The sequence below is a fragment of the Vicinamibacterales bacterium genome (assembly GCA_036504215.1).
GTDB lineage: Bacteria > Acidobacteriota > Vicinamibacteria > Vicinamibacterales > Fen-181 > FEN-299.
Genome location: DASXVO010000039.1, coordinates 115343 through 172811, shown reverse-complemented (window position 1 = coordinate 172811; position 57469 = coordinate 115343). Strand labels below are relative to the sequence as shown.

The 57469-nt window shown below is 67.6% G+C and carries 52 protein-coding genes (2 of these 52 cut by a window edge); 18 read left to right on the top strand and 34 right to left on the bottom strand.

Annotation, left to right across the window (positions count from 1 at the left end):
* Positions 1-92 carry the 5' end (the start) of a M3 family metallopeptidase gene (locus VGK32_12015; GenBank protein HEY3382489.1) on the bottom strand. Its footprint begins 2029 nt before the window's first position, so only the first 92 of its 2121 coding nucleotides appear in the window; it begins with the start codon at positions 90-92; the stop codon falls past the left edge of the window.
* 139 nt (positions 93-231) lie between these two features.
* On the opposite strand from VGK32_12015, the gene VGK32_12010 reads away from it, so the two are divergent.
* Complete coding sequence (locus tag VGK32_12010; protein HEY3382488.1) at positions 232-645, top strand: DUF5666 domain-containing protein; 414 nt, start codon at positions 232-234, stop codon at positions 643-645.
* An 18-nt stretch (positions 646-663) separates the two neighbouring features.
* On the opposite strand, the gene VGK32_12005 is transcribed toward VGK32_12010, so the two are convergent.
* From VGK32_12005 to VGK32_11990, 4 genes are all read right to left on the bottom strand, one after another.
* Positions 664-1272, bottom strand: coding sequence for a LysE family transporter (locus VGK32_12005; protein ID HEY3382487.1), 609 nt, complete (start codon positions 1270-1272; stop codon positions 664-666).
* A gap of 25 nt (positions 1273-1297) precedes the next feature.
* The gene (locus tag VGK32_12000; protein ID HEY3382486.1) at positions 1298-2164 is read right to left on the bottom strand and encodes a hypothetical protein; all 867 of its coding nucleotides are present in this window, start codon (positions 2162-2164) and stop codon (positions 1298-1300) included.
* 97 nt (positions 2165-2261) lie between these two features.
* Complete coding sequence (locus tag VGK32_11995) at positions 2262-2909, bottom strand: SagB/ThcOx family dehydrogenase (protein HEY3382485.1); 648 nt, start codon at positions 2907-2909, stop codon at positions 2262-2264.
* 216 nt (positions 2910-3125) lie between these two features.
* On the bottom strand, positions 3126-5213 hold the full coding sequence (locus VGK32_11990) for a S8 family serine peptidase (GenBank protein ID HEY3382484.1): 2088 nt from the start codon (positions 5211-5213) through the stop codon (positions 3126-3128).
* Positions 5214-5523: 310 nt separating this feature from the next.
* Here VGK32_11990 and VGK32_11985 point away from each other — a divergent pair, with 310 nt between their 5' ends.
* Both VGK32_11985 and VGK32_11980 read left to right on the top strand, forming a co-directional pair.
* Positions 5524-5772 (top strand): hypothetical protein, encoded by a 249-nt coding sequence (locus VGK32_11985; GenBank protein ID HEY3382483.1) that lies wholly within the window; start codon positions 5524-5526, stop codon positions 5770-5772.
* Between the two features lie 197 nt (positions 5773-5969).
* On the top strand, positions 5970-7400 hold the full coding sequence (locus VGK32_11980) for a hypothetical protein (GenBank protein ID HEY3382482.1): 1431 nt from the start codon (positions 5970-5972) through the stop codon (positions 7398-7400).
* On the opposite strand, the gene VGK32_11975 is transcribed toward VGK32_11980, so the two are convergent.
* A complete protein-coding gene (locus VGK32_11975) occupies positions 7379-8512 on the bottom strand; it encodes a hypothetical protein (protein HEY3382481.1) in 1134 nt (377 codons plus the stop codon). The two genes, VGK32_11980 and VGK32_11975, sit on opposite strands and share 22 nt — an antisense overlap.
* 18 nt (positions 8513-8530) lie before the next feature.
* Here VGK32_11975 and VGK32_11970 point away from each other — a divergent pair, with 18 nt between their 5' ends.
* The gene (locus VGK32_11970) at positions 8531-9934 is read left to right on the top strand and encodes an MFS transporter (protein ID HEY3382480.1); all 1404 of its coding nucleotides are present in this window, start codon (positions 8531-8533) and stop codon (positions 9932-9934) included.
* 15 nt (positions 9935-9949) lie between these two features.
* Here the strand turns inward: VGK32_11970 and VGK32_11965 are convergent, their stop codons facing one another.
* The 3 genes from VGK32_11965 to VGK32_11955 all read right to left on the bottom strand — a co-directional run bounded on the left by VGK32_11965 (position 9950) and on the right by VGK32_11955 (position 12541).
* Positions 9950-10699, bottom strand: coding sequence for a hypothetical protein (locus VGK32_11965; protein ID HEY3382479.1), 750 nt, complete (start codon positions 10697-10699; stop codon positions 9950-9952).
* Positions 10696-11433: a hypothetical protein gene (locus tag VGK32_11960; GenBank protein ID HEY3382478.1), complete on the bottom strand. Its 738-nt coding sequence runs from the start codon at positions 11431-11433 to the stop codon at positions 10696-10698. The genes VGK32_11965 and VGK32_11960 overlap by 4 nt, the downstream gene beginning before the upstream one ends.
* 124 nt (positions 11434-11557) lie before the next feature.
* A complete protein-coding gene (locus tag VGK32_11955) occupies positions 11558-12541 on the bottom strand; it encodes a ribose-phosphate pyrophosphokinase (GenBank protein ID HEY3382477.1) in 984 nt (327 codons plus the stop codon).
* Between the two features lie 58 nt (positions 12542-12599).
* Between VGK32_11955 and VGK32_11950 the strand changes: the two genes are divergently transcribed.
* Entirely contained in the window at positions 12600-13190 is a 591-nt protein-coding gene (locus tag VGK32_11950; GenBank protein ID HEY3382476.1) for a PAS domain-containing protein, read from the top strand.
* A 50-nt stretch (positions 13191-13240) separates the two neighbouring features.
* On the opposite strand, the gene VGK32_11945 is transcribed toward VGK32_11950, so the two are convergent.
* The 6 genes from VGK32_11945 to VGK32_11920 all read right to left on the bottom strand — a co-directional run bounded on the left by VGK32_11945 (position 13241) and on the right by VGK32_11920 (position 22692).
* The gene (locus VGK32_11945) at positions 13241-15685 is read right to left on the bottom strand and encodes a TonB-dependent receptor (GenBank protein HEY3382475.1); all 2445 of its coding nucleotides are present in this window, start codon (positions 15683-15685) and stop codon (positions 13241-13243) included.
* Positions 15686-15777: 92 nt separating this feature from the next.
* Complete coding sequence (locus tag VGK32_11940; GenBank protein ID HEY3382474.1) at positions 15778-16947, bottom strand: DEAD/DEAH box helicase; 1170 nt, start codon at positions 16945-16947, stop codon at positions 15778-15780.
* Positions 16948-17266: 319 nt separating this feature from the next.
* Positions 17267-17905, bottom strand: a complete 639-nt coding sequence (locus tag VGK32_11935; protein ID HEY3382473.1) for a cytidylate kinase-like family protein — start codon at positions 17903-17905, stop codon at positions 17267-17269.
* Positions 17906-18005: 100 nt separating this feature from the next.
* The gene (locus tag VGK32_11930; GenBank protein HEY3382472.1) at positions 18006-20390 is read right to left on the bottom strand and encodes an HD domain-containing phosphohydrolase; all 2385 of its coding nucleotides are present in this window, start codon (positions 20388-20390) and stop codon (positions 18006-18008) included.
* A 13-nt stretch (positions 20391-20403) separates the two neighbouring features.
* Positions 20404-21753: a sigma-54 dependent transcriptional regulator gene (locus VGK32_11925; protein HEY3382471.1), complete on the bottom strand. Its 1350-nt coding sequence runs from the start codon at positions 21751-21753 to the stop codon at positions 20404-20406.
* 258 nt (positions 21754-22011) lie between these two features.
* The gene (locus VGK32_11920) at positions 22012-22692 is read right to left on the bottom strand and encodes a carbohydrate-binding family 9-like protein (protein HEY3382470.1); all 681 of its coding nucleotides are present in this window, start codon (positions 22690-22692) and stop codon (positions 22012-22014) included.
* A 65-nt stretch (positions 22693-22757) separates the two neighbouring features.
* Here VGK32_11920 and VGK32_11915 point away from each other — a divergent pair, with 65 nt between their 5' ends.
* Positions 22758-23861, top strand: coding sequence for a metallophosphoesterase (locus VGK32_11915; GenBank protein ID HEY3382469.1), 1104 nt, complete (start codon positions 22758-22760; stop codon positions 23859-23861).
* Here the strand turns inward: VGK32_11915 and mraY are convergent.
* Positions 23854-24960, bottom strand: a complete 1107-nt coding sequence (gene mraY / locus VGK32_11910) for a phospho-N-acetylmuramoyl-pentapeptide-transferase (GenBank protein ID HEY3382468.1) — start codon at positions 24958-24960, stop codon at positions 23854-23856. The genes VGK32_11915 and mraY overlap by 8 nt on opposite strands.
* On the bottom strand, positions 24957-26978 hold the full coding sequence (locus VGK32_11905; GenBank protein ID HEY3382467.1) for a UDP-N-acetylglucosamine--N-acetylmuramyl-(pentapeptide) pyrophosphoryl-undecaprenol N-acetylglucosamine transferase: 2022 nt from the start codon (positions 26976-26978) through the stop codon (positions 24957-24959). Before VGK32_11905 ends, mraY begins: the two co-directional genes overlap by 4 nt.
* 27 nt (positions 26979-27005) lie before the next feature.
* On the opposite strand from VGK32_11905, the gene VGK32_11900 reads away from it, so the two are divergent.
* From VGK32_11900 to VGK32_11885, 4 genes are all read left to right on the top strand, one after another.
* Positions 27006-30083 carry an aminotransferase class III-fold pyridoxal phosphate-dependent enzyme gene (locus VGK32_11900; protein ID HEY3382466.1) on the top strand — a complete coding sequence of 1026 codons (3078 nt, stop codon included), beginning with the start codon at positions 27006-27008 and terminating at the stop codon, positions 30081-30083.
* The gene (locus VGK32_11895) at positions 30080-31240 is read left to right on the top strand and encodes a HAMP domain-containing sensor histidine kinase (GenBank protein ID HEY3382465.1); all 1161 of its coding nucleotides are present in this window, start codon (positions 30080-30082) and stop codon (positions 31238-31240) included. The genes VGK32_11900 and VGK32_11895 overlap by 4 nt, the downstream gene beginning before the upstream one ends.
* Positions 31237-31611 carry a YigZ family protein gene (locus VGK32_11890; GenBank protein HEY3382464.1) on the top strand — a complete coding sequence of 125 codons (375 nt, stop codon included), beginning with the start codon at positions 31237-31239 and terminating at the stop codon, positions 31609-31611. The genes VGK32_11895 and VGK32_11890 overlap by 4 nt, the downstream gene beginning before the upstream one ends.
* Before the next feature lie 127 nt (positions 31612-31738).
* Positions 31739-32905 (top strand): SpoIIE family protein phosphatase, encoded by a 1167-nt coding sequence (locus tag VGK32_11885; GenBank protein HEY3382463.1) that lies wholly within the window; start codon positions 31739-31741, stop codon positions 32903-32905.
* 46 nt (positions 32906-32951) lie between these two features.
* On the opposite strand, the gene VGK32_11880 is transcribed toward VGK32_11885, so the two are convergent.
* From VGK32_11880 to ybaK, 3 genes are all read right to left on the bottom strand, one after another.
* Positions 32952-33254 carry a hypothetical protein gene (locus VGK32_11880; protein HEY3382462.1) on the bottom strand — a complete coding sequence of 101 codons (303 nt, stop codon included), beginning with the start codon at positions 33252-33254 and terminating at the stop codon, positions 32952-32954.
* 100 nt (positions 33255-33354) lie between these two features.
* On the bottom strand, positions 33355-33762 hold the full coding sequence (locus VGK32_11875; protein HEY3382461.1) for a hypothetical protein: 408 nt from the start codon (positions 33760-33762) through the stop codon (positions 33355-33357).
* Between the two features lie 145 nt (positions 33763-33907).
* A complete protein-coding gene (gene ybaK / locus VGK32_11870) occupies positions 33908-34396 on the bottom strand; it encodes a Cys-tRNA(Pro) deacylase (GenBank protein ID HEY3382460.1) in 489 nt (162 codons plus the stop codon).
* A 53-nt stretch (positions 34397-34449) separates the two neighbouring features.
* Here ybaK and VGK32_11865 point away from each other — a divergent pair, with 53 nt between their 5' ends.
* On the top strand, positions 34450-36438 hold the full coding sequence (locus VGK32_11865) for an NAD(+) synthase (protein HEY3382459.1): 1989 nt from the start codon (positions 34450-34452) through the stop codon (positions 36436-36438).
* 31 nt (positions 36439-36469) lie between these two features.
* On the opposite strand, the gene pheA is transcribed toward VGK32_11865, so the two are convergent.
* Positions 36470-37540 carry a prephenate dehydratase gene (gene pheA, locus VGK32_11860; GenBank protein ID HEY3382458.1) on the bottom strand — a complete coding sequence of 357 codons (1071 nt, stop codon included), beginning with the start codon at positions 37538-37540 and terminating at the stop codon, positions 36470-36472.
* Between the two features lie 385 nt (positions 37541-37925).
* Here pheA and VGK32_11855 point away from each other — a divergent pair, with 385 nt between their 5' ends.
* Complete coding sequence (locus VGK32_11855) at positions 37926-38627, top strand: Plug domain-containing protein (protein HEY3382457.1); 702 nt, start codon at positions 37926-37928, stop codon at positions 38625-38627.
* Here the strand turns inward: VGK32_11855 and VGK32_11850 are convergent.
* The 5 genes from VGK32_11850 to VGK32_11830 all read right to left on the bottom strand — a co-directional run bounded on the left by VGK32_11850 (position 38621) and on the right by VGK32_11830 (position 43530).
* Positions 38621-40231, bottom strand: coding sequence for an MFS transporter (locus tag VGK32_11850; protein ID HEY3382456.1), 1611 nt, complete (start codon positions 40229-40231; stop codon positions 38621-38623). The two genes, VGK32_11855 and VGK32_11850, sit on opposite strands and share 7 nt — an antisense overlap.
* Positions 40232-40249: 18 nt before the next feature.
* Positions 40250-40765, bottom strand: coding sequence for a prolyl-tRNA synthetase associated domain-containing protein (locus VGK32_11845; protein ID HEY3382455.1), 516 nt, complete (start codon positions 40763-40765; stop codon positions 40250-40252).
* Between the two features lie 56 nt (positions 40766-40821).
* Positions 40822-41715 carry a 2-hydroxy-3-oxopropionate reductase gene (locus VGK32_11840; protein HEY3382454.1) on the bottom strand — a complete coding sequence of 298 codons (894 nt, stop codon included), beginning with the start codon at positions 41713-41715 and terminating at the stop codon, positions 40822-40824.
* A gap of 70 nt (positions 41716-41785) precedes the next feature.
* Positions 41786-43009, bottom strand: a complete 1224-nt coding sequence (locus tag VGK32_11835; protein HEY3382453.1) for an aminoacetone oxidase family FAD-binding enzyme — start codon at positions 43007-43009, stop codon at positions 41786-41788.
* 206 nt (positions 43010-43215) lie between these two features.
* On the bottom strand, positions 43216-43530 hold the full coding sequence (locus VGK32_11830) for a hypothetical protein (protein HEY3382452.1): 315 nt from the start codon (positions 43528-43530) through the stop codon (positions 43216-43218).
* A 290-nt stretch (positions 43531-43820) separates the two neighbouring features.
* Between VGK32_11830 and VGK32_11825 the strand changes: the two genes are divergently transcribed.
* Positions 43821-45215 carry an APC family permease gene (locus tag VGK32_11825; protein HEY3382451.1) on the top strand — a complete coding sequence of 465 codons (1395 nt, stop codon included), beginning with the start codon at positions 43821-43823 and terminating at the stop codon, positions 45213-45215.
* A gap of 6 nt (positions 45216-45221) precedes the next feature.
* Here VGK32_11825 and VGK32_11820 read toward each other — a convergent pair whose 3' ends face one another.
* The 3 genes from VGK32_11820 to VGK32_11810 all read right to left on the bottom strand — a co-directional run bounded on the left by VGK32_11820 (position 45222) and on the right by VGK32_11810 (position 48141).
* Positions 45222-45872, bottom strand: coding sequence for a corrinoid protein (locus tag VGK32_11820; protein ID HEY3382450.1), 651 nt, complete (start codon positions 45870-45872; stop codon positions 45222-45224).
* An 84-nt stretch (positions 45873-45956) separates the two neighbouring features.
* Complete coding sequence (locus VGK32_11815) at positions 45957-47417, bottom strand: trimethylamine methyltransferase family protein (protein ID HEY3382449.1); 1461 nt, start codon at positions 47415-47417, stop codon at positions 45957-45959.
* A 1-nt stretch (position 47418) separates the two neighbouring features.
* On the bottom strand, positions 47419-48141 hold the full coding sequence (locus VGK32_11810) for a hypothetical protein (GenBank protein ID HEY3382448.1): 723 nt from the start codon (positions 48139-48141) through the stop codon (positions 47419-47421).
* A 106-nt stretch (positions 48142-48247) separates the two neighbouring features.
* Between VGK32_11810 and VGK32_11805 the strand changes: the two genes are divergently transcribed.
* Complete coding sequence (locus tag VGK32_11805; protein ID HEY3382447.1) at positions 48248-50269, top strand: molybdopterin-dependent oxidoreductase; 2022 nt, start codon at positions 48248-48250, stop codon at positions 50267-50269.
* Between the two features lie 74 nt (positions 50270-50343).
* Here VGK32_11805 and VGK32_11800 read toward each other — a convergent pair whose 3' ends face one another.
* Together VGK32_11800 and VGK32_11795 are read right to left on the bottom strand one after the other, a co-directional pair.
* Positions 50344-50598, bottom strand: a complete 255-nt coding sequence (locus VGK32_11800; protein ID HEY3382446.1) for a KGG domain-containing protein — start codon at positions 50596-50598, stop codon at positions 50344-50346.
* A 285-nt stretch (positions 50599-50883) separates the two neighbouring features.
* On the bottom strand, positions 50884-51147 hold the full coding sequence (locus VGK32_11795) for a hypothetical protein (protein ID HEY3382445.1): 264 nt from the start codon (positions 51145-51147) through the stop codon (positions 50884-50886).
* A 23-nt stretch (positions 51148-51170) separates the two neighbouring features.
* Between VGK32_11795 and VGK32_11790 the strand changes: the two genes are divergently transcribed.
* Positions 51171-51467 carry an oxidative damage protection protein gene (locus tag VGK32_11790; GenBank protein ID HEY3382444.1) on the top strand — a complete coding sequence of 99 codons (297 nt, stop codon included), beginning with the start codon at positions 51171-51173 and terminating at the stop codon, positions 51465-51467.
* A gap of 128 nt (positions 51468-51595) precedes the next feature.
* On the opposite strand, the gene VGK32_11785 is transcribed toward VGK32_11790, so the two are convergent.
* Together VGK32_11785 and VGK32_11780 are read right to left on the bottom strand one after the other, a co-directional pair.
* A complete protein-coding gene (locus tag VGK32_11785; GenBank protein ID HEY3382443.1) occupies positions 51596-53119 on the bottom strand; it encodes a sodium:solute symporter family protein in 1524 nt (507 codons plus the stop codon).
* A gap of 87 nt (positions 53120-53206) precedes the next feature.
* Complete coding sequence (locus VGK32_11780; protein HEY3382442.1) at positions 53207-54388, bottom strand: Xaa-Pro peptidase family protein; 1182 nt, start codon at positions 54386-54388, stop codon at positions 53207-53209.
* Between the two features lie 159 nt (positions 54389-54547).
* Here VGK32_11780 and VGK32_11775 point away from each other — a divergent pair, with 159 nt between their 5' ends.
* The 3 genes from VGK32_11775 to VGK32_11765 are packed head-to-tail and all read left to right on the top strand — an operon-like array spanning position 54548 to position 57047.
* A complete protein-coding gene (locus tag VGK32_11775; protein ID HEY3382441.1) occupies positions 54548-55312 on the top strand; it encodes a 5-oxoprolinase subunit PxpA in 765 nt (254 codons plus the stop codon).
* Positions 55309-56037, top strand: coding sequence for a 5-oxoprolinase subunit PxpB (gene pxpB, locus VGK32_11770; protein ID HEY3382440.1), 729 nt, complete (start codon positions 55309-55311; stop codon positions 56035-56037). Before VGK32_11775 ends, pxpB begins: the two co-directional genes overlap by 4 nt.
* On the top strand, positions 56037-57047 hold the full coding sequence (locus VGK32_11765; protein HEY3382439.1) for a biotin-dependent carboxyltransferase family protein: 1011 nt from the start codon (positions 56037-56039) through the stop codon (positions 57045-57047). The genes pxpB and VGK32_11765 overlap by 1 nt, the downstream gene beginning before the upstream one ends.
* Before the next feature lie 19 nt (positions 57048-57066).
* Here the strand turns inward: VGK32_11765 and VGK32_11760 are convergent, their stop codons facing one another.
* A protein-coding gene (locus VGK32_11760) for an MFS transporter (protein ID HEY3382438.1) crosses the window boundary here: on the bottom strand, positions 57067-57469 show its 3' end. It continues 899 nt past the right edge of the window; the window shows 403 of its 1302 coding nt (coding positions 900-1302); its start codon lies off the right edge, out of view; it ends in the stop codon at positions 57067-57069.

Sequence of the window (57469 nt, the reverse complement as noted above, 5' to 3'; positions counted from 1 at the left end):
TGGGACACGGGAGCCTCCGGCTTCTGCGCACATCCGGCCACGGTCATGACCAGGGTGAGAACGACACACGAACTGAGAATCGGTTTGAACATGACGGCCTCTCGAGGAGGGTGCGCGGCCGGACCCAAGAGGGGCCCGGTCACAAACCTCGGAAGCATAACACCGTGAGGGTGGCTGCCTTGCACAGGGAGAGGCCACGGGGCGAGGTCACTCGGTTCGTGGCGGCCCAAAGTGGGCGCTCATTTCCAGCTCAACAACGTACCGCCCGGCGATGTCCGCCTTCATTTCACCGCGACGGGCGTGAACGCCAGCGCGATGCTGGCCGGCGTCGCCGATCAGCAGCACGTGCAGGTCACCCTCTCGGTGAGCGGCAGCACCGCCACCATCCTCGCCGACGTGCGCGACCTCTCCGATTCGTCGGTCGAAGTCGAGGGTGCCGTCGCCGCGGTCAGCGGGGCCTGCCCGGCCGTGACCTTCACTGTGAAGGGTACGAACGTCACCACGGGCCCGATGACCACCTATTCAGGCGGTATCTGCTCCACCATTACGGCGGGCGCCTCGGTTGAGGTCCGCGGGCTCATGCCGTCCGACAAGACCCTGGCCGCCTGGTCGGTCAAATTCGACAAGGGTGGCAACGGGAAGTAGGTGATCGAGAACAATGGGTCACAGGTAGACGCCGGCGATGAACTGATAGACGCCGAGCGCGGCGAGGATGACCGCGGAAATGAAGACGAGTGCGCGCTGTCCCCGTGGAGGCAGCAGGCGGGCCGATCCGGCCAGCACGATGAAGCCCGCGAGGCCGGCCACCATGACGGCGTAGAACGACACGACGAGGGCCGCCGCGTGCCCGGCGCTCTGGCGCCACGCGCTGACGAACGCCGGCCCCATCACGAGCGCCCAGCCGAGGTACGGGCTGGGGTTCAGCAGGTTGACCGTCGCCGCCTGCAGCAGCGTGCGCGGCGCCGAAACGCGGCCGGATTCACGAGTGCCCGAGGTGTCGCGCAATTGTCGAAACGCCGCCCACGCGAGGTAGAGCAGGAGCAGACCACCGGCCGTCCGCAAAACCTGCTGACCCGCCACGGGAAGCCGGCCGAGGACGAGCAGAACGAGCACCGCAATGGGGCCATCGCTGAGCACGGGCGAGAAAGCGGCAGGCAGCGTTCGCCGCCAGCCGGCAGCGGCCGCACGCGAAAGCAAGAACGCCTGGAGCGGACCGGGCTGGACCACTGCCGCGAAGGCGAAGCCACCGCCGAGGAAAACGTATTGGAGCATCCAGACTCCCGGACTCGGGACCGGCCTACTGCAGGAACCACTCGCGCGCCGTCGCGTCGGTGCGCATGAAGTCGAGAAGGAGGGCGGCGACCTTCTGCTGGCCAGTGGCGCTCGGATGAGTTCCGTCGGAGCTGCTCAGATCCGAACACGCCCACGTCAGGCCGTCGCTCCTGGGCCTGATGCCATCCGCCCACAGGTACGGCCCCCACGCGACCCACGGCGCCCGGCCGCTGGCGACGTCGAGCGCTGCCATACCCGACAGTTGATCCTGGATCACGCCCCGGACCGAGAACGCACTCTCGAACGCGTACGGTTCGGGATTCAAGGCGGTCGTCGCGTACCCGGCGTAGATTCGGCTCGAGAGATAGGCGATCCGCAGGTTTGGGAACCGTTGCTTCAACATCTGCAGCATCGTCTCGATCTCGTTCTTGAGCTGCTGCGCATATGCGGGCCAGCCCGAAGACGGTCCGGCGTCGGCTTCCTTGAGCCAGACGATGGCGACCTGGCTGGCGCTGACGCCGGCTGCCTGGATCCGGCTGTCGAGCACTCCCCAGCATGGACACGAGGGATTGATCCACAGGGACGCCGTCTGACCGCCTTGCGCGCCATCCACGATCACGAGATGCGAGTCTCTGCCCGGCTCGCGGTCCGCCAGCGCCTTGAAGGCCGAAAACTCCATCGTCGTATTCGACATGCCGATCGACACCAGGGCGTACTTCCCGCCGGCGTCCGGCGTGCCGTTGACATCGCGCGGCCCGATCGCCCGAGCGAGGGCGAGGCCCGTCGAGTGGCCCGGATGCGAGTTCGTGCGCCCGGGATACAGGCCTCCGGACTCGCCTTTGTACGCACCGCCGAGGAGGTCGTTGAGCGGTGTGAGGCCGACACTCGTCACCGAGCAGCCTGACGTCGGTGTCGGGCCTGGAGTGGGTGCAGGCATCGGCGCAGGCGTCGGCGCGGGTGCCGACGAACCGCCAGCCGTGTAGTCCCTTCTACTTCTTCGGATACCCGACCGACTGTGCCAGCACGATGACCTGCGTGTCGCGCAGTCTCAGCGCCTTGGCCAGCGAGGCCTTGTCCACCGACGCCCGCACCACCGTCGCCAGGCCTTCCGACGCGCAGAAGAGGTAGGCGTTCTCCGAGATGTACCCGGCATCGGCACCGATGTTCATGGCCTGTTGCGGATCGGTCGCCGGCCGCGCCACCTTCGACGTGTCGGCCACGTAGACCAGGTTCAACGCCGCGGTTCCCGGGAACGGCTGGGTCCCCGTCGCTCCGCGCAGGTCGCCCGGCACCACCGGATTCAGGGCGTGAGCCTTCGCGTCGTAGATGTACGCGCCATCGGGCAACGCCACGTAGACGTCGATTTCCTGCTTGTTGCTCGCTGACGGGGCCGTGCGACGGCCGTCGGGACGGCTGACGCCCCACGCAGCCCACAGCAGGTTCGAGAGCACCTGCATCGAGACCTTTTCGGGACCGAACTCGCGGGATGATTGTCGCGCCTTGAGCACCTGCATCAGGGGCTTGCCACCGTCGGTCTGCGGCGCCGGCAACTTGATTGGCGCCAGGTCCTGCGCAGCGGCCAGGCTGCAAGTGGCGAGGACGAGGACGAGAAGCGCAAACGACAGACGTCTGAACATGGCGAATGCCTCCGTGGATGAGACTCCAGTGACGCCACAGTATAGCTGCTCCGCCCTGTCCGGGCCCTTCACCCGTGATTCAACCCTGCTGCCCTCGCTCCGTGCGGCCTTCGTGTCGTCAGCAACACCGGGGCCACTCGCTCGCTTTCTGCGTGTGCTCGACCGGGCGCCTTGATGATCCTCACAGGGTACCAATGGAATTGACGGGCCCCTACCCTACCAGAGCGAGAGGATGGCGTTGCGAATCTCCGTGATGTGGGTCGCTGCGACTCTGGTCTGCGCTGGCGTCAGCGTCGAGTCCGTGTAGACCGGCGCGAACCGCGTGGCGGCCCCGTAGGCCTCGGCCAGGGCGGCGCGCAGTTCGGTGATGTGCTGCGCCTTCACCACGGTCGCTCGAGACACCAGGGTGTCGGTCCAGGCAATGGGCGACAGGCCGTAGCGACTTCGCAGTTCGCCGATCCGGAGTCGCAATTCGAGGACGTGCACGGCCCTCACCGCGACTGCCCCGGCCGCCAGCGGATCGTCCGTGAAAGCCGGGCTGCCGTAGGTGAACGCGCTCGTCCGCACGGCGGTCTGTTGATCCGTGCGCATCACCACGACGTCGACGATTGAGGTCGCGTGGGGTGGTGTCGTCATGGTCATCCGCGTCGCGTCGATCACGGTCACGCCCGTCGCCGCGACACCGCCGAACGACACCGTGTCTCCGGCCGCAAAGCCCGTTCCCGTGATTGTCACCGTCGTGCCGCCACCGGCCGGTCCGGACGCCGGCCCGACCGACGCAACGGTCAGCAGCAGCGTGTCGACGATGCGATGGACGGCCGCGTGAGCGTCGAGGCGCCCCCACCCGTAGACGTTGTTGGGCACCGCGGACGCGCTGTCCCCGCCGCATCCCTGCGTCGTCGTCAGAGGAACGGCGCTGCGGGTGAGCGCGTATCTCAGCGCGGCCACGTTGCCCGCAAGTTGCGGCCGGCCCGACAGGATGAGCGCCGCGGCCCCCGCCACGTGCGGCGTGGCCATACTGGTCCCGCTCATCAACTGGTACCCTGTGGCGTAGGCCGAGCGGACGAGCACTCCTGGCGCAGACACATCCGGCTTCATCCGGCCACTGCCGTCTCGCGTCACCGGACCGCGGCCGCTGTCCGACGCGATCGTGTCGGACGAGTTCGTCGATCCGATGCTGAACGACTCCGCGTAGATCGTCGCTGGATCTGTGACGCTGCTGCAATTCGGCCCTTTGTTCCCGGCCGCATGGACGGTCAGGATCCCCGCCGCGGTCACGCTTTGCACGGGCGCCAGAAGCGCCAGCGCCTCCGCGTCGGTGCAGCCTTCGCTGACCGTGCAAGCCCACGAGTTGATGATGATGTCTGGCGCCAGCGTCGGATTGGGATTCTGGTCGTTGAGGTCGGTCGGCGCGATGAACCATTGATAGCACTCGGTGTACGTCGCGATCGTACCGACGCCGTTCTTCATGTTGCGGCAGCCGATCCACCGGGCGCCCGGGGCGACGCCCACGGCGTTCCCCGCCGCCGCCGGCCAGCCGGGATCGCTCGGCGAAAGGTCATTGCCGAGCGCGATGCCCATCGTGTGCGTGCCATGGCCCAGATCATCGGCCGGCGCGCGGAGGCCATCGACCGTTGCATCGTGCCAGTGATAGTTGTGATCCGCGGCGGTCCCGTTCCAGCCCAGATACTGGTTGATGATGGCCGGGTGGTCCCACTTGTACCCGGTGTCCTGGCCGCCAATCACGACGCCCTGGCCGCGATACCCCTCGGCCCAGGCTTGCGGCGCCCCGATCTTCGAGATGTTCCACTCGATAGCCTGCGTGGCTGCCTCGGCCTTCGACGCCGGCCCGACCGGCAGTGGTGACGCCACGAGCCTCGCGTTGGCAAACAGGTGTGCCACATCCGCGCGACCCGCAACCGCCTCGACGGCTTTCACGTCGCCGTGCGCCACGACCAGGTTGGCGATCCAGTACGGCGTGAACGTGACGCCCAGCGCGCGGAGCTTCGCGAGCAGGGCCGGCTGGGTCCTGGCGGCCGCAGCCTGCAGCTCGCGCACGACGAACTCGCCTTTCGCCTGACGGGTCGGCAGCACCGACGCGCTCGAGAGATCGGCCTGCTCGTTCAGCAGGATGATGAAGTCGGTCCCGGCCGTCGACTGCGCCTCCCGGAGCACCGCCGCATCGACTTTCGTCGTCCAGGCAGGCGCCTGCTCACGGACCTTGGACGCTTGTTGCGCGGTCAGCGTCGAAACGGCCCCCAAGAGCAGGATGCCCAGCGCGACGAACCGGCTCTGTCTCCTCATCTGGCGCTCCCCTGGTCCGTGCGTTCCCCATTCTTCACCTTCTTTGGCAGAACGTGGCCCCAAAAATTCCTGCTCAAGTCCTGCGGGCACCTGCCGATTACTGATCCGGGTGAGTCTACGACGCGCCCACCCGGGTCCGCGTCCTGGGTATTCGTCATCACTTCGCGCAAAGGAGCTCCGTATGAACACCTCAGGCATCGGACCAAATGCCCCGAAGACCGAGGCCCCGGCGGAAAGCCAACGGGAGGTCAGACCTCCGGCTTCCAGCATCAGGCGAACACAAGGCGCAAGCGCACCACCGGCAGATCGGGTGGATCTCACGGCCCGTGCCCATGTCGAGGCGGCTCGCGCCCAGTCGGATCGGGAAGTCGATCGGACGGCAGAACGCGACGTCCCGAAGGCGCCGGCATCAACTCCGATGCGGGGAACGATCGTGAGCCCGGATATGGCCATCGAGGCCGTGCGCCAGGCGTCGGACCAGATTCTCGCGCAGCCGGATCTGGCGGCACGCGCCCAGGCGAACAGCCAGGGTGGCAACGTCCTGAACATGCTGCGCTGAGCCACGGTCGCAACGGCCGGACCATCGAATCGTGCCGCCGGCATATAATGCGGGTCCGGACCGTTCCGGATCGGCGCGGCCGCGTCGGCAGGCGCCAGGTGCCGCGTCCCGGCTGGCGGATGGTCGTCGCTCTCGGAGGAGACTGACGACCTCAGATTGAATCGATGGAACGCCACCCGCCACTTGAAGCTGGACCGTTGGCCCGCGTTCTCGCCTGGCCGGCCACACACCCCTATGCGCTGCTGTCTCTGCTCGGCGGCGTGTGCCTGCTCGCATTTCTGGCCACGATTCCGCTACCCCGCATCGACGGTCAACTCGTGGGCTCGGACGGGGCGGGGTACTACAGCTACCTGCCGGCGGTCGTCTTGGACGGTCGCCTCGATCTGTCGGCCGAATTCCAGAAACTGCACGTCGTTGGGATCAAGGCGACCTCGTGGCGGACGGCCACGGGTCGCCAGCCGAATCCCTGGCCGATCGGCGCCGCGCTCCTCTGGATTCCGTTCTTCCTGATCGCCCACGCCGCCGTGCTCGTGGCAAACGGCGCGGGCGCCGGACTGTCATCGGACGGCTGCAGCAATTTCCATCAGGCGGTCGTCATCTCCGGAAACATCCTGTACGGCCTGGTGGCCATCCTCGTGACCTTCCGCGTCGCCAGTCGCTTTTCGACCCGTGCGGCTGCGGTGTGGGCAACTGCGCTCGTGCTGTGCGGCGGCAATCTCGTCTACTACATGACCGCCGAGGCCTCGATGGCGCACCCCACCTCGGCTTTCGCGACAAGCCTGTTCTTCCTCGCATGGATCGAACTGCGCGGCCGGCCGGGGCCGCGCCGCGCCATCGTGTACGGCTTGATCGGGGGATTGCTCGCACTCGTGCGAACTCAGGAAGCCGTGTTCCTGGCCCTGCCGTTCATCGTCGAACTGCCGGCGCTCGGCCGCCGGCTGTTCTCCCGCACGACGCGGGAGCCGGGCCGGACCAGGCTCACCGCATTGGGTCAATTCGCAGGTGAGGCGGCGATCAGCCTGTGCGTCGCGCTCGTCATCTTCAGCCCACAGGTTTGGGTGTCCCACTACATCTATGGCATGTGGACACCTGCTCAGCTGTACATAGGCGCGGCGGGCGGTTCGCCGTTCACGTGGACGGCGCCGCATCTGACGGCGGTGCTCGTGTCGGCGCATCGCGGATTGTTCACGTGGCACCCCGTGTTCCTGTTGGGGGTCATCGGCCTGGCCCTGCTATGGCGTCGAGACAGGAGAGCGGCGGCGCTCTGTCTCCTCGCCGTCACGACCCAGGTCTACATCCTCGGCGCCTGGTACGACTGGCATCAGGGGGACGCGTTCGGAGGCCGGGCGTTCATCGGATGCACGACCGCGTTCGCCACCGGGCTTGCGGTGCTTCTCGACGCGACCCTGGGAACCGCCCGATGGCGTCGGGGGAAAGCCTGGCTGGCTGCGGCCGTCACGTGCCTGATTGTCGTCGCCAACTTCTTGCTGTTCGTGGAATACCGGTTCGACCTCGTCAACGCACGGCGGACGGTGACCTGGCAAGATCTCGGAACACGCCGCCTGACATACTTCCTCGACAAGATCGGTTCTGGTACCCGTCCCGATCAGACGCCCGGGTCTCGGTAGCCGGCGAGCCGCCGGCGAAGCGAATCGCGCCGCGACTCGGTGACGAACGCCGACTCGACGCCGTTCTGCGCCAACTGGACCCGGTCCGTGCGGCTGAGTGGCAGCGTGGCGGCCATCGCGTCGAGCGTGCCGGCCACGCTGAAGGGACCGAACATCAGCGGGTCGTCGGTGTTCACCGTGGCCAGCAGTCCTTCGCGGAGCATCAACGGCAACGGGTGATCCGCCACTCGGACGAATCCCATCCGCTCGTTCGACACCGGGCAACACTCGACCGCAATGCCGCGGTCGCGGATCGCCGCCCTCGCGTCGGCGGAGGCGGCGAGCGACGTCCCGTGCCCGATCCGGCGCGCGCCAAGACACTCCACGGCTTCGAGAACCAGGTCGGGCGGAGCGGCCGCGAACTCGGGCGGGCAGCCTTGCTCACCGGCGTGGACCGTCAGAGGCACGCCGGCTTCCCGCGCCGGGCGCAACGCCTCCTCGAAGAGCCGGGGCGGGAAGGTCAACTCTGGAAATCCCGCGATATCGAGGCCCACCGGTCGATCCGCCCGGTGAAGGCGGGCGGCCAGCGCCGCGACCACCGGCGCCTGAACCTCTCCCTTCTGCCGGCTGAAGGCCAGGATGAACGTGCCACTGACCTGCCGCTCGGCCCAGGCGCGATCGACGCCGCGGACCAGTGCGTCGGCGATGGCGTCGAGCGGGGCGTTCACGGTGTCGCGGTAGGTGAACGGTGAACCACGCAGCTCGGTGTGAAGGCTGCCCGCCGCGGCACAGGCCACCAGTTGTTCGAAGACCGCTTCCTCGAGGTCCTCGATCGACTGCAGCACGGAGAGCGGGAGGCCGAACGAATCCACGAACCGGGTGAAGCCGCCGGGGCCGCCGAGTCCCGACGCCACGGTTCGGTAGTAACGCCGAATCGATTCGGGGTCCTGAGGATCGACGTCTGGCACCAGCACGCCGGCGCGCGTCCGCACCTCGGTCACCCGGTGCCTCGCGGCGAGGCGCGCGATCGTCTCGGGGGCCAGTCCGGCTTCGAAGTGGCGGTGCAGTTCGACGGTGAGCATGTGGCGTCGCTTGTCGAAGATATCGGGAACGAGTAAAGTCTGTCGAGCCATTTCCGACCCCGTGCCACTATGAACCCAACATCACCCGCCCGCCCACAGCACAGCCCGGAATTCAGGCACCGGCGCGCCGTCAACTGGCTGTCGCTCGGCATGCTGTACGCGTTCTTCTACGCGACGCGCTACAACTACACGGCCGCCGCGCCATACCTGGCGGACACGCTCGGCTGGAGGAACACCGAACTGGGCGTGTTCGAGACGATGATGCCACTCGTCTACGGCCTGGCCGTGGTCCTGAACGGGCCCCTCGCCGATCGCGTCGGGGGCAAGCGCGCGTTTCTGTTCGGTGCCGCTGGCGTCGCGATCATGAACCTCCTGTTCGGCCTGGCCAGCATGGCCATCGTGTCGCCGGCGGTCTGGGTGGGAACCGGCCTGGGACGCCACGTGGTCACACCGGCGGTCCTGAACTACGGACTGTCGGGCAGCATGCTGCTCGCGCTCATGGCGATCGTCTGGGGCATCAACGGGTATTTCCAGTCCTTCGGGGCGCTGTCGATCGTCAAGGTCAACGCGCAGTGGTTCCACGTCCGCGAGCGCGGCACCTTCGCGGGCGTCTTCGGCGTGCTCATCCGGTTCGGCCTGCTCCTCGCGTTCCAGGGCGTGCCGCTGATCTTCCTCTTCTTCCCGTGGCAATACGCGTTCTGGATTCCTGGCGCGTTCGTGGTGCTCTTCCTGCTCATCAACCTCAGGTGGATGGAGAACTCGCCGAAGGATGCCGGCCTCGGCGAATTCGACACCGGAGATGATCTGGATGTGACCGATGCGGCTCCGTCGATCCGCGAGATCGTCCGCAGGGTGTTCGCGTCGCCGGCGATGTGGACGATCGCGGCCGGGTCGATGATGATCGGCTTCGTCCGGCGCAGCGTCGTGGACGCCTGGTGGCCGAAGTACTTCGTGGACTACTACGGCGCCGACAAGGCGCTGTTCGCCACGTACGCCCCCTACATCATCGCGACGTGGGGCATCGCGCTGGCGGGAATCGCCGGCGGCTTCGTGTTCGGCATCGCGTCGGACCGGACGTTCGGCGGGCGCCGTGCGCCGGTGATCGCCTTCGGGTTCATCGGCATGGCGGTGATCCTGGCGCTGTTCGGCGTCTCGGACCTGCTGCACTTCGGCCCCATCGCGGCGGCGTGCTGCCTGGTGGCGCTTTCCTTCTGCGTGAATGGCGCGCACGGCATGATCGGCGGGGCCGCGTCGATGGACTTCGGCGGCCGGAAAGCGGCCGCCTCGGCCGCCGGGTTGTTCGACGGCATGCAGTATCTGGCCGGGGCGTTCGTGGGCGTGGGAGTCGGCTACGTCACCACGACGTGGGGATGGGAAGCGTGGCACTGGGCGCCGATTCCGTTCGCCCTCGTCGGCGCGCTCCTGATGGTGCGCCTCTGGAACGTGGTGCCGAAGGGACGCTCGAGCCACTGAGCGCCCGCGAGCCGCTCACCGAGACTGCCGCAGCGCCATCAGCCGCCCAAGCGCGTCGCCGTAGCGCGCAGCCAGCACCGCCGGGTCGGTTGACTCGGGCTCGTTGTTCATCGAGACGAACGGCACGCGAACGCCGGCGAGCGACAGCCACCCGTCGGGCGCACCCTCGGTCATCTCGTCCCAGTCGTTCTCTCGAAAGAACCCCAGCATGTCGCGGTCGGGCACCTTGTGGAAGAGGATCGACTCCTCCTGCCCTTCCTTGTACCGCGACGAGTTCCGCCGGAACGACTCCTCGAACGACACCTTGATGTAGAGGATGGCCGCACGCGCGAGGATCTCGGGGCGGAATCGTTCGAGGCTGTCGCGAAACCCGTCGTCTCGTCCGCGCGCGAACTCGATCAACAGCGTCCCGCCATCCGCGTAGAACGCCGGCTTGGAGAGGTACCGGCTGGCGATCGCCTCGTTGAAGTGCTCGACGAGGGAGCGGCGGAACTTTGGCCGCGTGATGTTGTAGCCCTCGGGCGTGCGTTCGGACACGAGCCGCGGCTCTCCGCGGGTTTCGCGGGCGTCGTCCTCCACGCAGGCCGCCCACAGCCAGGGAAAGTCGTCCACCTCCTCGAAGCGGCCGATCCCGAATCCGGCCGCGCGGGCGTCGGGCGAAAGCTTCTTCATGAAGTCGATGAACTCACTCTTGCCACCGGCCGGACGCCCCAGCACGAACAAATGCTCGAACACGGTCGGTGGCGTGCGGTTCTGGCCGCTCATCGCTGCGCGCTCCAGAGCCCCCACAGCGAGCCGAGCGCGGCCCCGTAGCGCTCCTCGAGCACCGCCGGGTCGGTGGACTCGGGCTCGTTGTTCATCGACACGAACGGCACGCTCGCGCCCCGCACGTCGAGGCGTCCAGCCGGCCGGCCGGCGGTGAGCGTCTCCCAGTCGTTGTTGTCGTAGAAATAGTCGTAGGTCTCGCGAGGAACCATGTGCGCCAGGATCGAGTGTTTCAGCTTCTCCTGGTAGCGCGCGACATTCCGCCGCCACGATTCCTCACGCGAGACCTGAATGTAGAGAATCGCCGCGCGTTCGAGGATGGAGCGATCGAGCATGCCGAGGGCGCGTCCGAACCCGTTCGGACCGCCGCGCGAGAATTCGATGAGCAACGTGGACTGGTCGTAGAACTCGGGCCGGCCGAGATACTGGCGGGCAATCACGTCGTTGAACTTGTGCATGCACCAATCGAACAGCTTCGCACCTTTCGGCGCCATGCCGGGGTTGCCGGGCATGTACTCCTGCGTGTACAACCGGTCGTAGCCCGCCTTCTCCCAGATCGCATCGTCCATGAACTTGTCCCAGATCCAGGGGAAGTCGTCCACCTCCTCGAACCGGCCGATGTGCAGCCGGCCGCGGAGCACGTCGGCAGACGCGTGCTTCAGGAAGTCGATGAACTCGGATTTTCCACAGGCAGGCCGTCCGAGGACGAGCAGATGCTGAAAGATGTCGGTCACGATAAGGCCTCTCTTGACGTGAGATGCTGCCGGTCGAGCCGTGGGCGGACGCGCGGGTGACGCAGTATACCGTGGGCGACGGCCGGCGAGCCACCGCTCGGCGCCCTGCTCCCCTGCTCCCTTGCTACCTATCCTCTTCGTCCCCGCACACGACCAGGTGTCCAATCGACTGCCGGAGATGGTTCGCCCGGATCGCGTCGGCGAAGATCGGTGCGGCCGACAGGATGTGGAGTTTCCGGTGGCGCGTCTGCTCCGGTATGTACACGGTGTCGGTCGTCACGATTTCCTGGACGACCGGGACTGCGGCGATCCGCTCCAGGGCGTTTCTCACGAACACCCCGTGCGTACACGCGACGCGAACTTCCTTGATCCCTTCGTCGACCAGCCGTTCACAGAGTTCGAGTACCGACCCGCCCGTCGCGATCTCGTCGTCGTAGATCAACGCTGAGCGGTAGTTGGACAACTGCGGACCGACCAGCCCTGTGATCCGGACCTTCGTGTCGGAGACCCGCTCCTTGTTGCCCGCGGCCACCGGCAGATGGAGGTCACGGGCGAACCGGGCGGCGGACTTCGCGTGCCCGAGATCGGGCGCGACGACAATCGTGCCGGCGAGGTCGCAGGCAGCGAAGTACTTGACGAACACGTGCCGGCTCGAGAGCGGGTCGGTGGGCACGCCGAAGAAACCGTGCACCTGGGGCGAGTGCAGCATCATCGTCATCACGTGCGTGGCGCCGGCCGTCTGGAGCAGATCGGCCACCAGCCGCGCGGTGATGCAGATGCGGGGACAGTCCTTCTTGTCCGAACGGGCGAACGAGAAATACGGCACGATGGCGTGGACCGCCTTTGCGCCGGCGCCGCGGGCGATGTCCAGCATCATCAGCAGCTCCATCAGGTGGTCGTTCACCGGCGGTGACAGTGACTGGACGATGAACACCTCGCGCGACCGGACGCTGGCGCCGAGCTGGATGTAGAGATTGTCGTTGCTGAACTTCGACACGGCGGCCGACTCGAGCGGCACGCCGAGCAGCAACGCAATGTCGGCGGCCAACTGCGGATTGGAGCTGCCGGCAAACAGTCGCACGTCCCCCGGGTCGATGGCGTCGGTCATGGTCCGGTCACGATATCAGAAGGATGTAGAATGTTTCCATCCCCAAGGAGGTACGGCGTTGACCCCGACTCCCTGTCACGCTCCGTCTCCGGCCGACGCGGTGTTCGACGCACTGCCGTTCCCGGCGTTCATCACCGACGAGGACATGCGTCTGCTGGCGGCGAATCCGGCGGCAAAGAAGATGATCGGCACCGACGCGTCGTTCGTGCTCCGTCAGCGCAACGGCGAGGTGCTGCGCTGCATCCACAGCACCGAGACGGGCGAAGGGTGCGGCCGCTCGACCTCGTGCAGCGACTGCGTCATGCGGAAGGCGGTCCGGTTCACCTACGTGGGCCGGGAGCCGGTGCGGATGCGGGATCGGATGGAGTTCCAGCGCGACGGGCAGGTGCAGGCGATGCACGTCCTGGTCACGGCCTCCCCTGTCGTCTACCGCGATCAGTCCTGCGCGCTGCTGTTCATCGAGGACCTCACGCTCCTGTGCGCGATCGGGGACATCCTGCCAATCTGCATGTCCTGCAAGAGGGTCCGCGACGAGCAACTGTGGACGCAGGTCGAGGCCTACCTCTCATCGCACCTCGACCTGAAGTTCACACACGGGATTTGTCCGGACTGCGCGAAGCGGCTCTACCCGGACTTCTCCCAGCCGTGAGAACGCGCCCCGGGCGAAGGGTCCTCGCTCCAATGCCGCACGGCCGCCCCCTACTTCCGCCCCCAGAGCAGCTCGAACACCAGCGTGAAGTCGCGCGGGATCGGGTTGTAGGTCTGGCCGAACTCCGGCTGCGCGGTGTTCCGCTGCACGTCACGCTCGGTGTGGATCGAGGCCAGGTTGTAGAACTTCACGCCCAGGCGCGCGTCGGGGAGCCGACTGGAGACGGTGACGACCTTGTTGACGTAGAGGTCGAGTGACCCGAACCACGGAAGGCGCGCGCGGTTCGCCGGACCGGCATAGAGCCAGTCGTCGTCGATGGCCGAATACGCGAAGCCGCTCCTGATCTCGACGAAGGGGGCCACCGTGATGCGCAGCGGCAGGCGGACCAGGCCCCACGCCAACAGACGATGCGGCACGTCCGCCAGGAGCGGGCCGACCTGGTTGGGTAGCACGAGCGGCTGACGGAACGCGCCGGTGATCGTGTCGAGGCTGTTGAGATCACCCTCGCTCCGGGATCGCACGTACGACAGGTAGAGCTCGTGCCCGGCGCCCGGCGCGCGGTACGCCAACGTCGCCTCCAGGCTCCGTGAGGACGAGGCGCCCGAACTCGACAACGCCAGGCGTCCGGTCGTCGCCGTGTCCCGGATCGGGTTCACGATCAACTCGTCGTGACCACGCCGCTCCTGGTACTTCACCCGCGCCTGCCAGCCGCCGACGAAGCGCCGGTCGAGTTCCAGGTCCCACCGGGTGGCGAGCGGCGTGCGGAGCGGACCGTCGATGACGTTCCGGTAGACCACGTCCGACCCGTCCAGCGCGCTGAGCACCTCTCGCGGCTGCCGTAGCGGGAAGCCGTACGCTTCGAGCGGAACCTTGTCCCCGAAGAGACCAACACTCCCACTGAGCGTGGTGTCGCCGGTCGGCAACTTCAGCGTCCAGGCGATTCGCGGCGAACCGACGGGCCGTGCGAGCGTGGTCCAGTCCAGGCGGGTGCCGGCATCGACGGTCAGGTTCGCGCGCGCCTGCCATCGAAACTGCGCGAACGCCCCCGCCTCGCGAGCCGTTCCGGACAGCGTGGGCACCGGCAGGAACGAGATGCGCTGGCTCAGCTGCCCGTCGCTCCGGAGCATCGTGACGTCGCCCGCCGCGTCCGTGCCATCGAGCGCGGCATGAGACACGTCCGCGCCGGCCCGGAGTTCGTGCCCCTGCCACCCGGTCCAGTTCCACGAGGCGCTCACCTGGATCCGCGTGCCGCGCAGGTCCTGCCGGTCGAAGTAGCTGCCCTGCACCTGGTCGTGCCCGACGACGTACGGCGATGCGCCGTCCGGACTCACCCCCAACCGCGACCTGACCACGCCCGCCGTCAGGGCCAGCACGGTGGAAGTGCTAACCACCACGCGATCTCCGGCCGAGGCGCTCCATCCGCCCCGTTCGAGGAGCGGCACGCTGTTGGCCGTCGTGAACGCCGTCACACCGGCGTGCTCGGTCCGCTGCGGATCGAAGGAGACGAAGCCGACAAAGTGATGTCCCGATGAGGCCTGGACGTCGAGTTGCGACCACGACACGAACGCCGAGTAGATGCTGTCCTGGGAGCCGGCCAGCGTGTCGAACCGGTTGCGATCGAAGCGGTAGCTGATCGCCTGCTCGAGGAAGACCCTGCCCTTGACGAGCGGCCCGAGCAGGCCGACGTTCGGGTCCCACGAATCGATGCCGTACAGCCTGCCGGCGACGAACCGGAGGCGCGGAAAGAAGCTGTTGGCGGACGCGTGCCACTCATCGCCGCCCGCCCTGGTGCGCACTGACGTCACGCCCCCGGTCGCGCGCCCTGCGTCCGCCGGATATCCCCCGGAGAACACATCCATCGACTCGACCGCCTCGAGCGGCAACAGCATGAGGGGCACGCCTGCGATCGGGTCGGTTTCGTTGAGGCCGTTGACGAGCAGCGATCCTTGCGGCGCGCTGGCGCCCGCCACGCTGATGAGGCCGTCCGGGCCCCGCACGACGTTCGGCAGCAGCGGCAGCACATCGTCGTATTGGCTGTTGGGCATCATGCCGCTATCCACGACCTCGCGCGTCACGGTGACCGGCGCGTCTGGTTGTGGTTTGCCGAGCACGGCCTGCGAGGCTTCGCCTCTGACGGTCACCTGTTCCCTGTAGCTCGCCACGTGGAGCTGGAGATCGAGGCTGGAAGCTCCCCTTCCGTCGAGCGCGAGTGGCTGTTCGAGCGGATCGAAGCCCTGGATCTCCGCGCGCACGACGTATCGGCCGGGAGGCGCTTGGAGCAGGAATGCACCGTGCTCGTCGGTCGTCGCCGTCCGCTGCGATGACGCTCCAGCGGCCGCGTGCGGATCCTGAACGAGCGTGATGGTGATCGTGACGCCAGGAAGTGGCAGCCCGGCTGCATCGGTGGCACGCCCGCGAACGACCGCATCGGCCGCTTCGACGGCTGCCGCCTGCACGAGGAGAACGAACAACAGCAGGTGAGTCAGGCGGCCCATTCTCCTACGATACCGCGAAGGGGGCGCCGCGTCTCTCCTCACCGCGACGGCGGGGATCAGTCGAGCTATCCAGGTCAGCCGTGACCGGTCGCCTATTGGCCGACGTTCTCCGGAAGGACCGCGTCTTCCTGGCCGGCGGCACTGACGACTGGCCGGCGTGGACGGCGGTCTCGAATCTGTTCCTCGACCGGCAGACGTGGTGGAGTCAGTAGCGGTTTCATCTCGATGTCGAGTTCGCGGACGAGCGCGTCGAGCGCCCGGCGTTCCTCGGGGGCCACAAGCGTGACCGCCATTCCGGATGCCAGCGCACGGCCGGTGCGGCCCACGCGGTGCACGTACGCCTCGCGCGTTGGCGGCACCTCGTAGTTGACCACGTGCGTGATGGCCTCGATGTCCAGCCCCCGCGCCGCCAGATCCGTGGCGACGAGCGCCGTGAAGCGACCCGACCTCAACCCTTCGACGGCCGCCGACCGCTGCTGCTGCGTTCTGTCCGCGTGCAGCGCCGCAACGCGAATGCCAGCCGCCACCAGCCGCGAGGCCAGCCTGTCGGCCCCCCGCTTGGTGCGGACGAACACGAGCACCGGCCCCGGCTCCTGGCGGAGGAAGCGGCCGAGCCACGTGGCCTTTTCGCCCGACGGCACCTGCGCCGACGTGTGGCTGATGGTCCGTGCCGGACCGTTCTTCGCGCCGTTGGCGATCATCACGGCGTCTTTCGTGATGGCGCGCGCCCGGGTCATCACCTCGTCCGGCATGGTCGCCGAGAACAGCAGCGTCTGCCTGGCCTCTGGCACCGCAGACACGATCTTGGTGATGTCGGGCCAGAAGCCCATGTCCATCATCCGGTCCGCCTCATCCAGCACGAGCACGTCGAGGCCCGTGAAGTCCGTGGCTCCGCATCGCATGTGGTCCATGAGCCGGCCCGGCGTCGCGACGACGATGTCGACACCGGCGCGCAGCGCGCGCTCTTGCGGCTCCGACGGTGCGCCGCCGTAGACGGCCACGCTCGAGAGCCCGGTGTGATACCCGAAGCCCTGGATGTCGTCGTCGATCTGAACGGCCAGTTCGCGGGTCGGCGTCAGGATGAGCACGGCCGTGCGGGGCGAACCCTCGGACGGCGGCGCGGACCGCCTCTGCAGCAGGCGTTCGAGGATCGGCAGCACGAACGCCGCGGTCTTTCCGGTCCCCGTCTCGGCGCAGGCAATCAAGTCGCGACCAGTCCGCGCCACCGGGATGACATCGGCCTGGATGGGCGTGGGCGACACGAATCCCCGTTCAGCGACACCCATCATCAACGGGGCCGGCAGGTTCAGGGAGTCGAACGATGTCGCGATCTCGCCCTCGGGCGAGGCAGCGGCCTCGGCGCGAGACCGGCGGCCGGCAGCCGGAGAAATCAGAGCAGGATTACGCCGAGCGCGACGCCGGGGGCGAGGCGCGGGATAGGTCGAAGCAGCTTGGTGGTTCAAAAAGGAATCTGCGTAGCGGAAGGTTGCGTCGTCGGCAACAGGTTTCTTCGTTCTTTCTTTGCTCCCATAGTGTGACACGATGCGCTGAAAAGAGCAAATCGGAGTCCCGCAGTCCCGATCAAGCCCTGCGGCGGCGCTCGACCAGGCTGGCCAGCACCTCGATCGTCTCCTCGATGCCAATCGCAGACGTATCGAGGCAGAGATGATAGTGCGAGGGCTCGATCCACTCCCCGCCGTGCAGCGACTGGAGGAAGCGGCCGCGCTGCTGATCCGACCGCCGAACGAGGTCGCGGGCCGGTCCCGCCTCCAGGCCGTATGCCTGCCTCACCCGCTCGGTCCGTTCCTCCTCCGGGGCGTGGAGGAACACGCTCAGAAGTCGCGGATGCTCGCGCAGCACCCAGGCCGCTCCCCGCCCGACGATGACGGCATCTTCCCGGCCGGCGATCTGACGAATGATCTCGGCCTCGACGGCGAAGACGTCCTCCTCCATCACCGTCGGCACCGGGGGCGGCACGTAGGGCGCCTCGGGCGCTCCCCACGACAGCGCCCCCGCCATGCGTGCCCAGACGCTCGTCACCCGCTCCTCGAGGCTCTCGACCTCGCGGTCATCGCGGCCCAACACCTTGGCCGCTTCCTCGAGGATTTCGCGGTCGACATAGCGCACGTTGAGGCGCCGGGCAATCCCCTGGCCGACGTACGCACCACCCGCCCCCATCTGCCTCGAAATAGCGACGATGGTCGTGACTGGCGTCGTCATCTGATCCTCCCGGAAGGACGACTCCATTCTACGCCGACCGGACGGCGTCTGTCGGCGCCCGGTCCAAGGGGCACAACGGCGTCGGCGTTTGTCCGGGGACTCAGCAGGCGAGACGGGGTGCCATCGCGGGCGCCGGCATCGACACAAGTCGATCCGCGGGGAGCATCGCCGCGCGGCGGGCGCGGACCGCGCGCGGCAGGTCGGCGGCGGTTCCGGCATGCGCGGGGAACAGCGCGAACGCGGCTTCGATCTGCACTGGCCGCCCGAATCCGGCCTGGTCTCCGGTCGCTTCGATCACTCGCCCGGCGATGGCGGTCATCGCCTCGGGTGTGGTATCCGCCATCAGGATCATGACTTCGCGGTCGCCGGTGCGGAACACGAGGTCGGTGACGCGCACCGCGGTGCGTGCGGTGGCCGCCAGGCGGAGGAGTACGTCGGTCCCGCCCGGGTCGTCATGGCCCGCATCGGTGACGCTGAGCAAGAGGATCCCGGGTTTGGGACCGTCGGTGCGCACGGCATAGGCCGCCGATGCGAGCACGCGCTCGAGGTACTTCTCGTTTGGGAGGCCGGTCGGCTGATCGAACAGGCTCGCCATGCGGTCCTGTTCGAAGTCCAGCGCCCGCTCGAGCGCCGGGCCGATCTGGCGCGCGGCGAATTCGACCACCTGCTGATGCTCGCCGCTGAAGGCCTCGCGCGACTCCCCGTAGAGGGAGAGGACTCCCACGACGTGGTCGCCCGCGACGAGCGGCGTCGCCAGGGCACTGTCGAACGGCCCCGGCAGCAGGTCCTTGCGCTCGGCGAGGTCGAGCGCGCCGCTCGAGTTCATGATCGTCGTGCGGTTGATCGCCACCCATCCGCTCAGGCCCTCACCCGCGCGCAGGCGCATCCCCTTCAGCACGTCGGCGGCCGTGCCCGACGCGCAGACCGCCACCAGATCGTCCGACACGCGGTCGCGCAGGTAGAAGACGAGCAGGTCGCACGGCACGGTCTGCTTCAAGCGGAAGCCGAGCGCCATGGCGAGATCCTCGACGGACGTGTGGCCTGCCATCCCGCCGGCCAGATCGGAGAGCGCCAGCAGCGTGTCGGTCAGCTCGCGGGATCCACTCGCCGTCCCTGTGGCATCGGCGACGGCCGTCGCGGGCTGGGCGTGCAGCAACTGCTCGAGCGCGCTCACGTCGTCACCCGACGTCGTCACCTCCGCGTCGATGTCGGCGTGGACGCGAACGAAGGCGTCCGTCACGACGGGATCGTACATCGTGCCCCGGCGGGCGTCGATGATGGCCAGGGCCTCCTCGTCCGACAACGCCGGACGGTAGGGGCGGTCGGACGTCAGCGCGTCGTAGCAATCCACCACCGCCATGATCCGCGCCCCGAGCGGAATGTCCATGCCCTTCAAGCCGTCGGGATAGCCCGTGCCGTCCCAGTTCTCATGATGGTGGCGGACAATCGGCACGACCGGGTACGGGAAGTCGATCGCCGAGAGAATCTGCGCTCCCACTGACGCGTGCAGCTTGATGCGGTCGTATTCCGACGGCGTGAGCTTCCCCGGTTTGTTCAGGATGTGTTCGGGCACTGCCAGCTTGCCCATGTCGTGCAGGAGCGCGGCGGCCTCGATGGCCTTGATCTGGCGCTGGTCGCTCACGCCAATGGCTTTCGCCAGACCGATCGCGTAGCACTGCACGCGGCGGATGTGACCGTGCGTGATCTGATCCTTCGCGTCGATCGCCATCGCGAGCGTCTCGACCGTGGACAGGTAGAGTCGATTGAGTTCGGTGAGGTGGAGGTTGGCGTCCTCGACCCGATCCATCGACGTCTTGAACGTCAACCACGAGATGACGATGAGCGGCACGACGACGCCGAGGCCGCTCCACGTGAGGCGCGGCGCATTGAGCGCCAGCAGCAGGGCCACGGAGGCGCCGCCGAAGTAGTTCAGCGAGAGCCACATGAAGTGCTCGCGCCAGAGGCGATACGGTGACGCCCCGGTCTCGGATGTCACCGCGACGGCCGTCAGGCCGCTGTTCAGCACGAAGTAGACCGCCGCCATGGCGACGACAGGCAGCACGAGGGTGCTGAGCGACGGCACCGTGGCGAGCGTGCCGAGCGGCGGGACGCCGGAGAGCAGGTAGAAGACCTGGGCGGCCACCCAGACCGAGATCGACGGCTCGGCCAGGTTGAAGATGACCCGGTAGGCCTCGCGGTGCTTCCGCCGGATCGAGATGAGCAGGCCGTCGATCGCCATGCACACCGTGGCCGGCGCGGGACCGAACAGCAGGATGGTCGTGAAGAAGAACGCTTCGGAAACGTAGATGGTGGCGGCGACGCCTGGAACGCGGATGGCAAACGACCCGCTGAGCCAGGTGAGCACCCAGAGGATCAGCCACCGGTAGTTGAATGGCACCTGCGTCAGCACGTACAGCGAGTTCGTCAGGGCGCCCACGCCCAGAACGGCAACCGCCGCGATGTACCAGCGTCCGAACCTCGTCACGCCCGTGTGCCCCTCAGCCGATGTCCGCGCCCGGTTTCCCGCTCGTCCCGTCAACCAGGAGCCGGTACTCGCGGATCTTCCGGTAGAGCGTTTCCCGGCTGATCCCGAGCAGCCGCGCCGTCTCCTTCTTGTTCCATTTCGTCGTGGCCAGCGCCGTCTGGACGTACTCGCGTTCGATGTCGGCCAGCCGCCGGATGCCCCTCGGGCAGGCCGTCACGCCGGAGGACGCGGTCATCGTCGACATGAAGCCGATCTGCTTGACGTCGATCACCGGGCCGTCGGTCGACAGCGCCGCACGCGAGACCGTCGCCACCAACTCGCGGATGTTGCCCGGCCAGTGGTGCGCGCTCAACCGTCCGAGCGCCGCCGGCGAGAACCGCTTCGCGTCCGGGGGCAGCCCGTCCGCCACGCACTGCTTCGACAGGAACATCCGCGCGAGCAGCGGGATGTCCTCCGCCCGTTCCTTGAGCGCGGGCAGACGGATGGTGAACGCGTTGATCCGGTAGTAGAGGTCCTCGCGGAACCGGCGATCCGCGACCAGCGACTCGAGCGGCCTGTTGGTCGCCGACACGAGGCGGAAATCGACCGCGATCCCGTGGCTCCCGCCGAGCCGTTCGACCCGGCGCTCCTCGAGGACGCGCAGCAATTTCGCCTGTGAGAGCAGCGGCAGGTCACCGATCTCGTCGAGGAGGAGCGTGCCGCGATCCGCCAGTTCGACGCGGCCCACACGGCGTTCGTGTGCACCGGTGAAGGCGCCCTTCTCGTGGCCGAAGACCTCGGCCTCGAACAGCGTGTCGGGCACCGCGGCGCAGCTCACCGCCTGGAACGCCTGTGCCCGCCGCCGGCTCAAGTCGTGGATGGCGCGCGCCGCCACTTCCTTTCCCGCGCCGGTCGGACCGAGCACGAGCACCGAGATGTCGGTCTTGGCCGCGGTACGGATCGACTCGAGAACGAGCAGCATCTTCTCGTCACGGCCGACCAGTTCCTGCAGCCGGCGGACCGCGATCGTCGTGCTGAGGTGGGCGTCGCCGGAGGGACGCGCGAGGAAGTCGGTGAGCAACCTGGCGAGCATCGGGTGCGCCGGCGTCGCCGCCCCGTAGTGGATGGTCCCCGACATCCGGCGCTGCACGAGGCCGGCCGCGACGAGCGCGTCGAGGCACCGCTCCGCGTCGGCCCGCATGCATCCCAGCGCCGCGGTCAGCGTTTCAATCTCGAACGTGCCATCGCGCCGCGCGAACAGGAATCGCAGCAGGCTGGCGCGGAGCGGCGAGTTCACGAGGGACTCGAATCGTTGCGCCACGACCTGGAGCGACCCATCCGACTCGGCCGGGAACCAATCGCGCGACAAGGCGAGAGTTGACATACGGTCTGTGCCTACGGCCTTCCAGCCTGCCGAACACGTCGGCTCAGCGGACCACGTCGAACCGTGTGCGCGTTCGCACACGAAGACACCGACACCAGTCCCCTACATCATCAGTTATCGGCTGTGAGGGGAAATGCATCAGTCTGATGCCAATCGTGGCTGAACCACGGAGGGCACCAGGCACACGAAGGCTGCAGCGGCCACGCGCGGCGGGGGCTGCGGTTGATGATCTGGGTGGGTGCCGCTCGAGGCGCTCGGTCAGCGCACGAACTCGATCTCACCGAAGTACTGCGGCTGGTGGAAATTCAGGGTCTCGCCGATGGGCGACCAACTGGCCCAGTGGGGGTGGGAGGTCTCGTCGCCGCACTTGAAGGCATTCGCCCGCCAGCGCTGCCCCGCGGCCGGCCGAACCGCCCCGCAGTAGCCCTCCATCACCGCGAACGGCCACGTGGCCTCGACCCACCAGCTGGTGGGGTCGGACCGTTCGGGCTCGACCACCTGTGGCAGCGAGTGGCCGACGCGGATCGTCGAGGCAAGCCCGGCGTCGACCATGGTCCATTTGGCGAAACGGTTCGCGGCCCGGGTGGGATCCTCGATGTAACGCAGCGAGAACGCGCCGCCTGCGTTCAGTTCGAGCGCGAAGTACCCAGGGGCGCCTGCCGGCTGGACGAACAGCTCCACACAACTGTCCTTGTACGTGTCGCTGTCGTACTCCGTGTGAACCGAGCGGACGAATCGGTCCTGCACGCGATAGAGCACATGGAGGGCGTCGTCGTCGTAGAGCAGCCGGGCCTCGGTCACGGGCCGATGATCGGTGCTTCGAGGATGGAATTCGGCAATGGACAGCCGGTCGGCGTGGCGCCAGGCGGGGCCATCCCACGACCCGGTCAACCCAGTGGGAGTCAGCGCGCGATGGACGCGAGCGAAGGCAGCGTGCATGACCGGGAGCGTACCCCGCCCGCCGTCCCGCCGCAACCTGCGGCCTGTATGCGATAGTAGAGACAATGACCTTCTTCGCCATCATCCTGTCGGTCTGGACCCTCGAGCATGTCTACGTCGTGGCCAGGCTGTGGAACCTGCCGCCAGCCGCCGGGCCGCTGTGGCACCGGGCGCTGCTCATCGGCGGGGCACTCCTGTGGGTGAGTTTTCCGCTCGGCCAGATTCTCGCCCGTTCGACGAGTCGGACCGTGGCGGCGCCGGTCGAACTGGTCGGTGCCACGTGGGTCGGCATGCTGTTCTTCTTGTTCGCCTGGTTGCTCGGGGCCGACATCGTGACCGGCTTCGGGTGGCTGATCCCGGGACTCTCCAGGCCGCTTCGCCTCGCTGCCGTCGCGATCGCCATCGGCCTGAGCCTGTTCGCCGTCACGCAGGGTCTGCGCGCGCCGACCGTACAGGAGCACCGGGTGGCCATCCAGGGACTCCCGCCAGCCCTGGCCGGACTGCGCATCGTCCAACTGTCGGACCTGCACCTCGGTCCTGTGCTTCGGAAGCGCTGGATCGAGGAACGAATCACGCAAGTGGAGCAGCTCCGTCCGGACCTCATCGTCGTCACCGGCGATCTGGTCGATCAGGATTCGTCGTTGTCGGAGTTGCTCGTTCCGTCGCTGCGCACGCTGCACGCGCCCCTCGGTGTCTGGGGCGTCACGGGAAACCACGAGTTCTACGCCGGCCTGGACGGCTCGCTGCGGGTCTTCGCGGATGCCGGCATCCGCCTGTTGCGCGATACGTCGGTGGAAGTCGCGCCCGGCCTCGTGCTGGCAGGGGTGGACGACCTCACGGCGAGGCGGCAGTTTGGACAAAGCGACCATCCGGTCGATCGCACTCTCGCTCATCGTCCGCCGGGGTCAACGGTCTTTTTGTGCCACAGTCCATGGCAGGTGGAACGGGCCGCGCAACTGGGCGTGGGCCTGATGCTGTCGGGCCACACCCACGACGGACAGATCTGGCCGTTCACCTACCTGGTCCGGATGGTGTATCCGTACGTGGCCGGGCGATATGCGATCGACGGCATGTCGTTGATCGTGTCGAGAGGGACGGGATTCTGGGGGCCGCCGATGCGGCTGTTCAGGCGCGGCGAGATCGTGGCGATTACGGTCTCTCCTACCTGAGCTTGATTGTCGCGAGCGCCGCGAGCGCGAGCATGCCGGAAATGATCCAGAGCCTGATCACGACCTTCGTCTCTGCCAGGCCGGTGTGCTGCATCTGGTGGTGAAACGGCGCCCGGTAGAACAGGCGCCGGCCCAGCCACTTGATACCAATCTTGTCCTGCACCTGCGAGCTGACCGCTTCCACGACGAACAGGCCGCCAAGGATGAGGAACAGCGCCTCCTGCTTGAGCAGCACCGAGATGGTGGCGATGCAGCCGCCGATGGCGAGCGACCCGGCATCACCCATGAAGATCTGCGCGGGATAGGCGTTGAACCACAGGAAGCCGATGCCCGCGCCGGCGAACGCCGCACAGAACACGATGAGCTCGCCCGAACCTGGCAGCAGCGGATAGAACAGGTAGCGCGCCCAGATCGCGTTCCCCATCACGTAGGCGAACAATCCCAGCACGCTGATGACGAAGACCGACGGCACGATCGCCAGACCGTCGAGCCCGTCGGTGATGTTGACGGCGTTTCCGACGAGCATCACGAAGATGAACACGACCGGCAAATAGAGCGCCAGCGATCGGACGAGAGGCGACTTGAGAAACGGCACGTACAGGTTTCCCATCTCGCGTCCGGGAAGCGGCGACCACGGGCTGGCGATGAGGGCGACGAGCACGGCCGTGAAGAGCCCCTGCAGCAGCAGTTTCATCGGCTCGGACATGCCACGATTGCCCGAACGCGCCCTCCATTTCGCCACGTCGTCCACCAGGCCGATGGCGCCGAACCAGAGCAGCGCGACGAGCACGGTGAGGACGTACCGGCTGGCGAGATTGCACCACGCCACCGTGGCGATGACGATGCAGCCGACCATGACGGCGCCGCCCATCACCGGCGTGCCGGCCTTGTCGAACGCGGACGGGACGCCGGTCTCCCGCAGTTGGTCCACCAGGCCGCGCCGGTGGAGGTACCAGATGAACCGCGGCGTGATCAGCAACGTCAGGATGATGGCCGTCAGCGCAGCACCAATCGCCCGGACGGTCAGGTACTCCGACAGGCGCAGGAGCCCCAGCACGCCGACGCGGGAGTGCACGAGCGCGCCGAGCAGGTAGATCACCGGGCGCCTCCTTCCCGAGCGGCGATCGCCTGCAGCAGGCGACCGTAGAGCCGCTTGATCTGAAACTCGGGTTTGAAATCGGTGGACGTCAGCACGAACTCCTGGAGCGCGGGCATCAGTCGCGTGAGGTCGCCCGCCCGGCCCCGCTCCACGAGCGTCACCAGGCCGTCGAGCGCCGCGGCGCGCACGCGCCAGAATCGTGCGCCCTTCAGAGCGAGCAGCGCCGGCAGCGCATCGGTTTCGTCGCCCACGCGGCCGAGCGCCTGGGCCGCTGCCGCCGCCACCTCGAGCCAGCGGTCCGAGAGCAGACGCTCGAGACCTTGAACGATCTGCTGTCGCGACTGCAGGTACGCCCCTAGCGCCGCCGCAGTGCGCGCAGCCTCGGCGCGCGCCTCGAAGTAGGGATCGGCAAATGCACCGACCAGCGCCGCCTCCACCTCGGGCGTCGTCACGCCCAGCCGTGCGATCGCCGCCAGGATGTTGCGTCGAATGAATCCAACCTGCTCGTAGTCGCCGCCGCACAGGCGCTTCAGCAGGGCGGCCGGGCGCCGGTCGCCCAGCAAGGCCAGCAGCAGCGGCAGCTTCTCGCGGGCGTGCAGCAGCCCAATCAGCTTGACGCCCAGGTTGCGGCGCTCCCAGTCCGCGCTCACGAGCAGCGACGCCGCGCGGCTCACGAAATACGCCCGGTCGTCGGGCGACGGCACGACGAAGTCTGGGCTGTACGCGGCGCCCTTCTCCGCCGCCGCTCGCTCGAGGCGCGACAGGAGCGCCTGGTTCGTGGGCAGGGATTCGAAGGCCGCGCCGTCCACGCCGGTGGGTCCCGCGACGTCCTCACCCCGGATGCACCGCACAATCAGGCTGAGCGCATCCTGTCGGAGAAACGTGCGGCTCTTCTGCCCCATCTCCGCGAGCCGCGCCGTGTCGTCGATGAGCGTTCGAATCGCCGTCGCCAACTGGCGCCCGTCCACCTGCTCGACGATCGCTCCGTTGACGAGCGCGGCCTCCTCGTAGATCACCAGGGCTCCGCCGCAGCGGGCCATCGCGCGAGCGTTCATCACCTGGTGGTCACCGGGCAGATTGGCCTTGGGGATGACGATGGCCGGCAGACCGAGCGACGCCAGCTCGTACAGGCTCCCGGCGCCCGCGCGCGCCACGACGAGATCGGCCACCGCGTAGATGTTCTCAATCTGGTAGAAGAACGGCCGACTGACGTAGAACGTCGCAATCTGTCGGCGCTCGTCCTCCGTATACTGCGCATCGATCCGCGCCTGGGTGTCGTCGGTCGCGTGGTAGTCACGGCCGCGAAACAGACCGGTGCCGTGGATGATGAACAGGCGATCGCGCAGCGGAAGGAGGTCGCCTAACGCGTCGACGATTGCACGATTGATCGTGCGGGCTCCCTGCGAGCCGCCGAACACGAAGATGACCCGTCGTCCGGGTGGAAGAGTGAAATCGAGACGACGACCGGCCTCTGTGCGATCGACGACCGCAATCCGCCCCCTCAGCGGGTAGCCCGTCACGACCCCGTTCGACGGGAAGCTCGAAAACGTCTCCGGAAACGTCACGAAGACGCGGTCGGCCACGCGGCCGACCAATTGGTTCAGCTTCCCAGGGGCCGCGTTCTGTTCATGGACGAACACGCCAGCCCGGAGCAGGCCCAGGCGACGCAGAATCGCAGACGCGAACATGATCGGCGCCGACGCAAACCCGCCGGTGCCGACGATGACGTCCGGACGGAAGGACAGGAGGATGACGACCGCCTGCACCACGCCAACGCCGAGGTTCGCCAGGAAACGGACGAGCTCGAGCGATGGCCGCCCGCCCGGGTAGCCGGACGCCCGCACGAAGCGGATCGGCATCCCCTCGCGCGGCACCACCTCGGCCTCCGCCCGGCCGCGCACACCGACGTAGAGAAAACGCGTCCCCTCGCCGGAGAGCGCCCGGCCAATCGCCAGCGCCGGATTGACGTGTCCGGCGGTTCCGCCACCCGTCAGGAGAATCCGCTTCAACTCGCTCATCGACGTCTTCAGAGGAACAGAGACGCGATGGTAACATGGCCTGCCATGGACGTCGTCGTACAACACGCTCCCCGTTTCTCTCCAGTCGAGGCCGAGGACCTCGCCGCCCGCATCTTCGGCACGTCCGGCAAGGCAGAGCCGCTCGCCAGCGAACGCGATCAGAACTTCCGACTGGTCGACTCGGACGGCCGCGCCTTCGTTCTGAAGATTGCGAACGCCACGGAGCAGCGGGAGATCCTCGATTTTCAGAACGCGGCGCTCGCCCACCTGGCCACCCGCAGTCAGTCGCTGCTGGTGCCCGCCGTCGTCTTGTCGCTCTCAGGCGCCCCGATCACGAGCGTGCCGGGCGCCGACGGCGGCGAGCACCTCGTTCGACTGCTGACGTGGGTCCCGGGCACCGTGCTCGCGCGCCACTCGCCGCACAGCGAGGAGCTGCTCGTGAGCCTCGGCCGTCGACTGGGCGAAATGGATCGCGCGTTCGCCGGCTTTTCGCACCCGAGCATGCGGAGACCTCTGCCGTGGGACCTGACGGGGACGCCGTGGATCGCGGCCGAGGCGCACCGCTTCGAACAGATCTGCCAGCGCGAGCTCATCGAGCGCACGCTCGACCGTTTCCGGGAGGTCGTCCTCCCTCGCCTCGACGGCCTCCGGCGCCAGGTCGTCCACAACGACTGGAACGACCACAATGTCCTGGTGGGGCCGGCCGACGTCGTGGGGGCCGTCGACTTCGGCGACATGATCTACTCCTGTACCGTTGCCGATCTGGCCACCGCCAGCGCGTACGCCATGATGGGCAAGCCCGACCCGATCGCGGCCGGCGCGGCCATCGTCCGCGGGTACCACGAGAGCCTGCCGCTGACGGACGAGGAACTGCACGTTCTCTACGATCTCATCTGCGCACGGCTTGCGATCAGCGTCACGATGACCGCGTGCCAGCTGGCGGAGGCGCCAGGCAACGAGTACTTGCGCATCAGTGAACGAGGTGCGTGGGCGCTGCTCGAACAACTCGCGGCGTCGAATCCGACATGGGCGTACTTTGCCTTTCGTCACGCCTGCGGCTTGCCCGCGTGTCCGACGACCGCGGCCCTGACGGCGTGGCTCGCGGCAAACCGCGACGGGTTCGCGCCCGTCATGGGCTATGACCTGCGCACGACCCCGGTCGTGGTGCTCGACCTGAGCGTCGGCAGCCTCGACATCCCGCGGCCGGAGATCGTCCAGCAGACTTCTTTGTTCTCTGCGCACGTCGATGAGGTGATGCGCCGGAGTGCGGCGACGATTGGCGTGGGCCGGTACGACGAAGCGCGCCTGGTCTACGTTACCGATCTCTTCCGTCACACCAATAACTGGTACACCGAGAACCGCACGATCCACCTTGGCCTGGACCTGTTCTGCCCGGCCGGATCGCCGGTGTACGCCCCGCTCGACGGCGTCGTGCACAGCATCGCGAACAACGCCGCGGCCGGCGACTACGGACCGACAATCATCCTCGAGCACAGGGTGGATCGGGGGCGACTCCAGTTCTTCACGCTCTACGGCCACCTGAGCCTGGAGTCGCTGTCCGGCCTCGAGCCCGGCAAGGCCGTCAGGCGTGGCGACCGTCTCGCGTGGCTGGGCGATCCTTCGGTGAACGGCGGGTGGCCGCCGCACCTGCACATCCAGATCATCACCGATCTGCTCGGCCGTTCCGGCGAGTTTCCGGGTGTGGCCGCGCCCGGCGAGCGTGAGATCTGGCTCAGCCTGTGCCCTGACGCCAACCTGATCGCCGGCGTGCCCGAAGAACGGTTCCCGGCCACCCCGAGATCCGCCGACGCGCTCCTCGACGCGCGACGCCGGCGCCTGGGCAGGAACCTGAGCATCTCCTACCGCCGGCCGATTGCGATGGCCCGCGGAGTTCGCCAGTACCTGTTCGATCGCGACGGGCGCCGGTTCGTCGATTGCGTGAACAACGTGCCTCACGTCGGCCACAACCACCCGCGTGTCGTCGAGGCTGCGGTGCGACAACTGGCGGTGCTCAACACGAACACCAGGTACCTCCACGAGTCGATCGTCGACTACTCGGAGCGGCTGGGTGCGCTGATGCCGGAGCCGCTCGGCGTGTGCTTCCTGGTCAATAGCGGAAGCGAAGCGAACGAACTGGCGTTGCGTCTGGCTCGCGCGTATACCGGCCACCGCGACATGGTCGTGGTGGACCATGCGTACCACGGGAATACGACATCACTCGTGGAGTTGAGTCCGTACAAGTTCGATGGGCCCGGTGGGACGGGCGCGCCGCCACACGTGCACAAGGTCGTCATGCCCGATGTGTACCGCGGACCCTACCGCGCGGCGGATCCGCAGGCCGGCGTGCGGTACGGACACGAAGTGCGGCGGGCGATCGAGCGCGCCGAATCGTCGGGGCGTCGTGTCGCGGCGTTCATCTCCGAATCGATCCTGGGGTGCGGCGGCCAGATCGTCCTGCCTGCCGGGTACCTCCGCGAAGCGTATGCCGCCGTCCGGGCGGCTGGCGGCGTGGCGATCGCCGATGAAGTCCAGGTCGGGTTTGGGCGTGTCGGCACCAACGTCTGGGGATTCGAGACGCAGGGTGTCACCCCGGACATCGTCACGCTGGGCAAGCCGATCGGCAACGGCTTTCCACTGGGAGCGGTCGTCACACGGCCCGAGATCGCCGACGCGTTCGACAACGGCATGGAGTACTTCAACACGTTCGGCGGCACGCAGGTCGCCTGCGGGGCCGGTCTCGCCGTGCTCGATGTGATGCGGGATGAGGCGTTGCAGCCGCACGCGCTGGAAGTGGGCACGAGGCTCCGGCGGGGCCTCGAGGGCCTGATGGACCGCTTCTCCATCATCGGAGACGTGCGGGGCCTGGGGCTGTTTCTGGGCGTGGAGATGGTCAGGGATCGAGAGACCCTTGAACCCGCCGCCGCAGAAGCCGAGTATGTGGTCAACCGGCTCCGCGATCGGGGCCTGCTCGTCAGCACCGACGGTCCGATGCACAACGTCCTGAAGATCAAGCCGCCCATGCCGTTCTCCGCGGAGGACGCCGACGCCCTCGTGACCGCCCTGGGCGACGTGCTTGGCGAGAGCGGCGCGCAGGTGTGTCCATGAGCGTGCCGTCCCACGACTCGCCGGTCACCTTCTTCGCTCCTCCCGAGCGCGTGCCGATGACGACCATCGTCCGCCAGCGAGAGCTCCTGGCGGCTGAACCGGTCGTGGGAACCCTGCTCGAGAGCTTTCCCGAGCCGGCCGCCATCATCAACGACCACCGACAGATCGTGAGGGCGAACCTCCGGTTCGAGCAGTTGGCGAAGAGATCTGAGGGCGAACTGCTGGGCCTGCGCGTGGGACAGGCCATCGGCTGTCAAAACAGTGAGAGCGAGCCGGCCGGGTGCGGAACGACCCCCGCCTGCGCCCTGTGCGGCGCGGCGCGCGCGACCGCCAGGACACAGTCAATCGGCGAGCCTACCGGCGAGGAGTGCCGGCTGACGCTGAAACCGGAACTCGGCGGCGACTCGCTCGACCTGCAGGTCTGGACGACGCCGATCGAGATCGCGGGCGGGCGCTTCGCGGTATTTGCGATTCGCGACACCAGCGGCGAACAGCGGCGGCGCGTGCTCGAGCGGATGTTCTTCCACGACGTCCTGAACGCGGCGGGCGGGCTTCGCGACATCCTGAGACTCTGGCCGCATCTCACGCCGGAGGAGGCTGTGGAGTTCAGCGGCCGGATCGCGCCGCTGGCCGCGCAGGTCGTCGAGGAGATCGAAGCGCAGCGCGACCTGGCGGCCGCCGAGCGGGGCGAACTCACGGCGCGGCCTGTTGAGATCGACGTTCGCGAGTTGATCGAGGATCTGGTCAACCTGTACCGGCACCACTCGGTTGCGACCGGCAAGAGCATCGCGGTGAACATGGCCGGAGAGGCGACCATCATCACCGACGGGATGCTGCTGCGCCGCGTGCTGGGCAACCTCGTCAAGAATGCGCTCGAAGCGTCGGGCGCCGGCCAGTCGGTCACCATCTCGTTCGAAAGCGGACTGCCCACGCGCTTTGCGGTGCACAACGAGAGCGTGATGCCCGATGCCGTCAGGCTGCAGGTCTTTCAGCGGTCGTTCTCGACCAAGGGCGGGCGCGGTCGCGGGGTCGGCACCTACAGCGCGCGGTTGCTCGCCGAACGTCATCTGCGCGGACGGCTCACGTTCACGTCCGCTCCAGGACAAGGCACCATCTTCGTGCTCGAACTGACTGCCCAGGAAGGCACCACGTCGTGAAGGTGCGCAGCACCAGCGAGTTCGCGCTCACGGTGGAACGCTCGCGCTTCTACGCCCTGCTCTCGCCCCTCGGATCGGCCGATGAGATGGATGCGCTGCTACGCCTCCGCAAGCGCGACTACCGCAAGGCCAACCACCACTGCTGGGCTCATCGCCTCCGCGACCCGTCCGGCACCGTGCTGGAGGCGTCCAAGGATGACGGCGAGGTCGGCCACCCGGGACGGGTGCTGCTGGAACTCCTGAGGAAACACGACATCGAAGGCGCGCTCGTCGTCTCGCGGATCTTCGGGGGCGTGAAGCTCGGGGTCGGCGGCGTCTCTCGCGCCTTCCGGGACGCCGGACAGGCGGCGATCAACAAGCAGACTGGGTAGGGTTGGTCCGCACCGGGAACGCACCGTCCCAGATTCGGACAGTGGCCAGGCGGTCTGCGCGCGGCCGTCGGCCCTAACCAGTGACGGTCAATGGAGATACGACAGCCGCGCCGCTGGCACGCGGCTTGTGTCTTCCACCGACATGCCCGATATCAAGACCCTCGCGGGTTGCCCTCAGATCCTCGTCGCCGACGATCAAGCCGACGTTCTCGACGCACTCCGCCTGTTGCTGCAGCCCGAAGGGTTCCGCACGGAGATGGTACGTTCCCCGGCCGCAGTCCTCGAAGCCCTATCCAAGCGCGAGTTCGACCTCCTGTTGATGGATTTGAACTACGCCCGGGACACCACATCGGGGCGCGAAGGCCTCGACCTGCTGTCGCAGGTGCGCACGGTCGACGAACAGCTGCCGGTCGTGGTCATGACCGGTTGGGGCACGATGGAAGTCGCGATCGAAGCGCTGCGTCACGGGGTGCGCGACTTCATCCAGAAGCCATGGGACAACGACCGCGTCGTCGCGATGGTCCGGGCACTGACCGACGCGCGGCGCGGCGAACGCCACGCCACCGCCCGACACACGCGCGAACTCGATCAAGCCCGCGACATTCAGCGTCACCTGCTGCCGCCAGAGCTGCCTTCACGCCCCGGTTGGGATCTTGCGGCCGTGTGCGAGGCAGCGGCCTCGGTCGGCGGCGATACCTACGACGTGATAGCCCTCGATGACCGCTGGCTGGCGCTCTGCGTCGGCGACGTTGCGGGCAAGGGAATCCCGGCCGCGTTGCTGGCGGCCAACTTGCAGGCCGCCGTCCGCTCGGCAGTTGGCGACGGCCGAATGCCGGCTGACGTGTGCGCGCGCGTCAACCGGACGCTTTGCCCGACGCTGCCGGACGATCGCTTCGTCTCCTTCTTCTTCGCCATCCTCGACACGCGCGATGGGACCTTCCACTACTGCAACGCCGGCCACAACCCGCCGGTGCTCGTCCACAGCGATGGCCGGAACGAGGTGCTCGCCGAGGGCGGTACGGTGCTCGGCATCTGCCTCGACTCCCGGTACGCGGAGCGGACCGTGCGGATGGCGTCGGGCGATACACTCGTCCTCTACACCGACGGCATCACCGAGGCGTGCGACGCGACGGGCGACGAGTTCGGCGAACGCCGGCTCACCGGCATCATCATCGCCGCCGCCGGCGCCGGCGATGCCGGCCACGTGCGTGACTGTGTGTTGGAAGCCGTTCGAACGTTCAGCGCCGGACGGCACGACGACGACCAGACGTTGATGGTGGTGTGCAGAAGGTAGCGGGCGGGAGAGGGCGGAACCGGTGGGGTCCCGCCCTCCAGGTGTCCTACTTCTTCTTCGGCGCGGGCTTGGCCGCTGCGGGCTTGGCCGCCGCGGGCTTGGCCTCGATCTCGGTCGCGATCATCTTGTAGTAGACCGTGACCTTCTCCCCCACCTTCGGCGCGCCCTTGGTGGCCGCCTCGGTCGTGAACGTCCACACGTCCTTGGCGCTCTTCTCCACGGTGAACGTCGCACCATCCACCGACTTCACCGTCCCGGTGAATTGATAGCTCTTCTCAGCGGCGTTGGCCACCGACAGCAGGCCGACAGCGACGACGAGGGCGAGCGCGATCCAGAGCACCTTCTTCATGCGTCCTCCTCCAACGTGGGGCTGGCGGGAGCCAGCTCCGGTCTGGCAGGTCCTCCCTGCCTCCTCTCGGCGGTCGGGCAGCCGACCCGTCCGCCAGCACCTACGCCTGCGGCCGCGCGGATGACGAACCGGACGGTCGCAGCGCCCGAGCGATGAGACCGAGCCCACCGGCGAGCAGCCCGAGCATCACGAGCGTGTTGTACAAGCTGGTCTGTCGGAAGTAGATGTCCAGGTTCATCAGGATGCCGGCCACGATGATCGCGAAACCGACGACGGTGAGGAACCAACCGATGATCGAACGGCCGTTGAAGAACAGCACACCGATGCCGATGAGGAGCGGCAACAGCGTCAGCCCGAAGGAATTCGTTCCCCAGAAGTACCAACCCGAGGTCGTCACCTGCACCTGGTTGAGCAGCAGGTACGCGCCAACGGCCGCCATCACGACGCCGATGATGAACTGGCCGATCCCCCCGGGTGTGCCGCCCGCACCGCGTTGTGCCTCGCCCATCGTTTCCTCTCAATCGATATGCAAGGGGACAAGGTATCACTAGTCTTCCAATTTGCGGAACCGATCTGTCTCCGGCCTCCGGCCCCCGCCGCGCCGCGAGCGCCGGGCCCTCGGCTGGCGCCTGCCGTCCCTGCGTCTCCACGGTCTATCCGCCCACGAGCGCCACGTCCACGAGCGTTGGGGAGAGCACCCGCACGAGGTCCGCCGGCGCGAGGCCGACCAGGAAGCCCCTGCTGCCGCCGTTGACGTAGATGGTCGGCTCCTCGAGCACGCCTCGCTCGAGGTAGACGGGCATCGCCTTCCTGGTGCCGAACGGCGAGGTGCCGCCCACGAGATAGCCTGTGTGGCGGTTTGCGACGTCCGGCCTGCATGGGGCCACGCTCCGCGCGCCAATTTGTCGGGCGAGCTGCTTGGTGGACACCTCGCGGTCGCCGTGCATCAGGACGATCAACGGCCGCCGGCCGTCGTCTTCCATGATGAGAGTCTTGATGACCGCGTGCTCGGGCACGGCCAGTTCACGCGCCGCGACGGCCGTGCCGCCGTGTTCCTCGTACCGATACCCGTGCTCGGTGAACGGAACGTGCTGCGCCCTCAGGAACAGGACAGCCGGTGTGGAAGGAAACGCGTGGGACATAGGCAGGTGGAGTGCTATGGCTCTGTGGCCATGCCGGCGTATCATAGCATCGCATGAGCGCACTCCAGGCGCGGCCCGACTTCGGCTTCGTCCGTGTGGCGGCAGCCGTTCCAGCCCTGAAGGTTGCCGATATCGAGCACAACGTCCGCCAGATCCTCGAATGCGCCGCGCGGGCAGACGAGGAAGGCGCCGAGCTCGTGGCCTTCCCGGAACTGTGCCTGACCGGGTACACCGCGGGCGATCTCTTCCATCAGCAACTCCTGCTCGACCGGGCCGCTGAGGCGCTGGCCGAGATCGCCAGCGCATCCTCACGGCTCAGCCCGGTCCTGATCGTCGGATTCCCGCTGGCGGCCGAGGGCTGCCTGTTCAACACGGCCGCGGTGGTGAGCGGCGGGACCGTGCTCGGCCTCGTGCCGAAGACCTATATCCCTGGCTACAAGGAATACTACGAGGAGCGCTGGTTCGCCTCGTCGCGCGACCTGCTGGTCCGCGACGTACCGGTCGGCGGCCAGGTGGTGCCGATTGGCACGGATCTCCTCTTCCGCGCCCACGGCGCCACGGGCTTCGTGTTCGGCGTGGAGATCTGCGAGGACCTCTGGGGACCCCTGCCACCGAGTTCGTTCCAGGTGCTCCATGGCGCGCAGTTGATCGTCAACCTCTCCGCATCCAACGAACTGGTCGGCAAGGCCGACTACCGGCGCGCGCTGGTCGCGCAGCAGTCGGCGCGAGGCATCTGCGCCTACGTCTACGCGTCATGCGGTGCCGGCGAGTCCTCGCAGGACGTGGTCTTCGGCGGGCACGCCATCATTGCGGAAGACGGATCGACGCTGGCCGAGTCCGCGCGCTTCTCGCGAGAGTCGGAACTGCTGGTGGCCGACGTGGACATCGAGCACCTGCGGCTCGACCGCGAACGCACGACGAGCTTCAGCGACTCGGTGCATGCGTTCCCGCCGATGGTGTGGCGAACGATCGACGTTGGCGAGGCTGATGTTGCCGTGCCGAACGCGCGTCCCGCCCGGTCCGCGGCCGCGCTCGGCCTGCGCCGCCCGATTGACCCCACCCCCTTCATCCCGCTGGACGATGCGGAGCGGAACCGGCGAACCGAGGAGATCATCTCCATCCAGACGTCCGGGCTTGCGAAGCGGATGACGCAGACGAAGATCGAGCGGCTCGTCGTCGGCCTGTCGGGCGGACTCGATTCCACCCTGGCCTTGCTCGTCGCCGTTCGCGCCTTCGATCTGCTCGGCCTGCCGCGGGCATCGATCTTCGCCTTCACCATGCCGGGATTCGGCACGAGCGCCCGCACGCGGGGCAACGCCGGACGCCTGGCCCAGGGCTGCGGCGTCACGCTCGAAGCCATCGACATCACCGAAGGCTGCCTGCAGCAGTTCCGCGACATCGGCCACGACCGGCACGTGCAGGACGTCACGTTCGAAAACGTGCAGGCGCGCTATCGCACCATGGTGCTGATGAACAAGGCGAACCAGCTGCGCGCACTGGTGCTCGGCACCGGCGACCTGTCCGAGATCGCGCTCGGCTGGAACACGTTCAACGGCGATCACATCTCTCACTACAACGTGAACGCCGGCGTCCCCAAGACGCTGGTGCGGCACCTGGTCGGATGGGTCGCGGCCCAGCCCAGCTTCGCCCCGGTGAAAGCGGTCCTCGACGACGTCCTCCAGACACCGATCTCGCCAGAACTCGTCAGCGGCGACCAGCCCGGCGCCGTCTTCCAGAGGACCGAGGACATCATCGGGCCGTACGAGCTGCACGACTTCTTCCTGTATCACTTCGCACGGTGGGAGAGCCGCCCGGCCAAGATCTTGTTCCTCGCGACAAGCGCGTTCCGCGATCGGTACGACGCCGACACGATCCGCAAGTGGCTGCGGGTGTTCATCACCCGGTTCTTCGGCAACCAGTGGAAGCGGTCGGTCATGCCCGACGGCCCGAAAGTCGGCTCGGTGGCGTTATCGCCCCGGGGCGATTGGCGCATGCCGTCGGACGCCGAGGTCACGCTCTGGCTCGACGACCTGTCGGCGTGAGCCCGGAGTCGACGGACTGCAGTCCGGGACCTCAGAGCCCGTTCGCCGACGCCGCCGGCTCGTAGAACCCCAGCACTTTCCAGGTCAGCGTCAATTCCGGGATCCGCCCGAGCGCCCGGACGACGTGCTCGTCGTCCCGCGCACCGAGGAAGTCCAGCAGGAAGGCGAACGCGCCCGGGTCGCTCCGAACGGGACGCGACTCGATGCGCGTGAGGTTCAACTGCTCTTCGGCAAACACGCGCAGCACGTCGAGCAGCGCACCGGCACGGTGCGGCGCCGAGAATACGAGCGAGCACTTCCGACCGACCGAGCCGGTCCCGTCGCGGGCGAGCGCGAGGAAGCGCGTCGTGTTCGCGGCGTGGTCCTCGACGCGTTCCTCGACGACGTCTAGCCCGTAGAGGGAGGCCGACAGCGTGCTCGCGAGCACCGCCACGGACTGCGGCCGATCGTTGGCCAACCACCGCGCCGCACCCGCGGTGTCGTAGAAGGGCCGCGCCTCGAGCCCCAGACGCGAGAGGAACCCCCGGCACTGGCCGAGGGCCTGCGGGTGGGAGTACACCGCCCTGATGTCGCGACGATCGGTTCCAGGAAGCGCCAGCAGCGCGTGATGGATCGGCTGGAGCACCTCCCCGACAATCCGCAAGTTGGTTTCGACCAGCAGGTCGTTCACTTCACCGACCGCGCCCTCGATCGAGTTCTCGACGGGGACGAGCCCGACGTCCATGGCGCCGTCGGCCACGCCCTGGAAGACGTCGCGGAACTCGCGGCACGGCATCGGAACCAGGCTGGCGCCGTAGCTCCTGGCCGCGAGTTCACCCCACGCGCCACGCTCGCCCTGGAACGCGACGAGGCGGAAGCGACGGTCCTGGAGGCGGCGAGACTCCTCCATGATCGCGCGGAACAGAGCCTCGATGAACGGCGCGTCGAGCAGCGTGTCGCGGGCGGCGTTCACGTTCCGCAGGACTTCTTCCTCCCGGGCCGGATCCTCCACGACGGGTTTGAGACGCCCGGCTCTGAGCGCCAGTTGCATCCGGTCGTCAATCAACCGCAGCAACTTCCGGTCCGCATCGTCAATGGCCGAACGCAGTCTCGCGAGATCCATCACGGTCCTCCCTGTCGATTGTATCGAGAGCCGGTGTGTCGTCGTGCAGGGCCTGCACGGGGCCAACCCGCACCGCCGCGCGCGGCCCGCTGCGAGCTGTCGACGAGAAGCGAAACGCCGGTGAGGTATGGAGTGGGTGGGCGCTAGCGCCCAAACGGGACGGCGAACGAGCGGCAGACCTCGGGCGACATCGGGCGTGCGCCGAGATGGCTCGTGGTCAACATCAGATCTGCACCCTAGCATCGGTCCGCATGGTGAGTCAACGACCGGCCGGCTGCCCCAGCGGCCGGCCCCGCGCGTTCGGACGACCTCACCAATCTGCTACGCTGTTGGTTTCGGCCGGCTCTCGCGACGCCGGCCTGCGGCCTCTGGACGAAGTGGAGCGATGGACTTGAGACATCGAGGATGGACGGCGGGTCTCGTCGGTCTGGCGGGCGTTGGCGTGCTCGGCGCGCCGGCCACCGCCCGGTCGCAGACCACACCCCCGCGTTTCGAGGAGTCGGTGCTGGTGACGCCGGCCGCGTCTCCCGTGTCGTTTCAGGCGCTGGCCCGTCACGTCTGGGTGCTCGACCGAGCGGAGATTGACCAACTGCCTGGCCGCTCGCTGGCGGACATCCTCGCGTACGCCATGAGCGTCGACGTGCGGTCGCGCGGACCGCTTGGCGTGCAGGCCGACTTCTCGCTGCGCGGATCGGGCTTCGGCCAGGTGGCCGTGATGATTGACGGCGTCCGCATCGAGGTGTGCTACGGCGCCGGATCGTTCTGGGTGACGCCGCAGACGCGAAGGTCGGCCAGGAGACCGGCTGGGAGGCAGACGTCGGCGTCGATCATCGCCCGCCATACGGCCTCGGCCAGCGGCACCGTTCGCCTGCCGGCGCGCCTCACGCTGGCGCAGCGCCTGGCGTTCGTGCGCCGCGTGGACGGACGCCAGTACGTCCTCTGGGATCTTCGCGTGACGCGGTCCGTCGGCAAGGTCGAGCTGACAATCGACGCCGCGAACCTCCTGGACCGGCAGTACCAGGAGACACGTGGCGTCGACATGCCGGGACGTTGGATTCGCGCGGGCGTGCGGGCGTCGCTCTACTGACGGGCCTCGGCCGCCGACCGCTCGAGCCACTTGTTGAACACCCACAGCGAGGCCGCCGACACGAAGCCGATCGCCATCAGGATGATCCAGCCGAGGGCGTTGTTGGCGGGCACCAGCTCCAGCAGCCCGTTGGCCTTCGTCGTGGCACCCTTCGCCATGATCTCGTTGAAGATGTAGGCGCCGACCGGGCCGCCGAACAGCGCGCCGAGGGCGAGCGGGAGGTTTGCGTAACCGAGGAACAAGCCTTCCTCCCCCTTCGGGGCCAGGGCGCCGATGTACTCGTACATCCGCGGCGAGGTGAACAGCTCGCCAAGCGCGATCAGCGCAACCGTCAGAATGATGAAGACCGACGCGATCGGCAGCCAGTTGGCCGTCAAGGCCTGCGGGCCGCCAGCCGAGTAGATCGGCACGATGTTGATCAGCATCGCGACCGCGATGATGATGGTGCCGACGACCATCGACCGGATCGGTTTCATCTTCCCGAACGTCCGCGAGATGATCAGCTGGAAGCAGACGATCACGAACGGGTTCGCGGCGGTGTAGAGGTCCATCGCGGGGTTGGTCTCGACCACCTTCTTCACGTACAGCGGCAGCACGTTGTAGACCTGGTTGTAGATGAAGTAGAACCCCGTCATCACCACCAGGTAGAGGGTGAACCGCCCGCTGCGCAGCACGAGGACCATGTCGAGCAGGATCCGCCCCACCGACCGCTTCGGCTTGGCCGGCGCCGTCGCATCGACCGTCGGTTCCCGGTAGGTGAACAGCACGACGAAGAACGCGACCACCGAGGCGGCGGCAGCGACCGCGAAGATGTAGGACAGGCTGGCCGTCCCGGTTCCCACCCGCTCCGCCCCGCTCGCGCCGTAGATCCAGGAGACGGCGGCGGCCGAGGCGACCACGATACCCGTGAAGCCCGCCGTGGCCACCCAGATGTCCGCCCGGCTGCGGTTCGCCTTCGTCGTCCGGTGGACCAGCGCCACTATCAGCGTGGCCGCCACGGCGAGCACGGTCACGGCGGCGAGAATCGTGCCGAGCCCCGACCCGCTGCGCACGACGAACGCCGTGCCGCGGCCGAACAGGCTCCCGATATTGATGACCATGTAGAAGATGGCGAAGCCGAGCGTCGCCCGCGCGCCGGCCACCTTCTGCACCGTCCCGGAGATGCAGGGCTTGATGATGGACCCGCCGATCCCGATGAGCAGGATCGCACCGACGATCATCACCGTGTCACGCATGCCCACCGTGACTGCCCCGCGGATCGTCGGGTTCAGCGTGCTGCCGCCGAGCCACACCGGGTACCCCATGAAGAAATAGCCGGCAGTGAGCAGCACGAACGCGATGAGCAGCGCCCGCCGGAATCCGATCTGATCCGCGATCGTGCCGGACAGGATCGGCAGGAAGAACACCAGGAACCACAGCACGCTGCTGCTCAGGAAGCTGGGCCAGTAGGCGCCGAACCCGAGCTGTCCCAGGTAGATGACGACAAAGCTCGCCATCGAGTAGTAGGCGGCGCGCTCGAACAGTTCGGTGATGTTCGCCGTCCAGAACGAGGTCGGGAACGGCTGCACCGCGGCGGCGGTCTCATTCGATTCTGCGTGTGCCATGAGTCCTCGTGGGAAGTATCAGAGTGACACCTGACGGACCACGTTGCCCCGGTCTGCCAGGAATCGCAGGAAGTCAGCCGTGGCGAGCGTAATCGTAGCCGTATTGACGTTCGGATGGAACCCAATCCGTTCGGCCTCCACGAGATCGGCGTCGAGCACGACAACCACGTCTCGCGCCGAATCGTGGATGAGACCGAACGGCGACACCGCGCCCGGCGTCAGGTGGAGGAAACGCATCAGCCGGTCGGCCGACGCGAAGCTCAAGCGATCGTCGTTCAGTCGCGCCGCCAGCTGGCGGAGGTCCGCCTTCTTCGTGTGCTCGATCACGACGAGGTAGTGGCGGCTGCCCTTCGCGTTCCGCAGGAAGAGGTTCTTGCAGTGCGCAGCGGCGATGCCAGCCCAGTACTGCTCCGCCTCCTCGACGGTGAACACCGGCGGGTGCTCGTGGACCTCGAACGAGGTACCGAGGCGCGTGAGGTAGCCATACACCTCCTGCGACGCGGCCGTGGGATCGTTCATGGCAGATTCGGTCATGTGTTCCTCAGAGAGCGGCGCCCCCGGCGCGGGCGGGGACGCCCGCGGCCACTCCCCTACTCCACTCCCGCCATGTCGAACAGCACGGTCGCCAGCCCCGAGTAGTCATCATCGCCGCGTCCCGACGCAACCATCGATCCGACGAGTTGCGCGACGAGCGACGACACCGGCACGGGCGTCCCGTACGCACGCGCCGTCTCCAGCATGATCCCCAGGTCCTTGTGATAGAGCGCCGCGCGGAATCCCGGCTTGTAGTTCTTCTTGATGATCCGGTCGCCGTGCACCTCCAGCACGCGGCTCGCTGCGAAGCCGCCGAGCAGCGCCTCGCGCACCCGCTCCGGGTTCACGCCTGCCTTGTGAGCCAGCACCATGAGTTCGCTGACCACGGCCAGCGCTCCGCCGATCGCCATCTGGTTGCAGACCTTGCAAATCTGACCGGCGCCCGATTCGCCGATGTGGATGACCTTCTCGGGATTCCCCATGGCGTTCAGCATCGGCCGCACGCGCTCGAGCGCGCTCGCGTCCCCGCCGACCATGATCGACAGCGTCCCCTGGATCGCGCCAATCTCTCCGCCGCTGACGGGCGCGTCGAGCAGCGTGGCACCACGCTCGGCCGCCATCGCCGCCAGGCGCCGCGTCACGACCGGCGAGATGCTGCTCATGTCGATCACCACCGAGCCGGGCTTCACGGCGGTGAAGACACCGTTCGGCCCGTTGAGCACCAACTCGACATCCGGCGAGTCGGGAACCATCGTGATGATCACGCTGGCGGCGCGCGCCACGTCGGCCGGCGTCGCGGCCACCGAGGCGCCGGCCAGTGCCAGCGTGTCGACAGGACCGCGGCTGCGGCTGTGGACGACGAGCGAGAAGCCGGCCTTCAACAAGTTGAGGGCCATCGGCTTGCCCATCAGACCGAGACCAATGAATCCAACGGTTTCGCGTTCGGACATCGAATGTTCTCCATGACTGGATCGGGCGGACCGCAGGAACCGGAATCCGCCCCGATCGAATTGCTGCAGCTCACCTCGCGGCCGCGCGCGCCGCTGCCCACGCGCTCGACCACGCCCACTGGAAGTTGAACCCTCCCAACCGCCCGTCAACGTCCAGCATCTCCCCCACGAGAAAGAGGCCCGGACAGATCTTCGACTCGAGCGTCGCCCGGTCGACTTCGTCGAGCGACACGCCACCCGCCGTCACTTCCGCGTAGTTGTATCCCCGGCTGCCCGTGACGGGCAAGTCCCACTCGACAATCGCGTGAACCAGCCGACGCCGGTCCTCGCGTGGCAGGTGCGCCATCCGACTCCGACCATCGAGCGTCAGCGCGGCGAGCAACGCCTCCGCGACGGCCCCCGGCACCAGCGCTGCCACGGCCCCGCGGATCGTGCAGTTCGGCCGCTGCCCTGCCGCCTGGAGCAGCGCCTGCTCCACGGTCTGGAAGTCTCGATCGGCGGCGAACGACAGCCGGACAGTGGCGGGCATGCGATCGACCATCGCGCGGTGCCAGTGGCGCGACGCGTCGAGCGCCACCGGACCGCTCACGCCGAAGTGGGTCCACAGCAGCGGCCCGGCCAGCCGCGTGGGCCGCCGCCCCTCGACGTGAACCGTGAGTGTGGCCTGGTGCGACACGCCGGACAACGCCCGATGGAACTCGCCTCCGAGTACCAGCGGTACGAGCGCGGGCGTCGTCGGCACAATCGTGTGACCGCACGACGCGGCCAGCGCCAGGCCACCGCCGTCGCTTCCCGTCTTCGGCAGCGACAGACCGCCGGTCGCGAGGACCACGCGCCGCGCCCGCCCCGTCGTGCCCTTCGCCGTCAGCACGAACGCGTCGTCGTCGCGAACGAGGCGGTCGACGCGATGCTGGAGGCGGATGTCCACATCGAGCCGTGCCGCCTCGGCCAGCAGCGCGTCCAGTACCGTGCGCGCCCGATTCGAATCCGGAAAGAGCTTGCCGTCCTCCTCCTCATGCAGGTCGACGCCCAATTCCGCGAAGAACGCCACCGCCCGCGACACGGGGAACGCGCGGAGCACGCTGTCGATGACCCGCCGGTTGCCTCCCCAGAAGTCCGCGGCCGTGACCGCGCGGTTGGTGAGATTGCAGCGACCTCCGCCCGACACGAGGAGCTTGGCGCCGAGGCGACGCGCACCGTCGAACACCACGATCCGGGCGCCCGGCTTCTGCCGGGCCGCGAAGATCGCGGTGGCCAGACCGGCCGCGCCGGCGCCCACTATGGCAACGTCCATCGTCGAGGGAGACCGGCCTGGGCGGGAAACGGCGGGATACCGACGACCGCCAGGCACCGGCGGATCTTATCACCCGCAGGGCGCGTGGAACGGACGTCAGGCGGACGAGGAACGGACGCAGGAGAGGCCAGGAAGATGCGGGAGTTCGAAGCACCAGCGGAGCGCGGCAAGCCCGCCGTTCCGCCAGTCCGCCTGTCCGGCTCTCGTCAGTGAACGCTCCAATGCTCGGGCGTCTCCTGTGGCCACTCCTCGATCGCACGGCGTGCCTGGTCGAGCAGGGCCAGCAGGGCCGCGCGATTGTGTTCGGCGTCCTCAGCCGCACTCGCTTCGAGCACCCGGTGTGCCCCATGCAGGAAGGCAGTGAGAAGCGAGAGCACGCCTTCGTTCGGCTCGGCTTGGTAGCTGGCGAGCAGGTCGAACAGGCCTTCCACCATGTCGGCGACACCGTCGGCCTGCGGTGGCGATACGAGCGTCTCCGGCGTCACCTCGTCGTCCAACTTCGACTTGGGTCGTCTCAACATCCGTCACGTCCTTCGGGCGATCTAACTCATCCGCGCCGCGGGCCCGACTCGCGTCGGCTGCCGCGTCGCGGTTCATCGTCTGGCTGGTGAGCTTGCAAGACAGTCGCCACGGGCGCCCCCCCCAATGTTCCTGCCGTTTTCGTCCCGCGCGAAGCCCGGCATTGCACACGGTCGTCGGTTTGTCGTCGATCTGGCGACTCGACGAAAGGCGATGGTGGCGGACCGCCGGCGCTGCCATATAATCCGAACTCATCGTGCCAGTCGACTCGAATTCGCCGCCAGCGCCCCAGATGGAACTTCGACGCGTGCTGCGCCTGCGCGATCTCGTCGCGATGAACCTCGTCGCGGTGGTCTCGCTGAGGTGGATCACGCGCGCGGCGAGGCTCGGCCCGCCGTCGATCGTACTGTGGCTGCTCGCATGGGCCGCGTTCTTCGTCCCGCTCGGATTGGCGGTGAGCGCGCTCGCCAGCCGGTTCCCGGAACAAGGCGGCATCTATGCCTGGACGCGCCGCGCCTTCGGACGGCGTCACGGGTTCCTGTGCGGGTGGTGCCTGTGGATCAACAACCTCTTCTATTTTCCGTCGCTGCTGCTGTTTGCCGCGAGCAATGCAGCGGTCGCCATGAACGGCCCGGCCGCCGGCGGTCACGAGACTCGCACGTACTCAGTGGTCTTCGTTCTTGTCGTCTTGTGGCTCTCGACCGCCATCAACGTCATCGGCTTGCAGGTCTCGAAGTGGGTCCAGAATCTCGGCGGCATCGGAACCTGGCTGCCGGCGGCCGTGCTCGTGTCGTTCGGCGCGCTCGTGTTCGCCAGATTCGGGTCGGCGACGTCGTTTGCGCCACACGCGTTGCTGCCGGCGTCGGGCGGCTGGGACACACTCGTCGCGTGGTCCGGCATCTGCTTCGCGTTCTCGGGGTTCGAAGTCACGGCAATGGTGGGACAGGAGGTGTGCCAGCCCCGGCGCACGATTCCACTCGGCATCTTCCTCGGCGGAATTGGAGCCACGGTCATCTACATCGCCGGCACGGCGTCGGTCCTCGGCGCCATACCGCCGTCCATGCTCTCGGAACGGAGCGGGATTGCCGACGCGATTGAACTCGTGGCCGGCCGCATCGGCGTGGAAGGGCTTGGAGCGCTAATCGCGGCGTTCGTTGCGGTCGGCGTGATTGCGCAGACCAACTCGTGGGTCGCGGCATCCGCGCGCGTCCCGTTCGCGGCGGCGATGGACGATACGCTGCCGCGGTTCTTCGCGCGACTGCACGCACGCTACCGAACGCCGCACGTGGCGCTCCTGCTGCAGGCTGCGCTGTCCAGCCTGGCGCTCGTCGCGAGTCTCTTCTTCCAGATTGGCGGGAGTCAGACGACGCTGCAGGATGGGTACGACATCCTGGTGAACCTGACGATCCTCGCGTACTTCGTCCCGTATCTGTACCTGTTCGGGGCGCTGCTCAAGCTGCGCGAACCTGCGACGGACCGCGAGCAGGCGGAAGTCAGGATCCCGGGCGGACGATCGGGCCTCTGGCTCGTCGCCTGCACCGGGCTCCTGTCCACCGGCATCTCCATCGCCGTGCTGTTCGTGCCGCCTGCGGGAACCGGCAGCGCACTGAACTACGAGGTCAACCTCATCGGCCAGACAGCCGTGCTGCTGGCGATCGGCCTCCTGCTGATGCGGCGCCGGAAGTGATCGTCCTCACATGGCGGCAACCAGGCGGGTGGCGAGGTCGACGGCGGCCACGGCGTCCTGTGCCCAGCCGTCGGCACCGATTTCCTTCGCCCATTGGTCGGTGACCGGGGCGCCGCCCACCATGACCTTCACCTGCCCGCGGAGACCGGCCTGTTCGAGCGCCTCGATCACGGCCTTCTGTCCGTTCATCGTCGTCGTCAACAGCGCGGACAGCCCGACGATGTCCGCGTGCGTGCGCCTGGCCGTCTCGACGAACGACTCGATTGGCACGTCCACGCCGAGGTCGTGCACCTCGAAACCGTTCGCCGACAGCATCGTCGCCACGAGCGACTTGCCGATCTCGTGAATGTCGCCACGCACGGTGCCGATGACGACGGCGCCCGCCGACTTGATCTGCTGGCGGCGTGCGCGAAGCTCGGGCTCGAGCAGTGCCATCGCCTGCTTCATGCCGCTTGCCGAGACGATCAGATTCGGCAGGAAGTACTCGCCGGTCGCGTACTTGTCCCCGACGATTCGCATGCCAGGCACGAGGCCGCCATCGATGATCGCCAGCGGTTCGGCGCCGGCCGCCAGCGCCTTCCGCGTGCCTTCCACCACGGCGTCCGGGTCTCCATCCACGAGGGCGGCGACAATCTGCGCAAGGTATTCGGTCGACATATGCACTCCCTACAGGTGAGCGAAAGGGGCGATCTCCGTTCGATTACAGATCCGAGCACCAGGAAGACAAATCAGTCCCGACCCCTACTCGGGCAGCGGCGGGAGTTCGGTCATGCCGAACTTGCGCGCGGCCGTGGTCGTGATGGCGCGGAGTTCGGCGCGGAGCCCGGCCGGAACCGCGGTCGGCTCGTACGCCGCCACGAGCGTGCGCACCCGCTCCGCCGCCCGCTCCGCGGTGGTCTTCGCACCCTTGCGCCGCCAGCCGTCGGTCGTCGACCGGTCGATGACCGACGACGGGAGATACAGCTCCTTGCTGAACCACTTCAGCGTGTGCGGTTCAGCGAGATAGTCGGCGCGGTGGCCCAACTTGTGGAACAGCGTCAGGGCGATCGGATCCTCGCGCGGCTCGATGCCTCGGATGAGGCGCTTGGCCATCCCGATCATCTCGGCATCGATGACGAGTTTCTCGAGGCTCTGACAGCTCTCGAAATCCATCATGCCGGCACCGGACACCATGTTGATCCCCGCCAGGGCGGCGAGCAGCGTTCCGCCGGCGGACTCCATGCCGCACTGCGCATCGACCACCTTGGCGTCGCTCATGCCGAGGTAGGCGTGCGTCGGCAGGCCCAGGCGCTTGCCGACCTGCGCATAGGCGCAGTCGATCATCCACGTCCCCACGTCGCCCATCGGCGTCGTTCCCTCGCGCATGTCGAACGCCGCCGGTGAGCCGCCCCAGACGATCTTCGCCCCCGCCCGCGCGAGCTGGCCGATGACGACGCCGCTCAGACACTCGGCCGTGTGCTGGACGACAGCCGCCGCAAGTGTCACCGGCGCGGTGGCACCCGCGAGGGGCATCGACACGAGTTCTGCGGGAATGCCGGCCCTCGCGCAGTCGATCAGGTTCTGGCAGGTCAGGTTGCTCCAGAGCAGCGGCGGCGATGGGCAGACATCGAAAACGGCGATCGGCCGTGCGGCCAGCGCAGCCTCGCCGCCAGCCACGGCGACCAGCATCTCCTTCATCGTCCACCACGTGTCGGTGCGGAAGGCCCCGGTGACGATCGGCTTGCGCATGAAGTTCAGCGCCAGGTAGAGACGGTAGAGGTCGCCAATCTCGGGCGCCACGTCACCGCACACCATCGCCGTGCTCTGCGCGTCGATCTGGGGCAACTGCTCCACGAGCTTGATGAGCCGTACGAAATCGCCGGTCAGTGGCACGCGCTGCTGGTTCGTCTCGGGGTCGAGGATGGCGAGCGCTGCCGAACCAGGATCGAACTGCACCGAATCGCCGCCGTAGTGCACGACCGGCCGGCCGTCGAGCGTGTAGAGGTCGAATTCGTGCGCCACGGTCTCGAGTGCCTTCCGGGCGAGCGACTCGGGAATGTGGGCGACGAGCTTCTGCGGGTCCACGTCCGCCCCGGCCTCGGCCAGGAGCCGCCGCGCTTCCTCGTTGTGAACGCGCACGCCGGGATCGCGCAAGAGCGCCATACCTTCCGCGATGACACGGTCGACCAGCGCCTCGTCCAGCATTTTCACTGTCGGTCGCATCTCATAGCCCTCCTGACGCACCGCCGCACCCGCCGCTCCAGCGGCACGTACGGCGTGCGCCGCACCGCACGCATGCGTCCGCGGATCCTCGGCGGACACGCGGGCCCAACCCCGCCATGAACGACAACGACTTGCACGGCTGCATCTGACCGGACTCGCGGAGCGCGACGCCAATCGCGGCCGTGTCCACCAACTGGAAGATCAACTGCTGACCCTCACCGAGTGCCCAGCCTTCCATGCCCGGCATCAATGGATTCCCGACGTGCCAACCCCGCGCTTCCGCGTCGAGACACGCCTGGCCGCAAACGGCACGCGCCAGCAGATCGACCGCAGCACACGCGAGACCATCGAGCGCGAGCGAGAGAACGGGATCGCCGTCAAACGACGCCGCCGCGGCGCGGTCGATACGGTCGCCAACCGTGCACACGGCGACGAGCACCGCCTCGGCGCCCGCCAGTTCCTCGACGAGGGCGCCCGACACCCCTCGGGAGCCGCCGGCAAACACGACGGCGCCCGGCTCGAACGTGCAGGCGACCTCACGCGCCGCGACACGCGGCTCGATCAACCGCACGCCCACCGCGAGGGCGGACGCCGCCGCCACGCGGAGCGGTTCGAGACCCGGCGCACCGCCGGCGGGATTGATCCCCTGGCCGTGCAGGATGCGATCCACGTCGAGCGCCGACTGCCAGTCCGGAGGCACGATCACGGTGGCGGTATCGTACACGAAGAGTCAACCTGTTTGGCAAACCGCGAGGGCCGGGGCGAGGCGGAATGGTGGAACCCATCGCCGGCACGAGCGCCAGCCCCCCGGGGTGTCGTACACTGGGCGAATGCCGTCTCCGACAAATCTCAAGCGCGACCGCACGATTGAAACGGCCTGTCCGTTGGACTGCCCGGACGGGTGCAGCCTGTCAGTCGCCACGAGCGAGGGCCGCGTGGTGACGATCGATGGATCACGTCGCAACCCTGTGACCGATGGCTACATCTGCGCCAAGGTCCGCCGCTTCGGCGACCGCGTCCAGAGCCCGGTGCGCCTGCGCCACCCGGCGGTGCGCATCGGACCGAAGGGCAACGCGGCCTTCTCGCGAATCACGTGGGACGAGGCGATCGACCTCGTCGCGACGCGACTGCGCGAGGTGCGCGACCGCTGGGGAGGCGAGGCCATCCTGCCGTTCTCGTACGGAGGGTCCAACGGCCTGCTCACACAAGACACGACCGACGCGCGGTTGTTCCGCCGGCTCGGAGCCTCACGTCTCGCGAGAAAGGTCTGCGCCGCGCCGACCGGAGCCGCATCGCAGGCCCTCTACGGCAAGATGCCGTCGGTGAGCTACCAGGACTATCGGCACGCGAAGCTGATCGTGCTGTGGGGCGCGAACCCTTCGATCAGCGGCATCCACCTCGTGCCCTACATCCAGGAGGCCCGAAAGCAGGGAGCGAAGCTCGTCGTGATCGACCCACGGGTCACAACCCTCGCACGTCAGGCTGACCTGCACCTGCCCGTCAAACCGGGCAGTGACCTCGCGGTGGCACTGGCCGTCCATCGGCATCTCTTCGAGAGCGGCGCCGCCGATCAGACCTTCCTCGACGCGCATGCGACTGGCGCTCGAGCGCTGCGTGAACGGGCCAGCGAGTGGACGTTCGCGCGCGCGGCGGAAGTCGCGGGCATCCAGGCGTCCACAATCGAGGAGTTCGCCACGCTGTATGCCGCAACGAGCCCGGCGCTCGTGCGGTGCGGCTGGGGGCTCGAGCGCAATCGCAACGGCGGCAGCGCGGCCGCTGCTGTGCTGGCGCTCCCCTCGGTGGCGGGAAAGTTCGGCGTTCGCGGCGGTGGATTCGCGATGAGCAATTCCTCCGCCTGGCTGTTCACTCACGACTGGGTGGGTGTCGAGGAGCCCGACACGCGGGTCATCAACATGAACCACCTCGGCCGGGCATTGGCCGAGGAGACGTCACCACCGGTCAAGCTCCTGTTCGTCTACAACTGCAACCCGGCGGTCACGATGCCGGATCAGAATCGCGTGTTGGCGGGTCTGGCGCGCGAGGATCTGTTCACGGTGGTCTTCGACCAGGTAACGACCGACACGGCAGCCTATGCGGATGTGGTGCTGCCCGCAACGACGTTCCTCGAGCACTACGACCTGCACATCGCCTACGGACCGATCAGTCTGCAGATGGTGCAGCCCGTCATCGACACCGTTGGCGAGGCGCGAGCCAACCCGGAGGTGTTCGGCCAACTGCTGTCGGCCGTGGACAGTAGCGGAGCCACGGAGGGCGGGGAACTCGAGACGTTGCTGCAGGTGATGAACGGTCTGCCAGACCAGGTGGGCGACGACCTCAGGAACGACAGGCGACCCGAACCTGCGTTCGGACCCACTCCCGTGCAGTTCGTGGACGTCTACCCGCGCACGACGGATGCCAAAGCACACCTGTTCCCGGAGGAACTGGAACGGGAATCGTCTGTCGGGTTGTACCGGTATCTGCCCGACCCGGCGACCGAGCGATTCCCGTTGGCCTTGATCTCTCCTGCCAGCGACCGAACCATCAGCTCAACGCTGGGCGAGTTGCCGCGGCCGGACGTGGCAATCGTCATGCACCCGATCGACTCGCATGCCCGGGGGCTGGAGGAAGGCGCGAGCGTCCGCGCCTTCAACGACTTGGGCGAGGTGCACTGCAAGCTCTCCATCGAACCGACCATTCGCCCGGGCACGGTCGTCCTGGCCAAAGGACTCTGGCGGTCGAGCACGGCGAATCGCTCGACCGCAACCGCGCTCGCCCCGGACACGCTGACCGACATCGGCGCGGGTGCGTGTTTCAACGACGCCCGTGTCCAGGTGGAGCGGATCGTCAACTGAGGTCATCGTCCGGCTGGCGCCGGATGCCCCGTGCCATGAGCCGTGCCTACGGCGAAAGGAAGGAGAACGTCGAGTCAGTTGTTCTCGTGGGTTGGTGATGCAACCCCCACATCGTCCGCGGCGGAGTCCATCGAGTCGGACATCCGACCGCGCCCTCCCCGGCTCACCTGGCCCCCCTTGCGGCCGGCAGTGCGGGCCTCTTCGGAGGTCCACTCGTGGGCCGTGCCCTTTTCGTGCGCCGCCCGTCCACCCTTGCTCGCAATCTCGCGCTGCTTTTCCGGCGACATCGACGCGAACCCGCGTCGTTCCTTGCGTCCTGATTCGTTCACGGCGAACCTCCCCTGCCGTACGGCGCTCCGCGAGCGCCGGCCGGCGCATCCCTTACCCGATTTCCCGTTGACGCCCACCGACCCATGACAGGCGGGCGCCGTTCACGCCGATTGACATCAAACTACGTGCCAGATCGGGGCCGCCGCCCGACTGCCGCGCTCGAGACGGAAACAGGCCGGAACTGCTCGGTTGTGAGCGGGCCTACCCTCCAGGTGTCGACGAATCTGTGCAGCGGATTACGACAGCAGGGGTAGCGGTGACGGACGGTCTTTCAACGAATGTCGCTACGCGCCGAAGCCTCTCACCTCGTCGGGCCGAAGCGTGCGATGCGGACGGAAGGAATCACACGTCGCGCAGTTGCGGACGTCGAAGTCGTAGCCGACGATTGGGTACATCATCGGATGGGCGCAGTACAGCAACTGGCCGTCCTCAATCGTGTGCACGGTCAGCGTGTCGGGAAGGTCGGACGTGCGACGGCCGTACCAGCAGGCGCGGTGCCGAATCTCGGGCTCGTCGTCTTCGAGCACCATGATGCGCCATGATAACATCAGCGAATATCGGAGGCAGCAGCATGGCTTCGCTCGAGAAGGCGCCCGAGGGCGCCCGGATGGTGCAGTGCGTGAAACTGGGACGCGAACTCCCCGGACTGACAGAAGCGCCGTGGCCCGGTGAACTGGGGCAACGGATCTACGAGCGCGTGTCGGCCGACGCGTGGAAACTCTGGGAAGCGCGAATGCGGATGATTCTCAACGAGTACCGCCTGATGCCCTGGCAGAAGGAGGCGCAGGACCTGATGGCGAGGGCGATGGAGGAGTTCTTCTTCGGCGAAAGCGCGGCGCTGCCGCCGGGGTACACGCCTGCCGGATGATCAGTGCCCGCTGATGAACTCCGGGTGAGCACGGGGAGATGCCGGCCGGAGAAGGCTGAAGGCGACCGAGCACCTCGAGCCTCCTCCGATCCGGGTTTCTCATCCCAGGTGCGCCTCTCGACAACGACTCATGCCGCGGCCTGCTCCTTGGGGAACAGCCGCTCGAGTTCTTCGGGCTTCGGCGCAGGTGTCAACAAGCTGACGAATACCAGCAGCCCGATCGAGATGATGGCCGCCGGGTAGATGCTCGGGATCCCCCACGGGTCCTTCCCGAAGAAGGCGCTGCCGGCGCCGGGCGCTCCCTCGAGCACGCCGGGCGCCATCCACGGCAACACGAACTCGAAGAACACGGTCGCGAACGCGCCGCCGACAATCGACGCCACGCCACCCTGCCAGGTCGCCCGCTTCCACGTCAGGGCCGCGAACAGGGCCGGCGTCACGGCCACGCCGTACATCGTGTAGGCGAAGTAGGCGTATTGCAGGATCGAGATCTGGGACTTGAGGTACGTGGGGATGAAGATCATCAGGAACGCGAGGAAGCCCATCACGACGATGAAGACCTTCTGAAGCGCCACCATCTTCGTCGGATCGGCGTTCGGGTTGATCATCCCCTGATAGATGTCGCGCATCACATTCGAGCTCGACGACAACAGGTAGTTCATGCCCGTCGAGAGCACGACCGCACACGCGGCGCCGAGCAGCAGCACACCAACCGGCCCCGGCACCATGTACCGAGCCGCGTTCAGCACGAGCGCCCGGCCGTCCCACCCCAGCTGGCGCTCGGTGCTGTAGACCGACGCGTAGACGGCGATCGCGATGACGATCGTCTCGACGACGATCGTGCCGACGATCCAGATGGCCACGGCCTGTTTCGCTTCCTTGGGCGAGCGGGCCGCGTAGAACTTCTGGTACATCGACTGCACGCCCATCAGGAGCAGCAACGTGGAGAGGAAATACGCAAAGCCCTTGAGCGCGGGGTACTTGCCGAAGTCCTGCGCGAAGACCTGGAACCTCGTCGGTCCCAGCACGTCGTGGGCGTGCGCCCATCCACCGGCCGCGCTGATGACGAAGGGGACGGCGAGCAGGCAGGCCGAGACGATGATGATGCCGTTCGGCAAATCTGTGTGGGCCACCGCGATCATCCCGCCGATGGTGACGAAGAGGATGACGAACGCGGCCGTGATCGTCTGCCCCACCTCGAGAGAGATGTAGCCGTCGGTCACGACGTTCAGGATGTAGCCACCCGCACGGAACTGGTAGGCGACAATCGTCGTGAAGGCGATGATGAGCGCGATCGCACCGAACAGCCGCGCGAACCGCCCGTAGCGCGCCTCGAGGATGTCCCCGACCGTGTACTGGCCAAACGTCCGGATCTTCGCCGCCACGAAGTAGATGATCCCGATGCCGAGGAACGCGCCGGCTGGCTGCCACACCGCGCTCCAGCCGGCGTAGGACGCGTACTCGGCGCCGGCGATGAACGTGCCGGATCCGATCCACGTGCACACCAGCGTGAAGACCATCTTGGTGAGCGAGAGGCTGCGCCCCGCCACCATGAAGTCGTCCTGGTTCTTGATCTGACGTGACCGGTAGATGTTGTACCCGGTCATGACCAGCAGGTAGGCGAGGATGACGTACAGATAGTAGAAGCCCACGGTCTTCCTCCTAGACAGCACACACGGATCAGGGGTCAGGGATCGGGGGCCGGGGATCAGGGATCGGCGACCCCTGCCCCCTGGCCTCTAGATGAGTATCAGGTCCTTCTGCATCTCACCCGCGACGTCCACCTTGCCTGCTGGCGTGATGAACACGTTGATCTCCGAACGCACCGCCATCTCGCCGGCGAGGTAGATGCCCGGCTCGATCGAGAAGCAGATGCCGGGCACGAGCTCGCGCTCGTCCTTCGTCTCGAGGTTGTCGATGTTCACGCCGTTGCCGTGGACCTCTTCGCCAATCGAGTGGCCTGTCCGGTGGATGAAGTACTTCCCGTAGCCCGCTTTCTCCACCACGTTTCGGCACGCATCGTCCACTTCCCAGCCGTGGAGTTTCTTCCCTTCGGCGAAGCGGTTGCGAATGAACGTCAAGGCCGCGTCGCGAGCCTCACGTACGACCGTGAAGATCTCGACGTACTTTGCCGGGGGCGTCTGGCCGACGAAACCGCACCACGTGATGTCGTAGAAGACGGCGCCGGGCTGGTCGAGCTTCGCCCAGAGGTCGATGAGGACGGTGTCGCCAGGCCTGATCGGCCGCGCGTTCGCCGGCGTCGGCTCGAAGTGCGGGTCTGCCGGCTGCTCGTTCGTGCCGACGATCGGGTACTCGCCCTTGCAGGTGAGCCCCTCCTCGCCAAAGCGGCGGACGATGAACTGCTGGACGTCGTACTGCGTGAGGACCGTGCCGGCACGGAGTGAATCGCCGATGAGCGCGAAGGATTCGTCCTTGATCCGCTGTACGCGACGGCCCGCCTCGAGGTGCGACTGGTAGCCGGCCTCGTCGAGCACGGCCTGGAACGTCTGCACCAGGCCGGCCGAGGAGATGACCTCGAAGCCAAGCGACCGAATCAGGTCGATCGTCCCGCCGTCCACGAGCGACACGTAGGGAATGTTCGCGGTCGGCGAGTACTGCATCGCGACCTTCTTCGCCGGTCCGAGGATCTCCTCGAGGCTCGCGTGCAGTTCGCGCCAGGAGAGGTACAACCGCTTCTCGCCCGGCAGCGAGTCGAGCTTGGTGGACTCGACCTTGTGCGCCAGGCGCACCGGCTGCCCGCTGGTTGGAATCCAGTAGAACCACCGGCGGCTCGTGAACTTGCCATAGTCCATCCCGAGCACGTGGTAGGCGATCGCGTCCCGGTTGTGGAAATCGTAGAGCAGCCACCCGTCCACGCCTGCTGCCTTCAACTCACTCTGGATGCGTGCGATGTTCGGCATCGAAGCCCCCTCTGAACAACAGACTCAGTCCGCGCCCGGTTTCACCCGTCGCCGCGGCAGGATAGCACAGCCAGGGGCTTGACAGGGGGACGCCTCCGGCGAATAGTCTTCGGGCTTGGGGGTTGGAACCCGACCCCGATTTCGCGGGAGCGTGCAGCAATGGCCGCGCGGTTCGATTTCAACTGCGACATGGGCGAGAGTTTCGGCGCGTGGACGATGGGGCTCGACGCCGAGGTCATCCGGTTCGTCACGTCGGCGAACATCGCGTGCGGCTTCCACGCGGGCGATTCGAACACGATGCGGCGCACGGTTCGACTCGCGGAGGCTCACGGCGTCGGTGTGGGCGCTCACCCTGGCTTCCCCGATCTGCAGGGCTTCGGCCGGCGGAACCTGGCGGCCACGCCCGACGAGGTGCGCAACGACCTCGTCTACCAGATTGGTGCCCTGACGGCGTTCACCGCGTCCAAGAAACTGCAGCACGTCAAGCCGCACGGCGCACTCTACAACATGGCCGTACCTGGCGGCGACCTGGCCCGGGCCATCAGCGAGGCGGTGCTCGACACGGACCCGTCGCTCATCCTGGTGGCGCTGGCCGGGTCGCGCTGGGCGGACCAAGCCGAGCGGATGGGGCTGAGGGTCGCACGGGAGGCGTTTGCCGACCGCGCGCTCATGCCCGACGGCACGCTCGTGCCACGCTCGAAACCTGGTGCCGTCATCCACGACACCGGGCAGGTCGTCGAACGAAGCGTCCGGCTGGCCACCGAGGGAACGGTTGTCGCGATCACCGGCGAGATCGTGCACGTCAAGGCGGATACGCTGTGCCTTCACGGTGACACGCCCGACGCGGTGGCGCTGGCCTCGGCTCTCGCCGACGCGCTGAAGCGCGCCGGCGTCACCCTCGCCCCGATGGGCGCCCAATCGTGAACGCCCCGCCCCGGTTCCTGCCCGCCGGCGATACGGCCCTCGTCGTCGAGTTCGGCGACACGATCGACCCCGCGATCAACCGCCGCGTCCGGGACCTGCTGCTCGCAATCGAGCGGGCCACGATCAGCGGCGTCGTCGATCTCGTGCCGACGTACCGCTCGCTGCTCGTCAGCTACGACCCCCTGGTGATCGGCATCGACGAACTGCAGGAGCGCATCGCCCTCCTCGAAGCCGCCCCCGGGGACAGCCCGATGCCCCCACCTCGGCTCGTCGAGATTCCCACGGCGTACGGGGGGGAATTCGGTCCGGACCTTGGGTTCGTCGCCGAACATGCCGGCTTGTCGCCGAACGAAGTCGTCGCGCTGCATGCCGGCACCGACTATCTCGTCTACATGATGGGATTCAGCCCCGGCTTCTGCTACCTGGGCGGCATGTCCGGAAAGATCGCGACGCCCCGTCTGAAGACACCCCGCACGGCCATTCCGGCAGGATCCGTTGGTATCGCGCAGCAGCAAACCGGCATCTACCCGACCGAAAGCCCCGGAGGCTGGCAGTTGATTGGCCGCACGCCGGTGTCGCTGTTCGATCCTCATCGGCAGCCGCCTGTGCTGGTCGAGGCAGGCGACTACATCCGGTTCGCGCCGGTGTCCGTCGACGAGTACGCGACGATCCGGGCCGCGATCCGGGCGGGCAACTGGACGCTGGAGGCGCACCCGTGCGAGTGATGTCGGTCCTCGACGGCGGGATGCTGACGACGGTCCAGGACCTCGGGCGCTACGGCTATCAGCGGTACGGAGTGCCCACGTCGGGGGCAGTCGACCGCTTTGCCCTGCGCGCGGCCAACCGACTCGTCGGCAACAGCGACGACACCGCGGCGCTCGAGATGACGCTCGTCGGGCCGCGGATCGAGTTCCTGGCGCCGGCCACGATCGCTCTCACTGGCGCCGACCTCGGCGCGCGCCTCGACGGTCGATCTCTGCCGCGATGGGAGACCGTGACCGTCACCCCCGGCGCCTTGCTCGCATTGGTCGGCGCCCAGTCGGGTGTCCGCGGCTACCTCGCCCTGGCCGGTGGCATCGACGTCCCGGTGGTCCTCGGGAGCCGATCCACCTACACGCGCTCGCGGCTCGGCGGCATCGAGGGGCGCGCGCTCGAGCGAGGCGATGTGCTCGAGATCGTCGGCACCAGGCCGGTCCTGCTCGGTGGGCGGTTGATGTTGCCCGCGGGCAGCCAGCCGACCTATCCGCAGGAGCATCTCCTGCGCGTCGTTCTCGGTCCGCAGGACGATCGCTTCACGGCACACGGCCTTCGCACGTTTCTCTCGTCCGCCTACACGGTGACGGCTCAATCGGACCGGATGGGCTATCGACTGGCGGGCCCCGCGATCGAGCACAGCCGGGGGCCGGACATCGTGTCGGACGGCACGCCATTCGGCGCCGTCCAGGTGGCCGGCGACGGCGCGCCGATCGTGCTGCTGGCAGATCGCGGCACGGCGGGTGGGTATACGAAGATCGCCACCGTCATCAGCGTGGACATCTCGCGGCTGGCGCAGGCAGCGCCCGACGACACGGTCCGCTTCGAAGCGGTGACGGTCGCCGACGCGCACGACGCGCTGAGAGCGCAGGAGGAAGTGCTGCGCCGAATCGGTGTACCAACGGCGGCACGTCCGGCCGACCGGCTGCGGAAGGTCGCGGCCGCGGTGGCCACGGTGGCGGGCGTGTTGGACTCTCGGTAGCCGCGGGCTCGCCCTCCTGTCACTGTCGGAGTTCTCGACCCTTCGTTTCCGGAATCCAGATCCAGGCCACGCCCGCGAGCACGAACGCGATGGCGGCGGTCGAGAAGGCCGCCGCGAAGCCGTGCGACTGGGCGAGCGTACCGACGGTCCACGGGGCAGCGGCGCTGGCGACGCGGCCGAGATTGTAGGTGAAACCCTGCGCCGTCGCGCGGATCTTGGTCGGGTAGATCTCCGCCGTGACCGCGCCAAAGCCACTGAAATACCCCGCGCCGAAGAAGCCGACGAACGGACCGACGAGCAGCAGCGCAACCGGCGTCCGCATCGAGGCGTAGGCCATGACGAAGATGGCCGCCGCCAGCACGTAGGTCACATAGGTGCGCTTGCGGCCGATTCTGTCGCTCACCAGCCCGAATGTCACATAC

Bases quoted from the DNA above. Each gene is read 5' to 3' on its own strand.
- VGK32_11790 (HEY3382444.1), top strand. From the start codon at position 51,171: ATGGCTTCGCTCGAGAAGGCGCCCGAGGGCGCCCGGATGGTGCAGTGC.
- VGK32_11935 (HEY3382473.1), bottom strand. From the start codon at position 17,905: ATGACGACGCCAGTCACGACCATCGTCGCTATTTCGAGGCAGATGGGG.
- VGK32_11875 (HEY3382461.1), bottom strand. From the start codon at position 33,762: ATGGGCGAGGCACAACGCGGTGCGGGCGGCACACCCGGGGGGATCGGC.
- ybaK (HEY3382460.1), bottom strand. From the start codon at position 34,396: ATGTCCCACGCGTTTCCTTCCACACCGGCTGTCCTGTTCCTGAGGGCG.
- VGK32_11775 (HEY3382441.1), top strand. From the start codon at position 54,548: ATGGCCGCGCGGTTCGATTTCAACTGCGACATGGGCGAGAGTTTCGGC.
- VGK32_11835 (HEY3382453.1), bottom strand. From the start codon at position 43,009: ATGGACGTTGCCATAGTGGGCGCCGGCGCGGCCGGTCTGGCCACCGCG.
- VGK32_11780 (HEY3382442.1), bottom strand. From the start codon at position 54,388: ATGCCGAACATCGCACGCATCCAGAGTGAGTTGAAGGCAGCAGGCGTG.
- VGK32_11815 (HEY3382449.1), bottom strand. From the start codon at position 47,417: ATGCGACCGACAGTGAAAATGCTGGACGAGGCGCTGGTCGACCGTGTC.
- VGK32_11995 (HEY3382485.1), bottom strand. From the start codon at position 2,909: ATGTTCAGACGTCTGTCGTTTGCGCTTCTCGTCCTCGTCCTCGCCACT.
- VGK32_11900 (HEY3382466.1), top strand. From the start codon at position 27,006: ATGGTAACATGGCCTGCCATGGACGTCGTCGTACAACACGCTCCCCGT.
- VGK32_11845 (HEY3382455.1), bottom strand. From the start codon at position 40,765: ATGACCGAATCTGCCATGAACGATCCCACGGCCGCGTCGCAGGAGGTG.
- VGK32_11795 (HEY3382445.1), bottom strand. From the start codon at position 51,147: ATGTTATCATGGCGCATCATGGTGCTCGAAGACGACGAGCCCGAGATT.
- VGK32_11955 (HEY3382477.1), bottom strand. From the start codon at position 12,541: ATGACCGACGCCATCGACCCGGGGGACGTGCGACTGTTTGCCGGCAGC.
- VGK32_11970 (HEY3382480.1), top strand. From the start codon at position 8,531: ATGAACCCAACATCACCCGCCCGCCCACAGCACAGCCCGGAATTCAGG.
- VGK32_11915 (HEY3382469.1), top strand. From the start codon at position 22,758: ATGACCTTCTTCGCCATCATCCTGTCGGTCTGGACCCTCGAGCATGTC.
- VGK32_11820 (HEY3382450.1), bottom strand. From the start codon at position 45,872: ATGTCGACCGAATACCTTGCGCAGATTGTCGCCGCCCTCGTGGATGGA.
- pheA (HEY3382458.1), bottom strand. From the start codon at position 37,540: ATGGATCTCGCGAGACTGCGTTCGGCCATTGACGATGCGGACCGGAAG.
- VGK32_11850 (HEY3382456.1), bottom strand. From the start codon at position 40,231: ATGGCACACGCAGAATCGAATGAGACCGCCGCCGCGGTGCAGCCGTTC.
- VGK32_11830 (HEY3382452.1), bottom strand. From the start codon at position 43,530: ATGTTGAGACGACCCAAGTCGAAGTTGGACGACGAGGTGACGCCGGAG.
- VGK32_12005 (HEY3382487.1), bottom strand. From the start codon at position 1,272: ATGCTCCAATACGTTTTCCTCGGCGGTGGCTTCGCCTTCGCGGCAGTG.
- VGK32_11825 (HEY3382451.1), top strand. From the start codon at position 43,821: ATGGAACTTCGACGCGTGCTGCGCCTGCGCGATCTCGTCGCGATGAAC.
- VGK32_11865 (HEY3382459.1), top strand. From the start codon at position 34,450: ATGAGCGCACTCCAGGCGCGGCCCGACTTCGGCTTCGTCCGTGTGGCG.
- VGK32_11880 (HEY3382462.1), bottom strand. From the start codon at position 33,254: ATGAAGAAGGTGCTCTGGATCGCGCTCGCCCTCGTCGTCGCTGTCGGC.
- VGK32_11945 (HEY3382475.1), bottom strand. From the start codon at position 15,685: ATGGGCCGCCTGACTCACCTGCTGTTGTTCGTTCTCCTCGTGCAGGCG.
- VGK32_11965 (HEY3382479.1), bottom strand. From the start codon at position 10,699: ATGAGCGGCCAGAACCGCACGCCACCGACCGTGTTCGAGCATTTGTTC.
- VGK32_11895 (HEY3382465.1), top strand. From the start codon at position 30,080: ATGAGCGTGCCGTCCCACGACTCGCCGGTCACCTTCTTCGCTCCTCCC.
- VGK32_11990 (HEY3382484.1), bottom strand. From the start codon at position 5,213: ATGAGGAGACAGAGCCGGTTCGTCGCGCTGGGCATCCTGCTCTTGGGG.
- VGK32_11975 (HEY3382481.1), bottom strand. From the start codon at position 8,512: ATGGCTCGACAGACTTTACTCGTTCCCGATATCTTCGACAAGCGACGC.
- VGK32_11840 (HEY3382454.1), bottom strand. From the start codon at position 41,715: ATGTCCGAACGCGAAACCGTTGGATTCATTGGTCTCGGTCTGATGGGC.
- VGK32_11905 (HEY3382467.1), bottom strand. From the start codon at position 26,978: ATGAGCGAGTTGAAGCGGATTCTCCTGACGGGTGGCGGAACCGCCGGA.
- VGK32_11920 (HEY3382470.1), bottom strand. From the start codon at position 22,692: ATGCACGCTGCCTTCGCTCGCGTCCATCGCGCGCTGACTCCCACTGGG.
- VGK32_11805 (HEY3382447.1), top strand. From the start codon at position 48,248: ATGCCGTCTCCGACAAATCTCAAGCGCGACCGCACGATTGAAACGGCC.
- VGK32_11855 (HEY3382457.1), top strand. From the start codon at position 37,926: ATGGACTTGAGACATCGAGGATGGACGGCGGGTCTCGTCGGTCTGGCG.
- VGK32_11925 (HEY3382471.1), bottom strand. From the start codon at position 21,753: ATGTCAACTCTCGCCTTGTCGCGCGATTGGTTCCCGGCCGAGTCGGAT.
- VGK32_11765 (HEY3382439.1), top strand. From the start codon at position 56,037: ATGTCGGTCCTCGACGGCGGGATGCTGACGACGGTCCAGGACCTCGGG.